The organism is Listeria booriae (assembly GCF_000766865.1).
In the GTDB taxonomy this organism is placed as follows: Bacteria; Bacillota; Bacilli; order Lactobacillales; family Listeriaceae; genus Listeria_A; species Listeria_A booriae.
Genome location: NZ_JNFA01000002.1, coordinates 57,672 through 115,342, shown reverse-complemented (window position 1 = coordinate 115,342; position 57,671 = coordinate 57,672). Strand labels below are relative to the sequence as shown.

The 57,671-nt window shown below is 42.0% G+C and carries 58 protein-coding genes, 4 tRNA genes, 1 pseudogene and 1 riboswitch (1 of these 64 only partly in view); of the genes and pseudogenes, 15 read left to right on the top strand and 48 right to left on the bottom strand.

Annotation, left to right across the window (positions count from 1 at the left end):
* Positions 1–84: 84 nt before the first annotated feature.
* Positions 85–684 carry a YdeI/OmpD-associated family protein gene (locus EP57_RS01225; protein ID WP_036083389.1) on the bottom strand — a complete coding sequence of 200 codons (600 nt, stop codon included), beginning with the start codon at positions 682–684 and terminating at the stop codon, positions 85–87.
* A 186-nt stretch (positions 685–870) separates the two neighbouring features.
* On the opposite strand from EP57_RS01225, the gene EP57_RS01220 reads away from it, so the two are divergent.
* The 3 genes from EP57_RS01220 (at position 871) to EP57_RS01210 (ending at position 5,291) form a co-directional block, all read left to right on the top strand.
* On the top strand, positions 871–1,569 hold the full coding sequence (locus EP57_RS01220; RefSeq protein WP_036083387.1) for a Crp/Fnr family transcriptional regulator: 699 nt from the start codon (positions 871–873) through the stop codon (positions 1,567–1,569).
* Between the two features lie 308 nt (positions 1,570–1,877).
* A complete protein-coding gene (locus EP57_RS16290) occupies positions 1,878–4,508 on the top strand; it encodes a leucine-rich repeat domain-containing protein (RefSeq protein ID WP_052167466.1) in 2,631 nt (876 codons plus the stop codon).
* Between the two features lie 99 nt (positions 4,509–4,607).
* Positions 4,608–5,291 carry a WxL domain-containing protein gene (locus EP57_RS01210; RefSeq protein WP_036083385.1) on the top strand — a complete coding sequence of 228 codons (684 nt, stop codon included), beginning with the start codon at positions 4,608–4,610 and terminating at the stop codon, positions 5,289–5,291.
* A gap of 55 nt (positions 5,292–5,346) precedes the next feature.
* Here the strand turns inward: EP57_RS01210 and EP57_RS01205 are convergent, their stop codons facing one another.
* On the bottom strand, positions 5,347–5,895 hold the full coding sequence (locus EP57_RS01205) for a TetR/AcrR family transcriptional regulator (RefSeq protein ID WP_036083383.1): 549 nt from the start codon (positions 5,893–5,895) through the stop codon (positions 5,347–5,349).
* Between the two features lie 127 nt (positions 5,896–6,022).
* On the opposite strand from EP57_RS01205, the gene EP57_RS01200 reads away from it, so the two are divergent.
* Together EP57_RS01200 and EP57_RS01195 are read left to right on the top strand one after the other, a co-directional pair.
* Positions 6,023–7,207, top strand: coding sequence for an alpha/beta hydrolase (locus tag EP57_RS01200; RefSeq protein ID WP_036083381.1), 1,185 nt, complete (start codon positions 6,023–6,025; stop codon positions 7,205–7,207).
* A 72-nt stretch (positions 7,208–7,279) separates the two neighbouring features.
* On the top strand, positions 7,280–8,185 hold the full coding sequence (locus EP57_RS01195; RefSeq protein ID WP_036083379.1) for a magnesium transporter CorA family protein: 906 nt from the start codon (positions 7,280–7,282) through the stop codon (positions 8,183–8,185).
* Between the two features lie 14 nt (positions 8,186–8,199).
* On the opposite strand, the gene EP57_RS01190 is transcribed toward EP57_RS01195, so the two are convergent.
* On the bottom strand, positions 8,200–8,829 hold the full coding sequence (locus EP57_RS01190) for a hypothetical protein (RefSeq protein ID WP_036083377.1): 630 nt from the start codon (positions 8,827–8,829) through the stop codon (positions 8,200–8,202).
* A 69-nt stretch (positions 8,830–8,898) separates the two neighbouring features.
* Here EP57_RS01190 and EP57_RS01185 point away from each other — a divergent pair, with 69 nt between their 5' ends.
* Positions 8,899–9,216 carry a hypothetical protein gene (locus EP57_RS01185; protein WP_036083375.1) on the top strand — a complete coding sequence of 106 codons (318 nt, stop codon included), beginning with the start codon at positions 8,899–8,901 and terminating at the stop codon, positions 9,214–9,216.
* Positions 9,217–9,317: 101 nt separating this feature from the next.
* Entirely contained in the window at positions 9,318–9,998 is a 681-nt protein-coding gene (locus tag EP57_RS01180) for a GDSL-type esterase/lipase family protein (RefSeq protein WP_036083374.1), read from the top strand.
* 324 nt (positions 9,999–10,322) lie between these two features.
* Here EP57_RS01180 and EP57_RS01175 read toward each other — a convergent pair whose 3' ends face one another.
* From EP57_RS01175 to EP57_RS01140, 8 genes are all read right to left on the bottom strand, one after another.
* Complete coding sequence (locus EP57_RS01175; protein ID WP_036083372.1) at positions 10,323–10,715, bottom strand: hypothetical protein; 393 nt, start codon at positions 10,713–10,715, stop codon at positions 10,323–10,325.
* Between the two features lie 34 nt (positions 10,716–10,749).
* On the bottom strand, positions 10,750–11,061 hold the full coding sequence (locus tag EP57_RS01170) for a hypothetical protein (protein ID WP_036083369.1): 312 nt from the start codon (positions 11,059–11,061) through the stop codon (positions 10,750–10,752).
* Positions 11,062–11,085: 24 nt separating this feature from the next.
* Entirely contained in the window at positions 11,086–12,648 is a 1,563-nt protein-coding gene (locus EP57_RS01165; RefSeq protein WP_052167465.1) for a T7SS effector LXG polymorphic toxin, read from the bottom strand.
* A complete protein-coding gene (locus EP57_RS01160; RefSeq protein ID WP_036083367.1) occupies positions 12,645–13,013 on the bottom strand; it encodes a hypothetical protein in 369 nt (122 codons plus the stop codon). The genes EP57_RS01165 and EP57_RS01160 overlap by 4 nt, the downstream gene beginning before the upstream one ends.
* 1 nt (position 13,014) lies before the next feature.
* Entirely contained in the window at positions 13,015–13,299 is a 285-nt protein-coding gene (locus tag EP57_RS01155) for a DUF3130 family protein (protein WP_036083365.1), read from the bottom strand.
* 218 nt (positions 13,300–13,517) lie between these two features.
* A tRNA-Leu gene (locus EP57_RS01150) sits at positions 13,518–13,600 on the bottom strand.
* Between the two features lie 116 nt (positions 13,601–13,716).
* Positions 13,717–13,788: transfer RNA gene (locus EP57_RS01145), tRNA-Glu, on the bottom strand.
* A gap of 114 nt (positions 13,789–13,902) precedes the next feature.
* Entirely contained in the window at positions 13,903–16,203 is a 2,301-nt protein-coding gene (locus EP57_RS01140; RefSeq protein WP_036083363.1) for a family 10 glycosylhydrolase, read from the bottom strand.
* Between the two features lie 350 nt (positions 16,204–16,553).
* Here EP57_RS01140 and EP57_RS01135 point away from each other — a divergent pair, with 350 nt between their 5' ends.
* Genes EP57_RS01135 through EP57_RS01120 form a run of 4 tightly spaced genes read left to right on the top strand, consistent with a single transcriptional unit; the run spans position 16,554 to position 20,459 of the window.
* The gene (locus EP57_RS01135; RefSeq protein ID WP_036083361.1) at positions 16,554–17,858 is read left to right on the top strand and encodes a PTS sugar transporter subunit IIC; all 1,305 of its coding nucleotides are present in this window, start codon (positions 16,554–16,556) and stop codon (positions 17,856–17,858) included.
* A gap of 42 nt (positions 17,859–17,900) precedes the next feature.
* Positions 17,901–18,185, top strand: a complete 285-nt coding sequence (locus EP57_RS01130) for a hypothetical protein (RefSeq protein WP_036083360.1) — start codon at positions 17,901–17,903, stop codon at positions 18,183–18,185.
* A 14-nt stretch (positions 18,186–18,199) separates the two neighbouring features.
* Positions 18,200–19,378 carry an anhydro-N-acetylmuramic acid kinase AnmK gene (anmK, locus tag EP57_RS01125; protein WP_036083358.1) on the top strand — a complete coding sequence of 393 codons (1,179 nt, stop codon included), beginning with the start codon at positions 18,200–18,202 and terminating at the stop codon, positions 19,376–19,378.
* Positions 19,371–20,459, top strand: a complete 1,089-nt coding sequence (locus EP57_RS01120; RefSeq protein ID WP_036083356.1) for a DUF871 domain-containing protein — start codon at positions 19,371–19,373, stop codon at positions 20,457–20,459. The genes anmK and EP57_RS01120 overlap by 8 nt, the downstream gene beginning before the upstream one ends.
* A gap of 62 nt (positions 20,460–20,521) precedes the next feature.
* On the opposite strand, the gene EP57_RS01115 is transcribed toward EP57_RS01120, so the two are convergent.
* The 24 genes and pseudogenes from EP57_RS01115 to EP57_RS01000 all read right to left on the bottom strand — a co-directional run bounded on the left by EP57_RS01115 (position 20,522) and on the right by EP57_RS01000 (position 41,141).
* A tRNA-Ser gene (locus EP57_RS01115) sits at positions 20,522–20,609 on the bottom strand.
* Positions 20,610–20,644: 35 nt separating this feature from the next.
* Positions 20,645–20,717: transfer RNA gene (locus EP57_RS01110), tRNA-Asn, on the bottom strand.
* Positions 20,718–20,798: 81 nt separating this feature from the next.
* Positions 20,799–21,263 carry a SprT family protein gene (locus EP57_RS01105; protein ID WP_036083460.1) on the bottom strand — a complete coding sequence of 155 codons (465 nt, stop codon included), beginning with the start codon at positions 21,261–21,263 and terminating at the stop codon, positions 20,799–20,801.
* A gap of 6 nt (positions 21,264–21,269) precedes the next feature.
* Positions 21,270–23,432 carry a Tex family protein gene (locus EP57_RS01100; RefSeq protein ID WP_114982740.1) on the bottom strand — a complete coding sequence of 721 codons (2,163 nt, stop codon included), beginning with the start codon at positions 23,430–23,432 and terminating at the stop codon, positions 21,270–21,272.
* Positions 23,433–23,541: 109 nt separating this feature from the next.
* A complete protein-coding gene (gene vanT, locus EP57_RS01095) occupies positions 23,542–24,729 on the bottom strand; it encodes a serine racemase VanT catalytic subunit (protein ID WP_052167464.1) in 1,188 nt (395 codons plus the stop codon).
* A gap of 190 nt (positions 24,730–24,919) precedes the next feature.
* Positions 24,920–25,477: pseudogene (locus tag EP57_RS01090) on the bottom strand (M15 family metallopeptidase); the annotation flags it as partial.
* Positions 25,458–26,543, bottom strand: coding sequence for a D-alanine--D-alanine ligase family protein (locus EP57_RS01085; RefSeq protein ID WP_052167463.1), 1,086 nt, complete (start codon positions 26,541–26,543; stop codon positions 25,458–25,460). The gene EP57_RS01085 and the pseudogene EP57_RS01090, both read right to left, overlap by 20 nt.
* A 12-nt stretch (positions 26,544–26,555) precedes the next feature.
* Entirely contained in the window at positions 26,556–27,473 is a 918-nt protein-coding gene (locus tag EP57_RS01080; RefSeq protein WP_221641562.1) for a D-alanyl-D-alanine carboxypeptidase family protein, read from the bottom strand.
* Positions 27,474–27,702: 229 nt separating this feature from the next.
* Entirely contained in the window at positions 27,703–29,925 is a 2,223-nt protein-coding gene (locus EP57_RS01075) for an Ig-like domain-containing protein (RefSeq protein ID WP_036083352.1), read from the bottom strand.
* A 314-nt stretch (positions 29,926–30,239) separates the two neighbouring features.
* Positions 30,240–30,854: a PP2C family serine/threonine-protein phosphatase gene (locus EP57_RS01070; protein WP_036083349.1), complete on the bottom strand. Its 615-nt coding sequence runs from the start codon at positions 30,852–30,854 to the stop codon at positions 30,240–30,242.
* A complete protein-coding gene (sigB, locus tag EP57_RS01065; protein ID WP_036083347.1) occupies positions 30,855–31,661 on the bottom strand; it encodes an RNA polymerase sigma factor SigB in 807 nt (268 codons plus the stop codon).
* On the bottom strand, positions 31,639–32,112 hold the full coding sequence (gene rsbW / locus EP57_RS01060; RefSeq protein WP_036083345.1) for an anti-sigma B factor RsbW: 474 nt from the start codon (positions 32,110–32,112) through the stop codon (positions 31,639–31,641). Before rsbW ends, sigB begins: the two co-directional genes overlap by 23 nt.
* Positions 32,096–32,440, bottom strand: a complete 345-nt coding sequence (locus EP57_RS01055; RefSeq protein ID WP_036083451.1) for an STAS domain-containing protein — start codon at positions 32,438–32,440, stop codon at positions 32,096–32,098. Before EP57_RS01055 ends, rsbW begins: the two co-directional genes overlap by 17 nt.
* Positions 32,441–32,497: 57 nt before the next feature.
* Positions 32,498–33,511, bottom strand: a complete 1,014-nt coding sequence (locus EP57_RS01050) for a PP2C family protein-serine/threonine phosphatase (RefSeq protein WP_036083343.1) — start codon at positions 33,509–33,511, stop codon at positions 32,498–32,500.
* 12 nt (positions 33,512–33,523) lie between these two features.
* Positions 33,524–33,934 (bottom strand): anti-sigma regulatory factor, encoded by a 411-nt coding sequence (locus EP57_RS01045; RefSeq protein WP_036083341.1) that lies wholly within the window; start codon positions 33,932–33,934, stop codon positions 33,524–33,526.
* Between the two features lie 2 nt (positions 33,935–33,936).
* On the bottom strand, positions 33,937–34,293 hold the full coding sequence (locus EP57_RS01040) for an STAS domain-containing protein (RefSeq protein WP_036083339.1): 357 nt from the start codon (positions 34,291–34,293) through the stop codon (positions 33,937–33,939).
* Positions 34,294–34,297: 4 nt separating this feature from the next.
* The gene (locus tag EP57_RS01035; RefSeq protein WP_036083337.1) at positions 34,298–35,131 is read right to left on the bottom strand and encodes an RsbT co-antagonist protein RsbRA; all 834 of its coding nucleotides are present in this window, start codon (positions 35,129–35,131) and stop codon (positions 34,298–34,300) included.
* Positions 35,132–35,450: 319 nt separating this feature from the next.
* Positions 35,451–35,795 carry a type II toxin-antitoxin system PemK/MazF family toxin gene (locus tag EP57_RS01030; protein WP_036083449.1) on the bottom strand — a complete coding sequence of 115 codons (345 nt, stop codon included), beginning with the start codon at positions 35,793–35,795 and terminating at the stop codon, positions 35,451–35,453.
* A gap of 8 nt (positions 35,796–35,803) precedes the next feature.
* Positions 35,804–36,082, bottom strand: a complete 279-nt coding sequence (locus EP57_RS01025; RefSeq protein WP_036083335.1) for a hypothetical protein — start codon at positions 36,080–36,082, stop codon at positions 35,804–35,806.
* Positions 36,083–36,297: 215 nt separating this feature from the next.
* Entirely contained in the window at positions 36,298–37,395 is a 1,098-nt protein-coding gene (gene alr / locus EP57_RS01020) for an alanine racemase (RefSeq protein ID WP_036083333.1), read from the bottom strand.
* Positions 37,386–37,769 carry a holo-ACP synthase gene (gene acpS / locus EP57_RS01015; protein WP_036083331.1) on the bottom strand — a complete coding sequence of 128 codons (384 nt, stop codon included), beginning with the start codon at positions 37,767–37,769 and terminating at the stop codon, positions 37,386–37,388. The genes alr and acpS overlap by 10 nt, the downstream gene beginning before the upstream one ends.
* Complete coding sequence (gene hemG / locus EP57_RS01010; protein WP_036083330.1) at positions 37,766–39,157, bottom strand: protoporphyrinogen oxidase; 1,392 nt, start codon at positions 39,155–39,157, stop codon at positions 37,766–37,768. The genes acpS and hemG overlap by 4 nt, the downstream gene beginning before the upstream one ends.
* Before the next feature lie 27 nt (positions 39,158–39,184).
* On the bottom strand, positions 39,185–40,666 hold the full coding sequence (locus EP57_RS01005; RefSeq protein ID WP_036083328.1) for a PH domain-containing protein: 1,482 nt from the start codon (positions 40,664–40,666) through the stop codon (positions 39,185–39,187).
* Positions 40,659–41,141, bottom strand: coding sequence for a PH domain-containing protein (locus EP57_RS01000; RefSeq protein ID WP_036083326.1), 483 nt, complete (start codon positions 41,139–41,141; stop codon positions 40,659–40,661). Before EP57_RS01000 ends, EP57_RS01005 begins: the two co-directional genes overlap by 8 nt.
* Before the next feature lie 211 nt (positions 41,142–41,352).
* Between EP57_RS01000 and EP57_RS00995 the strand changes: the two genes are divergently transcribed.
* Both EP57_RS00995 and EP57_RS00990 read left to right on the top strand, forming a co-directional pair.
* Positions 41,353–41,808: a hypothetical protein gene (locus EP57_RS00995; protein WP_036083324.1), complete on the top strand. Its 456-nt coding sequence runs from the start codon at positions 41,353–41,355 to the stop codon at positions 41,806–41,808.
* 85 nt (positions 41,809–41,893) lie between these two features.
* Positions 41,894–42,103, top strand: coding sequence for a hypothetical protein (locus EP57_RS00990; RefSeq protein ID WP_036083322.1), 210 nt, complete (start codon positions 41,894–41,896; stop codon positions 42,101–42,103).
* A 51-nt stretch (positions 42,104–42,154) separates the two neighbouring features.
* Here EP57_RS00990 and EP57_RS00985 read toward each other — a convergent pair whose 3' ends face one another.
* Positions 42,155–42,640 (bottom strand): QueT transporter family protein, encoded by a 486-nt coding sequence (locus tag EP57_RS00985; RefSeq protein WP_036083321.1) that lies wholly within the window; start codon positions 42,638–42,640, stop codon positions 42,155–42,157.
* Positions 42,641–42,649: 9 nt separating this feature from the next.
* A riboswitch (PreQ1 riboswitch) is annotated at positions 42,650–42,694 on the bottom strand.
* A gap of 217 nt (positions 42,695–42,911) precedes the next feature.
* On the opposite strand from EP57_RS00985, the gene EP57_RS00980 reads away from it, so the two are divergent.
* Positions 42,912–43,403 (top strand): RrF2 family transcriptional regulator, encoded by a 492-nt coding sequence (locus EP57_RS00980; RefSeq protein WP_036083319.1) that lies wholly within the window; start codon positions 42,912–42,914, stop codon positions 43,401–43,403.
* Positions 43,404–43,410: 7 nt separating this feature from the next.
* On the top strand, positions 43,411–46,017 hold the full coding sequence (locus EP57_RS00975) for a YhgE/Pip domain-containing protein (RefSeq protein ID WP_036083317.1): 2,607 nt from the start codon (positions 43,411–43,413) through the stop codon (positions 46,015–46,017).
* 59 nt (positions 46,018–46,076) lie between these two features.
* On the opposite strand, the gene EP57_RS00970 is transcribed toward EP57_RS00975, so the two are convergent.
* The 12 genes from EP57_RS00970 to EP57_RS00910 form a co-directional block, all read right to left on the bottom strand.
* A complete protein-coding gene (locus EP57_RS00970) occupies positions 46,077–48,047 on the bottom strand; it encodes a KUP/HAK/KT family potassium transporter (protein ID WP_036083316.1) in 1,971 nt (656 codons plus the stop codon).
* 107 nt (positions 48,048–48,154) lie between these two features.
* Positions 48,155–49,186, bottom strand: a complete 1,032-nt coding sequence (gene tsaD / locus EP57_RS00965) for a tRNA (adenosine(37)-N6)-threonylcarbamoyltransferase complex transferase subunit TsaD (RefSeq protein WP_036083314.1) — start codon at positions 49,184–49,186, stop codon at positions 48,155–48,157.
* Positions 49,183–49,629 (bottom strand): ribosomal protein S18-alanine N-acetyltransferase, encoded by a 447-nt coding sequence (rimI, locus tag EP57_RS00960; RefSeq protein WP_036083312.1) that lies wholly within the window; start codon positions 49,627–49,629, stop codon positions 49,183–49,185. The genes tsaD and rimI overlap by 4 nt, the downstream gene beginning before the upstream one ends.
* Entirely contained in the window at positions 49,622–50,314 is a 693-nt protein-coding gene (tsaB, locus tag EP57_RS00955; RefSeq protein WP_077916740.1) for a tRNA (adenosine(37)-N6)-threonylcarbamoyltransferase complex dimerization subunit type 1 TsaB, read from the bottom strand. Before tsaB ends, rimI begins: the two co-directional genes overlap by 8 nt.
* Positions 50,314–50,772: a tRNA (adenosine(37)-N6)-threonylcarbamoyltransferase complex ATPase subunit type 1 TsaE gene (tsaE, locus tag EP57_RS00950; RefSeq protein WP_036083308.1), complete on the bottom strand. Its 459-nt coding sequence runs from the start codon at positions 50,770–50,772 to the stop codon at positions 50,314–50,316. The genes tsaB and tsaE overlap by 1 nt, the downstream gene beginning before the upstream one ends.
* 88 nt (positions 50,773–50,860) lie before the next feature.
* Complete coding sequence (locus EP57_RS00945) at positions 50,861–51,361, bottom strand: VanZ family protein (protein WP_036083306.1); 501 nt, start codon at positions 51,359–51,361, stop codon at positions 50,861–50,863.
* Between the two features lie 76 nt (positions 51,362–51,437).
* A complete protein-coding gene (locus EP57_RS00940; protein ID WP_052167462.1) occupies positions 51,438–51,995 on the bottom strand; it encodes an SMI1/KNR4 family protein in 558 nt (185 codons plus the stop codon).
* A 111-nt stretch (positions 51,996–52,106) separates the two neighbouring features.
* The gene (locus tag EP57_RS00935) at positions 52,107–52,535 is read right to left on the bottom strand and encodes an SMI1/KNR4 family protein (protein ID WP_036083304.1); all 429 of its coding nucleotides are present in this window, start codon (positions 52,533–52,535) and stop codon (positions 52,107–52,109) included.
* Between the two features lie 14 nt (positions 52,536–52,549).
* The gene (locus tag EP57_RS17100) at positions 52,550–54,229 is read right to left on the bottom strand and encodes an HNH/ENDO VII family nuclease (protein ID WP_052167461.1); all 1,680 of its coding nucleotides are present in this window, start codon (positions 54,227–54,229) and stop codon (positions 52,550–52,552) included.
* A gap of 244 nt (positions 54,230–54,473) precedes the next feature.
* Positions 54,474–55,811 carry a TrkH family potassium uptake protein gene (locus tag EP57_RS00920; RefSeq protein ID WP_036083440.1) on the bottom strand — a complete coding sequence of 446 codons (1,338 nt, stop codon included), beginning with the start codon at positions 55,809–55,811 and terminating at the stop codon, positions 54,474–54,476.
* Positions 55,812–55,857: 46 nt separating this feature from the next.
* Positions 55,858–56,622, bottom strand: a complete 765-nt coding sequence (locus EP57_RS00915) for a TerC family protein (protein ID WP_036083302.1) — start codon at positions 56,620–56,622, stop codon at positions 55,858–55,860.
* Positions 56,623–56,923: 301 nt separating this feature from the next.
* Positions 56,924–57,671 carry the 3' portion of a TerC family protein gene (locus tag EP57_RS00910; RefSeq protein WP_036083300.1) on the bottom strand. Its footprint extends 23 nt past the window's final position, so 748 of the gene's 771 nt are visible here — the last part of the coding sequence; its start codon lies beyond the right edge, outside the window — the gene reads right to left on this strand; it ends in the stop codon at positions 56,924–56,926.

Genomic DNA, 57,671 nt, shown 5'->3' with positions numbered 1-57,671 from the left:
TTCTGTCTTTATTATATCTCTCAACTATAGTTTAGGGTCAAGAAAAAAACAGCCAGACAATGTCTCACTGTTCGCGCCAACTATTTAAAATCTATCGTTTAATCCGATTCCATCCAAAATACGGTCTGTGTATTTGTCGATTCTTGATACGCGTGTTTTCGATTGCTTTGGTGCGGCAAAATAAAGCAAGTACGCGCGCTGACGGCCTGGTGTTAATTTCTCGAAGGCTTCTTTTAAGGCTGGCATTTCTGCGAATTTCTGATCTAATTCTTCTGGAACTGGAAATTCTTCTTCTTTTTTGAAGGCTACTTGTGCGCCTGATTTTTCGACTTCAATAGCTTCTTTAATGTATGCTTTAATGATGTCTTCCATTTCAATGATTTCTTCTAGGTTTTTGAAGCGAATCTGACGTGCGGATTGCACATTTGCGGTCTGTTGTACGAGAATACCGTTCGGGTCTTTCATTAGTACGCCTTTCATAAATAAAAGTGCGCAATACTCTTTAAAACCGTGGGCTAAAACAATGTTATTATCTTCGTACATGAAGCATGGATGTTTCCATTTAATATCTTCACTTAAGTCACAATCAAGGGCATAGGCTCTTAGCTGCTTGTATTCCGCTTGCCATCTTTTTGCTTTATTTACGTACTCTTCTACTTTGGGATTCGTTTTCTGCTCTGCCATCCAAAACACCTCTTTCGTTTCATTTCATGTGTTATTTTAACTTAATTTATGGCGTAGCGCAAATTTGGACAGGAACCGCACTTTTGAAAAGAGCTATAATTTCAAATTTGGCTTGTAGTAGTATATATTTATAAGTATAGATTGCATGATTTAGTCGGTTTGTTATGATAAAAGGAGTGGATAAATATGTATTCCAAAGAAACATTAGAATCCTACGCCACGTTTTCCAACATCTTAAAAATCTTAAAGAGAGATCCGCGCTTCAATGAATATTGTTCGCAGACGAGAGTACCAGCTGGGACGAGTTTGCCGCTTAATAAGGAACGCGATGTTTGTTATTTATTAGAAAGTGGGTTTGTGAAATACAATTTTTCTGGGGAAGATGGGCTGTGTAATTATTATATTGTCTATCCTGGAAAGTTCATTACATTGCCAATCGTGGAGGAATATGTACCGAATACTGGCGAGCTTTTATTTTTGAATCAGTCAGTGTATTGGACGATTGATTTTGAATTTCTGCGGAAGATGTTGTTTAATGAAGATCCTAGAAATTATATTATGCTGCAGTTCTCGGTTGAAACGCGTTATAAGTTGTATGTTTTGGCGACGATGCGTAATATTACTGCAGAAGAGCGTGTTATGTTTACATTGATTCGGCTGGCGAACTTTGGTATGCATGTGAGTGCTAATCGCGTGGATCTACCAAGCTTCGTGACTTATAATATTGTTGCCGAACTTGCAGGCACTTCTAAAAGCTTCGCTACACTTACATTAAAAAATCTGCGCGATAAAGGGATTCTTGATTCGTCTAAAAGACCGTGGGTTATTGAAGATATGTCGTTTTTGCAGGACACGTTAAACATTTCGGATATTCCTTCTTTTTAGGCGTACATTTTTTAAAGGCTAGTAATAGTATCGATTTTCATTTCGGTACCATTACTAGCCTTTTTTTATTTTTTCGCTCAGATTGGTAAAATTCACACAAAGTTCATAAACAGCCGATTTCGGCCTTTTTCAAGGGTTTGAAAAAGGCGATAAAAGGTGATTCGTGCCAGTGCTAGCCTATTTTCTTTATTGTTGGCTAAAAGAAGCCTTGCGCCTCAAAAACACGACTTTGCAGGACGCTGTATAATGATTTCATTCAAAAGAAACATATAAATAGCTCACTTTAACTATAAAAGAAGGTGGTTGAAATGAAGAAAAAGATGTTAGCGCTGATGCTATTGTTTATGATACCCGCACCAATGTTCACAGATGCCGTGAAAGCTACTGCACCAGCTTCTGAAGAAACGATCTCGGAAACACAAACCGCAACAGAACCTACAAAAAAACTCCAAAGCTTAAAAGCTACTAAACTAGATACCGATATAGTCTCGTCTGCCGATTTAGGCAATCAAGCATGGCTTATCAATGAAGTAGAACGGCAAATTCCAGATAAAACGATTGGTACGACGTTGACATTTGGGGATTTAAAGACAATTACGACTATTTCACTGAATAATAATCCTAACGTAACTGGTTCCATCCCAGCTGGTATTCAATATTTCTCAAACTTGACGGTGCTATCTTTGTACGAAAATAATTTAAGTGGTGAGATTCCGCCTGAACTTGGAAGTTTATCAAACCTCGAGCAGCTCAATATTCGTGATAATAAGTTGACAGGCCAAATTCCGAAAGAGTTGGGAAATCTAACAAATTTACGTTCAGAATTGAACTTGGCGAACAATCAACTCACCGGCTCCATTCCTAGTGAACTTGGAAACTTGACCTCTTTTACTGGCGCGATGGCTTTTAGCGGCAATCCCTTAACGGGCAAGATTCCGGATAGTTTTAAGCAGCTCACAAAGACGAGTAGCTTCCAATTTCAACGGACGCAACTCACTGGTGTTTTTCCGCTTGAACTTTTGCAATCTGTTGCGGTGACGTATTTGGATGTTAGTTATACGCAGCTCGTTTCTCCTGTGCAAACACCGGCGAAAGGGAATTTCACGCAAACGATTAGTAATAACCAACTCGCCGTATCTGTGAAACCAACGATTTATAAAGGCGAGAATGATACTACGTTCAAGCCGTTTGACAGTGCTTCATCTATGTATAGCGAATTTAAATTAATCAACAAGCAAGCACAAAACGCCGAAGTTGCACTATACGATTCCCATACCGTTCAAATAGTCGACAATGCCAAAAATCAAATCGTGTATGACGGCCCCATCTCACCAGCTGTAACGCTCGACTTAAATGACACCTCGAATCAGTTCACTTTTTATCTAGATGGCGCTACGCAAAATACAGCTGCTCTTGGTCAAGTGAATGTGATTTCAAATATCGTGCAACCAGCAGATTTCGATAACCAAAAATGGCTTATGGATGAGATTGAACGGCAAATTCCAGATAAAAAAATTGGCTCTACGATGACGTTTGATGATTTAAAGAAGATTACAGTAATTCAAATATACTCTGCTAGCAGTACTGGACATATTCCTAGCGGTATTCAGTATTTAACGGAACTGACAGAGTTGACAATATCTAATTCAAAATTAACTGGCTCTATTCCAGCATCTATAGGTTCTTTAAGTCATTTAACTAAGCTTCAATTAGGAGGTAACCAACTACAGGGAGAGATTCCTGAAACGATTGGTAATTTGACAAATCTAGAAGGTTTATATTTAAACAATAACCAACTAACGGGTAGTATTCCATCATCCATTGGTGATCTTGAAAATCTGGTTGCTCTTTATCTTTATGAGAATCAACTTTCTGGTACACTACCTAGCTCTTTAGGGAATCTAACATCTCTGTATAACCTCTTGCTTAATAATAATAATTTATCCGGTGAGCTTCCTGAAGAACTCGGTAATCTTATACACCTGAGAACTGCTTTTCTAAATGACAATCACTTCTCTGGAGAAATCCCTGCTAACTTTGCTAGCTCAGCAACTATGCAAACAGTTACGCTTGAAAATAACGATTTCATCGGAATTATCCCATCACAATTGTATAAGCTACCTTACTGGTCAATAAACAATAACCAAGTAACACTCAACAGCGCCTCTCCCCTAGACAATATAACAAGCTCCGGAGGCGACACGCGCTATGAAAATACGTTTCTCACAAATTCTAAATTAGCTGGTATTTCCTCGACTATTACCGATGCAAAAACTATTACTCCGTTCAATCCAGCTTCTGATACGTATTTCGACCTTCATTATACAAATGATGGCTCTACCCGAGAAGAACTAAATGCTGCCCACCAAGTAACTATCATCAACACCGATACCAACAAAGTCGTGTATGAAGGAACAATGAACCCCGATGCATCATTTACGCAAGTTGGCACGGTGAATTATCAAGTCATCCTCGACAACGCGCCAGAAAATCCGAACAATACTATCAACATCACCGTACAACAAAAAGCTTTAACTTTGACAAGCGTCCCTGATTTTTTAAATTTTGGAACGCAGAAAATCGCAAGTAGTACGCAGACGTATCAACGCGTGGATGATGACTGGGAAATCGTAGTGGACGACAATCGTAAAGCGAAACACGACTGGACGCTCACTGCCTCACTCGCCGCTCCGATGAAAGGAACGAATGGGCAAATTTTGGCGGATAGTCTTATTTATAAGGACAGTAATGGTGCGGAAACGCCCTTGACCCAACAAGCGCTCGCCGTGTATAACTATCATCCAACAGAAGACACGCCGGATACAACCAAGATACAATGGGCCGATGATGAAGGTATTTTATTGAAAGTAAAAGCCGGTGAAGCCTATGCTCAAGAATACCAAGGTCAAGTTGAATGGAGTCTCGTAGATGCACCTTAAATACAACTCACTTGAAAGGAGTGATGTTCCGACAACGCTTTTTTCGTCCTATTCCTCTAGCCATACGACCAAAAAATAAATGAAATGAGGCAATATAATATGAAAAATTTAACTAAAGTAATCACAGTCGGAGCCATTACAGTCGCAACATTATTCGGAGCGAGCACATTCGCGCATGCCGATACGACAACCTCCACTGGTAAAATAAAAATCGAAGCGGACGATAGCGCTGTAACACCACTAAACCCGACAAATCCTGATAACCCAGTTCCAGCCACTCCTGATCCTGCTGATCCAGATAATACTGGTACTGGAAATACTGGGGCATTGACGATTGACTTCCTATCCAACATTGATTTTGGAACACAAAAAGTCTCTGGTCAATCAGAAAAATACTATGCTGAAAACAAAAATCCTTACATTCAAGTAACTGATAAACGTGGAACTGGTGCTGGTTGGACATTAACAGCTACTGCAACAGATTTTAAAGATGGTAGTAAAACGTTAAAAGGTGCAGAAATGAGCTTAACAGATGGGGAAGTTCGGACACAAAGTGATAACCAATCTGCGGCACCGACAACATCTGACGTCACATTAAATGGTAGTAGCCAAGCGGTTCTATCCGCAGAAGCCAACGCTGGTATGGGAACTTGGCTTGATGTTTATCCTGGAACGCAAGGCAATAATGAAAATGTTGTCTTATACGTACCAGCTGGTAATCTTGCTGGCGATTACAGCTCTGCTATTACATGGACACTAGAAGATTCACCAAGCGCAGAATAAAAGAATATAACAAAACAAGAGTAGTTGACGGCCTGCTCTTGTTTTGCGTTACATATTAATCAAAAATCGACGTATTTACGACGGCTTGAAAATAATCGTCCATTTTGTCGGCTGGCGTTCGTTGCTCGTTTCGCATCCACCACAATGCCAAACCAGAAATCGCATGTCCAAAAATTTCAGCAATGATTTCCCTTGGCACCTCGTTATTTTGCAGTAATTCGCTTAGATCGGCGACCATTAATTGATTCATTCGGCGACCAAAATCATCTCGGAAAGGCTCGCTCATCTGGAAACATTCAAAAATAGTTAAGACTAACTGGCGATCCCAAGCTTGAAACATACACATAAAAGGCTGGCATAATCGTTCTTTAGGCGAGAATTGGTTAAATCTTTGTTGCATCGATTCAATACAGTACGATAGTAAATGATATTTATCTTCAAAATGCTTGTAAAATGTCGTTCTATGAACCATGGCTTCCTCACAAATCTTATTAATTGTGATTGCTTCAAATTGGTATTCACCACTATTGATTAATGTAAGCAGTGCATTAGATAGATGCGTTTTCGTTCTTATTGCGCGTAAATCTTCTTTTTTCTCCGGCATTCGGCGACACTCTCCTCACATCTGTAGACTAACTGACTTTTTTGCTGATTTTAATTCTAGTCGTTGCTTGTATATACCGTTATTATACATAGGAGCACAGAATTAATCTAGAGAAAGAAGGATGAACATGAACAAGAAAAAACGTAGTTGGAAGAAAGGTATATTAGGAGGCATCGCCATTTTCTTGATTGCAATACTATTATTACTATTCGTTGGGGTTTACTTTCCGAACATCTCATTTGTCGGTGAAATTGGAACGATTGTGATGTCTTTATTTTCGCTACACTTAGTTATCTTAAGCGTTATCCTTGGAATACTTGCTATCCTAATGATTCGTTTGAAGATGAAACGGTTAGCGCTTGTTTCTGGAATAACGGCGATTGTATGTACCATCGGTTTTGCCATTCCTATAGCGCAGATGTTGCAGGTTGCTAATGAAAATGATGCCAAGATTTCATGGACAAAACAGCTTTTTTCAGCGCCAGATATGGGTGGGCCGGACTTAAGTAAGTCGGTGAAGTACGCGACGGTGGACGGGAATGATTTATATATGGATATTTCTATTCCGAAAAATACGAAGGCAAAACGGACGCCCATCGTGTTAATTCATGGCGGTGGGTTTGTTGCGGGAACGCGAAATCAGTCCCCTTCTTGGACGCAATTTTATGTGGATAGAGGCTATGTTGTTTTTGATGTGGATTATCGGTTGGCAAAGGATGGCTATACGACGTGGGATAAAGCGGCGCCTGATGTTGCTTCGGCGATTGTTTGGATTGGACAGCACGCGGATAAGTATCAAGTGGATATGGAACAGTTGTTGATTGCAGGGGGATCTGCGGGTGGCAGTTTGGCATTGCAAGTTGGTTATGGTCTGAACGATGGGACTTTGAAACCTTATATTTCCGGTAAAATATATGCCCCAAAAGCAGTCGTCGCCGTGTATCCTGCGCAAAACATGACAAATATTTGGTATGAAGGCACTAATTTCTTCGGCATGGACGGTGAGGCCTTTTTAGGCGCATATATTGGTGGTTCTCCTAAGGAAAAACCGGAAGCCTATGCCGCGGTTGATGTCGTCAAACATGTGGGCAAAACCACGCCGCCAACATTGTTATTAGTCGGTAAAAACGATCACCTTTTGCCTTACAGTGGCCAAGTTGCTTTTGAAAAATTGCTGAATGAAAAGCAAGTTCCGAACAAATTTGTCGCGATTCCGTATAATGATCACTTTTTTGATATGTCTGGTGGTAGTATTGGTTCGCAGATTAGTTATCAGGTGACGGGAGACTTTTTGGATAAATATGCGAAGTAGAGTCACGGTTTGCTTTCTCCTTCATTCCTGCTATAATTGGAAGGTATATACTAGGAAAAGGGAGCCATTCGAATGATTACTAAAATAGCCTTTCACGAGGGGAAGTACGACTGGATTAATATTGACATTGATAATGCGGATGAGCTGGAGCAGTTCTACAAGGAAAACGATATCGATGATGAAGTTGTTGCTTACTCGCTGGATAGAAATGAGCGCGCGCATATTGAATACGAGCCTTCTACCCAAACTTTCGTCCTCTTCTTCAATGTTCCAAATCAGGAAAAAATTGATGACCATTACGAAACAATTCCGATGACATTCTTGGTTAAAAACCAGCAAATCATCACGGTAACAAACGGTAAAAACCAATATGTTGCGGATAAAATGAAGAAGTATCTGGAAAACAATGATGCGATTACTATTTTTGAATTTCTGTTTAGCTCGTTATTTATGGTTTCCGACGCGTTTTTCCCGTTGGTGGAAGAAATGGATGCTGATCGGAAAACAATTAATGATAAGTTGAAGGAAAAAACTACGAAGCAAAACTTGTTGTCGTTATCTGATTTAGAGACGGGAATTGTGTATTTCGTGTCCGCTTCGAAGCAAAATATGGTTTTGTTAGAACAGGTCAAGACGCATTTGATTTATCGGACGTTGAACGCGAGTGAGAAAGAACAGTTGGAAGATGCGCTGATTGAAGCTCGGCAGTTGGTTGAGATGACGCAATTGTCTTCGCAGATTTTGACGCAGTTGTCAGGGACGTATAACAATATTTTGAATAATAATCTGAATGATACGATTAAAATATTGACGATACTTTCTATTTTGCTTACAGTACCAACGATTGTGACTGGATTTTTCGGAATGAACATGCCGCTTCCGTTAGAACATAATGCGTCGGGATGGATTACGACGATTGTGATAAGTGCGATATTGTGGTTTGGTCTTGCTTATATCTTGCGTCGTTTGATGCGCTAACTTAAAGCCCTTTTTTAGGGCTTTTTTGTGTATTCGCTAAATGGGGTGGAAAAATCGTTCATTTTTAAGTAGTTGATCCACTGATGGTAATATGTTTTCATTTGTGTAATGGCTTCTTGATTTTCTTCTAAGTAGCCGAGTTGTTTTGAAATCTCGGTGTACTCTTCCAGTGCGCGTAGCCCTTCCCTTGCTTCATCGATTGTGGCGCTATTCATTCCGTGCAAGATGCCAGATGGGATTTCGTGAAAGGCAAACGCGAAATAGTTTTGTAGTAGTTGGTAGCGATATTCTAGTAATTCTGGGCTGTTTGGTATTAGTTTTTGCGCTAGAGGTAGAACGTCATTTTCAGGTATATTGTGTTTTTTGAAGCGGTAATCAGCATACGCCTCGGCCAGATCATTTGTAAAAATAAACTGGTAAGCGACGCGATTTTGTTTGTCGAATAGCTCCTCGTCTAGCATCGGGAAAAGCAATTTGTTCATCAGAAAATAAGACTTGTCCGATGATGTAAAAAACACGATGAGGTCGTCAAAATTCGGTAAATCCTCATAATTTGTTTCGAACCAGATTTTATATTGTCGATTTTTTTCTTTCCGTAGTGGTTGTTTGCTGATTTCTAGATAATCTTGCAGTATTTGTCGCATAAAGCGTATCACCTCACTCTTTACTTTACCGAAACTATTTGGTACACTCAAGCAAAAGGAGGTCTACACATGTCAAAGGCAAGCTTCATCGCTTCTTTACTACAGCAAGGTCAATTCATCGAAAAGTATAAAGAAGCAGGAAATTCGATGCTGCCAATTATAAAATCGAACCAACCTGTAAGCTTAGTTCCCGTCACTGCGGACACGATTCTCGAAGTAAAAGATATCGTTTTCTGCAAAGTCAAAGGCAACTATTACACACACCTGATTTCTGCTACTCGCGTAAGAAATAATCAAACTGAGTACCAAATTTCGAACAATCATGGATTTGTAAACGGCTGGGTGAAAAAACGAAATATATTTGGTAAAGTCGTAAAAATTTGGTGATGAGCCAAGTTTTATTTTTTTGCCTTGATTCCCGTCAGTGACTTTGTAAAATCATAGGCGTAAAATCGTAGACATCCTAGCAAAGAAAGGAAGAATCTTGTATGTCAGGTAAAACAGTCAAATTTACAAATATGTCTCCCGATATTACAAAATTTCAGAATGACATCCGCGCCAAGTATGCAATAGCAAATCAAACCGCCAAAAAAGGACAGATTCTTTTTGTTGGTTCCTCATTAATGGAAATTTTCCCGATTGAGAAGTTTCAGCAAGAACAAGACCTTGGTTTGGATAAAATTATTTATAACCGCGGAGTCCGGGCCACAACAACGGCTGACTTGTTAGAACATATGGATACACTGATTTTTGATTTAGCACCAAGTAAGATTTTTATTAATATCGGTTCGAATGATATTGGTTTTAATGTCCCTGAAAATGTTTTTCTTGCAAACTATGACACGATTTTGCAACAGATTAAAGAGAAACTGCCTGATACTGTTGTTTATGTCATGGCCTACTACCCTATTAATACAGTGGATGATTTCGGCGAGAAAGAGTCTGAGCACAATCAACTTTATGAACATCGGTCGAATGAATTAAATGCAGCAGCAAGTGCTAAAGTCGAAAAACTGGCGCAAAAGAATGGCTACGAATTCATCAATGTTAATGCTGGGTTAACGGATAGTAGTGGGAACCTGCGTAAAGAATTGACATTTGACGGCGCGCACATGTTGCCGAATGGTTACGAGATTGTACTTGAGAATATGAAGAGATATTTAGAGTGAGAAATAAACTGTGTAGGTAGTGGAGTATTGTTCATTATTTATACAGTTTTTTCTTGAGTAAAAAAAAGATTCCAAAGATTGAAACCATCTTTGAAATCCACTGGTAACACTGATGCGGCCGAGAGGACTTGAACCTCCAATGGTTTTACCCCACTTGGCCCTCGACCTACACTTTTTTGAAATCAATATACTGATTTTATGCTAATAACTTTGGCTAGATGAGCAAGGTTAGCAGTATTGGGACTATATTAGATTGAGAGAGGGGTTTGTCAACTTAAATTCGTATTTTACACTCCTGAGTATTTCGTTTATAACCTCACACCTTTAGCCTAATTGTAAAACACTTTTAACTTCTGATAATAAATCTGTGAGTTTAGCAATTTCTGGACTATTTTCTATCTCTTTCCTTATATGTTTATCCAAATAACCATAAAATGTCCCAAAATCCAAATAGGCAATTTGTTCAGGTTCAACCGCAGGATAACCCAGTTCTATTAAAATATGATTCTCATCTAAAGGAGTGGGTAATTGTGCCATATCATAAGCATCTAAGTCTGATTGGAAATAAACAAAGACTATTCCTTGCCCATATCCTTCTCTCTTAGCAAAGTTTTTTAATGCATCTTCTAGATACCTCCCATTTATGAAATTAAAATAATTACTCACTAATTCATCAATACTATCTTTGTTATCAATAACTTCATATTCTCTGCTCATTTCGGACCCCTAACAAAAGTAATAAGAAACCTTCTTAATTTCCAATATAGCTTTCTGCAATATCAATATCTTGTGTCATATCCAACTCTGGAAATTTTTTATCAAGTTTTCTCAAACAGTTGATAAATTGCTCACTTTGAAGTCGCTCAGATACATCTTCAAAAATCTCACTGATATAATATAAATCCTTTTCTGTACTTTCTTCAAGATAATTTATTGTCTCCATCTCATTTTGAGATAATAGTTCTGTCATCTCGTTCCAACTCTTCTCAATTCCAAAATCGTCATTTATGTTTAAGCTCTTTCTTTTCTCTAAAATTAGTTCCATTTGTTTTTTTAATTTCATTTTTCTGCTCCTAATGATTTATTTTTATGGCTGTTTTGTTGCATCTGGAAAAATAGTTGCTGGTTGTCCATTTGTTTTTATTACTCCAACTCGTACGCCCCTATACTCTCCAAAAATAGCCTCACCATCTTTAATATTTGCAAAATTGGGTTGGTTTACAACAACTTGCCCAGCATTCTCTATGTCTTTAACAGTCCAATTTTCAGGGAACCACGACTGATTATTACCAGTTCTTTTTGCCTTAAGTTTATGATCTGGTACATTCCCAGTCCTAACTCCATTAGAATAAGTTTTTTCAATATTTACTTCCAAGCCATTTTCTCTGAGAAAAACAATGTTAGATTGACCATGCCCTCCGCCTTTCATCTTAGATATTTTTCCTGTAGAAGGATTTACAGTGAAATCTCCAACATCTGCATGCTTAATACTTGCAGTTGAAATCTCAAGTATTTTTTTAGTCCCACTAATACTCTTGCTACCATACATTCCTTTATCCAGACTTTTTAACACTGCTTTTTCATTCTTAAGATAAATATCAAAATTAGAACTCTCCCGCGCTGCCTTGCTTGCCTCAATATTCTTCAATACAACATCCTTATCAAACGATGCTGTTTTAACCGCTCCGAAACGCGCAGAAAAGCTCGAAACACCGAAGGCGCTACTTGCCAATACCAACAGATCAAATGCTAACCTCGAGTCTGTCACGTGCTGACCTGTTACCGCATCAATACCATATAGCACGCGATAGGAAGATCCCACTAGGAATAACTCTCTGAAAGTCGATTCATTCTGCCAATAAATCATCTGCTCATTCACAAATCCAAGTGTAGCCGTCGTATTCAGTTGCCCATCATTCATCATAAATCCAGCACTATTCCCATTCGGAATCACTGGCGTCAAACCAATATCCTCGATTTCCTTTATTTTATCATCAATTGCTTGCTGACTGGCGTATAATCTAGAAAGTTCTTTAAAATTTGTTCGATTTAATTTATCCACACCATACGTTCCTGTCACTCTATCAAAACCAATATTTTTCTGAATATCTTGCAAAGCTTGCTTAATATAATGCGCTAATTCTCCTAACTCATTGAAAAAATTAGCATGGCTCCGCTCAAAATCAAGATACTTAGCCAAAATCTCCTCTTTTTTATGCGCTTCAAATATCTGTGTTGCGAGATAATTCAGCTCGGATGCTTTTTGCGTACCATTAATCGCGCTAAGTTCTGCGGTCAAATTCTCCATCCGATTCTCAAAACCATTAATTTTTTGATTTAAGTCGTAAATACCGTCCGCGTCAAGCCTTGCATTATGGGAAGGATCTACTTGACTATGAAAATCCTGAATATACTGCTGTAGCTTGTCTTCACTCATTTTCAGCGCTTGTTTAATCGACCCACATAACTGGACATACGCGCCTGCATAATATTCTTTCGACGCCTGAATTGCTTCACCTGTTATTGACCTATCATTCAAATAGTTCGTTACCGCTTGTTTGACAGCCTCAATGCGCGGTGTGATTTCTTGATTTGTTGCTCGGAGTTGGCTTCTGAAATGGGTTACTTCCGCAATGTCAATGCGCGTCATAGCAACAACTCCTTATGTATCCGTTTCTGTTCTTCTTCTAGCTGATAGACATTATTTTGTAGCCTTTTTTGTTCCTGCTGCAAGGCTTCTCGTGAGTCCTCCACCGTCCGCCGAAGTTGGCGCCAATTCTGATGCGCTATATCTTCCGCTTCATGTGCCACGCTTCTTCCGTGATTTCCTTGCCAAACTTCATGCGCTTGCGCTACCAAATTCGATTTTTCTCGTTCCATGTGAAATAATTCCGATTCCACCGATTCTAACCGTACTTGTTTTTGCCGTATCACATACAATGCATCTTCCTGTACTTCTTTCTCCCGCCTCATCTTTTGTAATTGCTGGTGTAGTGCCTCCATTTTTTGATCCATTCTAGCGCACCTCCAAATGTAGCTTCTGCCCAACTTCTCTATCTTTTTGCGCATAGGCCTCACCAATTTGTTTAATACGCTTAGCATCCTCTTGCACAACGCTTTCAAAAATCTCCACGCCATCCAATAATTCCAGCAAACACTGCCGATATTGCGAAATAGAATTACTCTGTGTGTAACTCATATTCCCATTTTTCATAGGATGATACGCCATTCCCTGTACACTCGAACTCAAATCAGCGGCATGATTCATCATGGTATCTCTATTCACACTAATTTTAGCCATTCACTATCGTCCTCCCATTATGTAACATGTAAAAATATAGCTACTCCTATTATAGCTAAAAATAAATGAGTTGTCAGGTAAATTTTATTAAATCATGTAAACATTTTCTCTGTATCAGCACTTAATCTCTGCCCCATTTCTGCCCCCAATTTGCTAAAAAACGCAAAAAAAAGATTCCAAAGACCTGAACCATCTTTGAAACCCATTGATACTACTTATGCGGCCGAGAGGACTTGAACCTCCACGGGTTTTACCCCACTTGGCCCTCAACCAAGCGCGTCTGCCATTCCGCCACGACCGCGTATTTGTGCGAAATTTACGTGCATTGCTATTATACCTAACGTGATGTTTAGCTGTCAAGCAGATTCTTGCCGTTTATAAGCAAAAAACATGCTCCGAAGAACATGTTTTAAAAAATGACCCGTACGGGATTCGAACCCGTGTTACCGCCGTGAAAGGGCGGTGTCTTAACCGCTTGACCAACGGGCCATGATGCTAGCTCTCAAGCCAACTTTTTTATTATAGCATACTTATTTGAAGATGCAATACTTTTTTCGGATTTTTATGAAATACCTCGTGCCGTTGCTGACACGAGGTTATTTTTTAGGCTTGTTTTCTTTTCCAACGAAGGAGTAATAGGATTCCTACTAGGGTTGTTATTAAGCCCATTACGATTAATTGATTGCTAATTTCATCTCCGGTTGCTGGTAGGTCGTCTTTCTTGTTTACTTTTGTTGCAACTGGGGCCGTGTCTAGCTCTGTTAGTGTTTCTTTGACTTCTGGCGCTTGGCTCGGTTGTGTTGGTGTTGGTTTTACTTCTGGTTTTGGCTCTAGTTCTGGGGCTGTTGGGTCAACGATAGGCGTCTCTGGTTCTTCTGGCGCCACTTCTTCTGGGTCTTTCGTGTACGTAATCGTGAAGGCTTGTGCTTGATCTGTGAAGGTGCCTGAAATTGCGGTTTGTGTTGTTGTGTAGCCTTCTATTTCCAAAATTGGTACTTCAAAATTCTCATCGATATTTCCTGTTAAAACTTGTGGTTCTGCGATTTCTGTGCCGGTTTCATCTTGGTACGAAATAGTGATGTCTCCGCCTTTAATTTGCGCGATGACGGGCGAGGATTCATTGCTCGCTGCGTCAAGTGCGGTGACAACGTAGGTTCCGGCTTCTGTGATTGGTTGGCTGAATGTGGTCGTGCCGCCTGCCCAGATTCGTGCAACGATATTTGCTGGATTTGCCGCGATTTGTTCTGCGGTGCCTGAGCCTTTATAAACGATGTAGTAGCGCGCTTTATTAGCGGTTGTGTCGGTCCAGCTTAACGTGTCGCTTGTTTGTTTCACGTTTTGTGGGGCCGCGATTTGTTGGTGTGCTAGCCATGGTTTGCTTGGTATTAGTGCAGGTAATTGGAAATAGGTTTGTTGTAGCAGATCAATTGATTCGTTTTTGGCTTGATTGACGGGTTTTTGTGTGTCTGGGATAGTTGCGAGATTGCTTTTTTTAATGTCGTTATAGCTGAACAAGACACTGCCGGACACATTGGCTAGTTGCTGGTTGAAACGCATTTGATTTGGAATTTCTTCGGGGTTCATCCAAGCTGCTTCCCAACCGCCGTTTCCAAGGTGTTTATAGTTCGCATGCCCTACATAAATTTGTACGTGTGTCCCTTCTGCCGCATTGTTCCACCATCTCGCGAGATCACCGTATGGCGCCGCGCCTTGGTCAAAACTCCAATAAATTTGTGGAACCATATAGTCTACTTTTTCATCTTTAATCCATTGATACGTATCGGCAAAAATGCTCTGAGAGTAGGATTGCGAGGAACCTGTCGGCGTATTAGAACCTAACGGATTATTTGCTTTATGTTCCCAAATGCCAAAAGGACTAATACCAAATTGTACGGCGGTTTGCTTTGTTTGGTTGTGCGTGTCGATAGTTTGTTTTACTTTGTCAATCAGCGACGTAATGTTGTCGCGTCGCCAATCATCAATGCCTGCTTTTGTGTCTGGATAGCCTTTTGGAATACCGTATTTCGCGAATGTTGTGGCATCTTCTTGTTGATCTCCGAATAAAACATTTTTACCATCGACTGTGATGCGATACGGGTAGAAATAATCATCGAAATGGATTGCGTCTACATCATAGTTCGTCACTACTTCTTCAATCGTTGCTGCTACGTAATCTTGCACTTCTGGAATGCCTGGGTTGAGAAACAGCTTCTCGTCGAAACGCAAAACAGATTCTGGATGTTGTACGGCGTAGTTATTATCGGCTAGAATGCCTGCTTTGTTCCATGCCGCGATTTGTTCTGGCACAGTCATCGCAAGCGCTTCCTCTTTTGTCGCACCAATTTTGTTTAAGATGCTTTGTGTTGTTAATTTCGTATTGGTCACACGATACGGATTGAACCATGCGTGATATTCCATGCCGCGTTTGTGTGTTTCTTCGACCATGATAGCTAGCGGATCGTAGCCAGGATCTTTTCCTTGTGTGCCTGTAGCAATAAATTCAGACCAAGGATTGAGCGCGGATGGATAGTACGCGTCGAGCAAAGGCCGCACTTGAAAAATAACCGCATTCATGTTCCACGATTCGAAATCATTTAGTACTGTTTGATATTGCGCGCGGAAATCGGCTTCGGTTCCTACCTTTCCAAAATTAAGATTAGCGATTGTTGCTACCCACGAGCTTTTAAATTGTTCTTTTGGTTGTGTATAAGTCGTTGGAATTTGGACTTGTTCGGTCGAGCCATTGTAGTAGTAAACTGGTGTGCTCGCATTGTAGCCATAAGTGCTGTCAGCGTTTTTAATAAATTTCGTTAAGCCTGTCGTCTCCCCTTCTGCCTTCACGGCTAGCCCGAATACCGAGCAACTTAGTACAAGTATGAGTATCATGGATGCCCATTTTTTCATCTTTCATCCCCCTTTTTTTATCGCCGATTTTATAATATTTTCCAGATGGCGATTACGGGTTCAATATATCATCTTCCTACATCAATTTCAACTAAAAGTTCGGAAAAATTAATTATATATATCAAAATTACAGATGCTAAAACAAAGCAAATATGTTGGTACGCAATGCTTTTCGAGTTTCAGAACAACTGAAATAAATTTTTAATTATAATTTGGAAGCGTTGACATTTTATTTCAAATGAACTAGAATGAGTGGTGAACAATTTATATGAAAAGGAGGTTTATTCTAAAAACGGAAGTCTTGCGCAGCCAGAGCATACATACTATTTTAAAAATAAGGGAGAATAGTTATGCAAAGATTTATGGACTTTTTAGAAAAATATTTATCGATACCTATGGCTAAACTATCCGAACAGCGTCATTTGCGCGCGATTCGTGATGGTGTTGTGTCTTCGCTACCGTTTATTATTGTGGGTAGTATGTTTTTGATTGTGGCGTTTCCGCCGGTTCCGGAGAGTACCGCGCTGTTTAAATGGTCACAAGAACATGCTGCTGAAATCTTGATTCCTTATCGGATGACAATGTTTATTATGTCTTTATATATCACTTTTGGAATCGGTTACAATTTAGCGAAAAGTTACAAGCTTGACGCACTTTCTGGTGCGCAAATTGCTGTTGCTTCGTTCTTATTAACATTGACGCCTTTAGCACTGGATGATGTTGGATTTGTGCTGCCAATGGCGAATCTTGGCGGGCACGGCTTATTTATGGCAATGATTGTTTCTATTTTTTCTGTTGAAGTTATGCGGTTTTGTAAGAAGCGCAATATTACGATTAAGATGCCGGATCAAGTTCCGCCTAGTGTTGCGCGTTCTTTTGAAGCGTTGATTCCTGTTGCGATTGTTATTTTGATTATGACTACAATCACAGTTGTACTCGGAATCGATGTCCATTCGCTTGTTGATAAAGCGGTTGCACCGATTGTTAAAACGGGAGATAGTCTTTTTGGCGTGCTGTTGCCGGTGTTCTTAATTACGTTCTTCTGGTCATTTGGAATTCACGGGGTTTCTGTTGTTGGTGCGATTGCGCGTCCTGTATGGGAAGTTTATCTCGGTGGGAATGCTGCCGCAGTTGCTGATGGGAATCCGATGCCTTACGTGGCCCCTGAAACGTTTTTCCAATGGTTTGTTTGGATTGGCGGGTCTGGCGCGACGCTTGGGTTGGTGCTAGCGATGTTGTTCTTCTCGAAGTCGAGTTATTCGAAGGCGCTTGGTAAGACGACGCTGATTCCGAGTATTTTTAATATTAATGAGCCGGTTATTTTTGGGGTGCCGATTGTGCTTAACCCGATGTTGATTATTCCGTTTATTATTATTCCGCTGATTACGACGACGATTTCGTATTTTGCGACGACGCTTGGGTTTATTTCGCCTACGTATGTCATGGCGCCGTGGACATTGCCTGCGCCGATTGGGGCTTACTTGGCAACGGGTGGTGATTGGCGAGCGATTGTTCTCGTCGTGGTGAACATCTTTATTTCATTCCTCATCTACACGCCGTTCTTTAAAATGTACGATCAGAAACTGCTAGATGAAGAACAGGCGCAAGCGGAGGAAAATAAAGAAACGCATAGTAGTGAACCTAACATGGCTTAAATTTTGGGGCGAATTCGTTCGTCCCTTTTAGAGGTGATAGATGTGGAAACGAGTAAATGGATTAAATTTAATTATAAAAGTGCCATCATTTTCTTTGCGATTATGATTTTGACGAACTTGATTTTCTTGCCGGTTCTTACTGGGTTTGGCGTGGATCGGGCTTTTGGATTGTTCTTGTTGTCGAGTCTTGGGAGCTGGATTGGGCTTTCTTATGTATTGTTAGTGAAGCATGGGTTTTATAAATCAAAGAAGCAGGCGGCAGTGTTCGTTGCGGTTGTCGGGTTTGTTTGTACGGCGAGTTGTTACTTTTTAATTTATTTGAATTAATGGGAGGTTAGGAAATGGCGTATGTGGTTGGATTGATGTCGGGGACTTCGCTTGACGGGGTCGATGTAGCGTTGCTTGATTTACAGGAAACAGAGAATGGCTTGGATACTACGTTGCTTGATTTTAAAACGGTGCCTTTTCAGGCGTCGCTTGTGGCGGAAATTCGGAAAAGCTTGAGTATTGAACACTCGGATTCGCAGTTGATTTGTAGCTTGAATTTCAAATTAGGCGTGCTTTTTGCGGAGAGTGTGAAAATGATTTGTAGCAAAAATGGGATTGCTGCGTCACAGCTTGAGGTGATTGGCTCGCACGGTCAGACGATTTTTCATCAGCCGGAACAGGTCGGGGATATGGCGGCTTCGACGTTGCAGATTGGGGAGCCTGCTGTGATTGCGTATGAGACGGGAGCTACGGTTGTGTCGAATTTTCGGACGATGGATATGGCTGCTGGTGGTCAAGGTGCCCCGCTTGTGCCGTATACGGAGTTATTGCTTTATCGGGATGCGCACAAAAATCGGTTGTTGCAAAACATTGGCGGTATTGGGAATGTGACGGTGTTGCCTCAGGCGGCGACGCTGGATCAAGTTTTTGCGTTTGATACGGGGCCTGGGAATATGATTATTGATGATTTGATGCAGCGTTTGTTCCAGCGTGGTTATGATGCGGGTGGTGAGATTGCAGCGCAGGGCGCAGTGAATGAAGCGATGCTTGCGGATTGTATGCATGATGATTTTATTACGGCGGCAATTCCGAAGTCGACGGGACGCGAGCTTTATGGGAAAGAATATACGGATCACCTGCTTGCTACATACGGCCATTTGGCGCCGGAGGATTTGATTGCGACGGCAACGATGTTTACGGCAAAAACGATTGTGTCGAACTATGAACAGTTTGTTTTTCCAAAAATGACGATTGATGAGGTTGTTGTGAGTGGTGGTGGGAGCTATAATGAGACGCTGCTTCGGTTTATGGCGGAACTTTTGGACGGGAAATGTGTGGTGTTGACGCAAGAGGATATTGGTTATTCTTCGGATGCCAAGGAAGCTGTGGCGTTTGGATTGTTAGCTTATGAAACATTGCATCGTCGCCCTTCTAATGTACCGAATGCGACTGGCGCGCGGGAACATGTGATTCTTGGAAACATTACGTATCCCCCACTCGTTTATAAGGAAGAAGGTGCAAATTTTGCATAAATTAGGAATTTCGATTTATCCGGAACATTCTACGCCGGAAAAGGATAAGGCTTATATTAGTTTGGCGCATCGGTATGGTTTTACGCGGGTTTTTACGTGTTTATTATCGGTGAATGGTGATAAGGAGCAGATTTTGCGGGAGTTTAAGGAGACGATTAGTCACGCGAATGCGCTTGGGATGGAAGTTATGGTCGATATTTCGCCACGGATTTTTGCTGCGCTTGGGATCTCTTATGATGATTTGTCATTTTTTGATTCGTTGGGCGCGTATGGGATTCGTCTGGATATGGGCTTTACGGGCAGTGAGGAGGCCGCGATGACGTTTAATCCGTACGGTCTGAAAATCGAGATTAATATGAGTAATGATACGAATTACTTGAATAATATTATGGATTTCCAGCCGAATCGGGAAAATTTGATTGGGTCGCACAATTTTTATCCGCATCGTTATGCTGGGCTTTCGTACGATTATTTTGTGAAGTGCAGTGAGCGTTTTCGCGGTTTTCAAATTCGGACGGCGGCGTTTGTGCATTCGAATGATGCAACGTATGGTCCTTGGCCGGTAATGGAAGGTTTGTGTACGCTCGAGATGCACCGGGAGTTGCCGATTGAGACGCAGGCGAAGCATTTGTTAGCAACGAAGTTAATTGATGACATTATTGTAGCGAACGCATACGCTTCGGAAAAGGAACTGGCGAGCTTGAGTGCCGTATTGTCTGCTGAAAAATTTGGTTTGCGAATGACGTTACATGATACGATTACCCCACTGGAACGAAAAATTGTTTTGGAGGAGCCTCATTTTTATCGTGGGGATGTGTCGGATTATTTTATTCGGTCGACGCAATCGCGTGTGAAATATCGGGAGGAAACGTTTAACCCGACGTATACGCCGAACATTAAGCGCGGGGATATTTTGATTGAGAATGAGCTTTATGGGCAGTATAAAGGGGAATTGCAGATTGCGCTAAAAGATATGGAGAATCGCGGGAAAACGAATGTTGTTGGACGGATTCATGAGGATGAAATCTTTTTGCTCGATTATATGGAACCTTGGACGAAGTTTGAATTTATGGTGGAATAAATAAAAATACTAGGAATCGCGATAAAACTTACGATTCCTAGTATTTTCTTTGTTCCTATGAACGGAGAAGGAGGGATTTGAACCCTCGCGCCGCGCGAGCGACCTACACCCTTAGCAGGGGCGCCTCTTCAGCCACTTGAGTACTTCCCCAGTTGACACTAATTGTACGAAAAGGTATAAAAGAACTCCACAGGCAAGACTCGAACTTGCGACCGATCGGTTAACAGCCGATTGCTCTACCAACTGAGCTACTGTGGAATAGTCATAAATCCTTCCGACTCTTTACATTATAAGCAGGTATCATGAAAAAATCAAGTTTTAATTGCAAAGTAGCTGAAATTATCGCGATACTTGCACGATTTCTTCTTGTACATACTTCAAACGTCCGTTACAACGTCCACAACGGTACTTTTTCACGTCAAAACGACGCTTGCGTAAAAAGGCCGTGTTGCATGCTAAACATGTGTAGCGATGCATCTTTTGCTCTGTGGGGATGGCTTGGCAAAATCGTGGTGCATCTACTTTGGCAAGTAAAGCTCGAAAATCGGCGTCACGGTGCTGATAGCCTTTTCCTGCGATGTGTAAATGGTAATGGCACAGCTCGTGTTTCATAATGCCAATAAAATAATCCAAACCAAAGCTTTCAAGGTAGCGCGGATTCATCTCGATATCGTGACTTTGCAATAAATAACGCCCGCCTGTTGTTCGCAAGCGGGTATTGAACGTGGCCTGATGCAAAAAAGGCTTTTGGAAAAATTGCAACGACACCGTCTCCATGTGCCGCTGCAGTTCTTGTTCTGTCATCATCGCTTATTTTCCTTGTTCTGGGGCTAACATCGTGAGTGAAATCCGACCTTTTTTCTGATCGACATCGTCTACCCATACCGTCACGACATCGCCGACAGATACAACGTCCATTGGCTTGCGTACGAAAGATTTGCTCAGTCTCGAAATATGCACGAGTCCGTCTTGTTTCACGCCGATGTCAACGAATGCACCGAAATCGACGACATTCCGCACCGTTCCCTGCAGTTCCATCCCTGCTTTTAAATCTTCCATGGAGATAACGTCTTGTTTTAAAAGTGGTGCATCGAGTTCGTCACGCAAGTCACGACCTGGTGCTACGAGCGAGTCGACGATGTCTTGCAATGTTTCTTTACCGACTTCAAGCTCGGCGGCCATTTCTGTAAGGCTGAACTGTTGCAGCGCTTGTTTTAGTTCTGGCGTTCCTAAGTCGCTGAGTTGGAATCCTGCGGAATTCACGATTTTTTCAGCGGTCGCATAGCTTTCCGGGTGAATCGCGGTTTGGTCAAGCGGATGCTTCCCTTCTAAAATTCGCAAAAAGCCAATGCTTTGTTCGTAGGATTTCGCGCCAAGACGGGGCACTTTTTTCAGTTCTTTGCGGGATGTGAATGGGCCGTTTTCTTCGCGGTATTTACGAATGTTGCCGGCAACCGTTTTGTTTAGACCTGCGACGTATTGTAATAAGGAGGCTGAGGCCGTGTTTACGTTGACGCCGACTTGGTTTACTGCGGTTTCGACGACGAACGTTAAGGTGTCATTGAGTTGTTTTTGCGCGACGTCATGTTGGTATTGACCAACGCCGACGGATTTTGGATCGATTTTAACGAGCTCAGCAAGTGGATCTTGTAAGCGACGACCGATGGATACCGCGCTTCGTTGTTCGACTTGGAAATCGGGGAATTCTTCGCGGGCAATGTCACTTGCGGAATAGACGCTGGCCCCTGCTTCGTTGACGATACAATAATACGCATTCAGCTTTTCTTCTTTGATTAATTCGGCGATGAATTGTTCGGATTCACGCGACGCGGTACCGTTTCCGATAGCAACGACTTCGACGCCGTATTTCTTCATCAACTGCAACACTTTTTGCTTTGCTTCTGCTTTTTTGTTTTGCGGTGGGTGCGGATAAATAACATCGATTGTCAAAACTTTACCTGTTTGGTCAAGTAACGCAAGCTTACAACCAGTTCGGTACGCTGGATCGAGACCTAGAATAATTTTGCCTTTTAGCGGTGGTTGTAGTAATAGTTTTCGTAAGTTTTCCGCAAAAATATGAATGGCTTGTTCTTCGGCGGCTTCGGTAAGTTCTGCGCGGATTTCTCGTTCGATTGCTGGGCCGATGAACCGTTTATACGCGTCTTCTAAGCCTGCCATCACATAGCTTTCTGCCACGGAGCCTGATCGCGTGATGACTTGTTTTTTCAAATACTCGTGTACTTTCGTAGGGTCAATGACAACGGCAACGCGTAAAATATCTTCTTTTTCGCCGCGGTTAAATGCTAGCACGCGATGGCTAGCGACTTTTGAAATTAGTTCTTGATAATCGTAGTACATTTCGTAAACCGATTTCTCGTCTAGTTCGGTCTTTTTGCCAACGGATTGAATCATGCCGAACTTGCGCGTGAATTCTCGAATCCATTTGCGGTACGCTGGTTCGTCTGAGATTACTTCGGCGATAATCTCATGCGCGCCAAGCAATACGTCTTCTACTGTTGCCACTTCTTTGTCTGCCGAAATGTATTTCGTAGCTTCTGCCGTCACATCGCCTGATCGTGGTAAAGCGAGTAGCCATAACGCGAACGGTTCCAAGCCTTTTTCTTTTGCAATCGTTGCTTTGGTGCGTTTTTTCTGTTTGTACGGGCGGTATAGATCTTCTAGCGCTTGGTGTTTCTCCGATTTTTTGATGGCAGCTCCTAGTTCTTCAGTCAACTTGCCTTGTTCTTCAATGAGGCGCAGAATTTCTTCTTTGCGTTGTTCCAATTTCTCCACATACGTATAGCGTTCCTCAATATTGCGAATTTCTACCTCGTCCAAACTACCGGTCATCTCTTTCCGATAACGCGCGATAAACGGCACGGTGTTCCCTTCGCTGAGCAATTCAATGACCGCATTAATCTGATTTGGGCGATAAGGTAAAGATTTATGTACTAATTTCAAAATTTCTTCCATGTTTTCTGCCTCCAAATAATTCATCTCTTGGACTAGTGTACCATAAAATAAGCTGTAAAACCAAGATGAATAAGCGGCTTTACCAAGATGCTATCAAGGTTAAAACCGCTTATTTATAAATGACTGGCAATCTTTTTCCTAATCTGCTAAGTATTTCATTCGTAATTGTCTCTGCTTTCTCCGCCAAAACTTCTGCTGAAAAATGGGCATCTTGGCTATCGATTATCGCAACTTCTGTTCCGACGCTCACTTCTTGTAAATCGGTGATGTCTAGCATCATCATGTCCATGCAAATTCTGCCGATGATTGGCACAGCAACACCGTTCACGCTTACTTTTAAATTGGTAGAAGACAGGTTTCGCGGAATCCCGTCAGCATAACCAATCGGGATCATCGCGATTTTCATTTTGTGCGGCGCCATAACATCATTGCCGTAGCCGATAAAATCATCTTCTGCGACGTATTCGATTAAAGCAATCCGACTTTTCAATGACAACACTGGCTGTAGGGGTAAAGTCAACTCGGAGTAATCGCTTTGACAGCCGTATAATGAAATGCCAATTCGAACGTAGTCGTACTGTAAATTATCATAATTTTGCATGCCGTAACTGCTTTGTAAATGTGTTTTTCGTGGGTTGATTCCGGCTTTTTGTAAGGCAGCAAGTAACCCGTCATACGCCTCGATTTGCGCTTGCGTTCTTTCAACCGCCTCATCATCCAAGCTATCCGCCGAACCGAGATGGCTATAAATCCCTTCCACCGCCAAAATATCTGACTTGTAAAAATGAATAATGGTTTCCATTTGATTTCGCGGAATCCCGGCTCGGTGCATACCTGTGTCAATTTTCAAATGGCATCTGATACGCATCCCAGTCTCTTCCAAAGCAACACCGTGTTGTTCACTAATAATCGTCTGAATTAGATCGAAATGCTGTATTTTATCCGCGTCACTCGGCGCTGTGTAACCAAAAATTAAAATATCGCTTCGGATGCCTGATTTACGCAGTTCTATCGCTTCGTCCAATGTTGCTACGGCAAAGATGGTGACGCCGTTTTTCTCTAATAATTGACTGCAATGCGTAGCGCCATGACCGTATGCATCCGCTTTGACGACTGCCATTAATGCTGTTTTTCCGGGGAGATTTTCTTGAATCGTTTTAGCATTATGGACAAGCGCATCACGCGAGCATTCTCTCCAAGCACGGCGCGGTTTGCGATATTGTTTTACCGTTCTAAGAAGAGAATTTAACCATAAGTAACACGGGACGAGGCTTTGATATGATCGTGTTTTTAGCATCTGCCAGGACTTCCTTTCATTAATCGGTTCGGTAAGTGATGATGAGTTCTCCGCAATTGTTAGCACTCATTTCACAAATCACGACTTTATCGGGAACTTGCGTCTTCCCTAAAAACCAGTCATCCATTGGTACAGTGACGATGTAGTACGCGCAGTCACCATTTTGCCAATGAAACGGTTCGTAAAACGAGGTGAAATTTCGCAAATAGGCGATATATTCTTCTAATGCGAATTCGCGTTCTTCGATAATTTGACTGTGCGGCAGGCCGACATACCGGAAATGCCACGGCTCGTAAGCAATCCCCGTAATCCTAGTTTTTCCTTCCGGATACCTTAAAATAAAGCCAAAAGCAGCCATATGTTCACGAAAAATTCGAGCAATGCCATGATTCGGAAACTCTGGACAAATAAAATCGATGTTGTCTTGTTTCAACGCAACGTCAATTGCCAAACCTGCTTGATGCTCACTACAACCTGGTTTTGCGACATATTTTTGTGTGTAGTTTTTGCCGTTTTTAGTGAGGCTATCTTGGTAAATGTGAGACTGTTCTTCGTAGCTTCGGTAACCGCTGACGGGGACAATATCTTCTTTTGCAGCGATGGTTGTTACTAGTGCACATAGTTTTTCTGCCGCTTGTTTGGTTAGCTGGTGATCTTCGCTGAGTGTCACGAGTGAGCATGGCACATAGTTTTTGCTCAATGGGTGGCTGTTATTAATTAGTAGTAAATTATCCTTTAGTTGCTTCATGCTCTATCACTCCGTTTCGCTTTTCTGCTGCAAGTTCGATTAATGTTTGAATCAGCGTCTCGTAACAATAGCCTGCCTCCTTCATCAATGTCGGAAAGCGCGAATGTTCTGTAAAACCTGGCATCGTGTTGACTTCGTTAAAAATTAACTGGCCATCTTCTTGTAAGAAAAAGTCAATACGTGATAAGCCTTCGCAGTGAATCGCCATATAAATCGCTCGTGCTGCTTTTTGAATGTATCGCTTGGTTTTTAGAGGGATTCGTGCTGGCATGTGAATTTGGGCAGAAAGCAATTCATATTTCTCTGTGAAGTTGAAAAAGTCGCTATTTAGTTCTATCTCGTCAACGCCACCAACGATTGGCTTACTATTGCCGATAATTCCGCATCCGACCTCAGAGCCTTGGATAGCTTTTTCAATTGTGATTTCGGTATCGAATTGTGCAGCGTGCTTAATTGCTGGCATGATCGCGTCTTTGTTGGCAACCATTGATATACCAATGGATGAACCTGCTCGAACCGGCTTGATGAAAAGCGGAAAATCGTGTTGTGCGATAAAATCTTGAATGCGAATATGCGGAATTTGTTCGCGGTCGAAATGAATCGATGGCGCGACTTGGATGCCTAGGTTTTGGACTAATTTCTGGACTTGTACTTTATCGCTACATAATGCAGATGTAAAGACGCCGCACCCGACGTAGTTTATTCCAGCTAAGTCTAGCACACCTTGAATCGTGCCATCTTCTCCATTTTGACCATGCAAAACAGGAATCGCGACGTCAATTTTGCATGTTTCGATGGAAATGGCGCGATGCACGTACACGCCACTCTCCGATTTATCCATAATGGGCGAGACGATGGTGCAAGAGCTATGTTGCTCCCACTTATTATCGGAAATTGCCTCAACTGGGCCTTCGTATAAATACCATTTTCCTTTTTGGGTGATACCGATTAAAATAACATCGTTTTTTGTTGTGTCAACAGCTCGGATTACGGCGGTTGCGGATTGCAATGAGACCTCATATTCAGGCGATTCTCCACCAAAAAAGACGGCGATTTGTTTTTTCATTGTTTTTCCTCCTTAGTTCTTGAATCCGTAAGCCATGAGTGTTTTCGTATCTTGGAAACGGGCGTCTATTGTGCTTGTTTTTAATACGATCGAAATTAGTCGCTTGCCATTTTGTTTCGCTGTTCCGACAAAGCAATAGCCCGCGCCATCTGTGAATCCTGTTTTCAAGCCGTCCAATCCGTCAATTTCTTTATTTGCTAAAAGGGCATCTGTGGATTGAACTGTGTAGCCGTTGCTTGTTTTATAGCTTGCTTTTGATGTCATATCAAGCACTTCTGGGTATTTTGTAATCAGTGATGAGGCTAATAGATACAAGTCTTTGCTCGTCGATACATTCTCTTCGCCGCCAGAATCTAGACCGCTTGCACTAACAAAGTTACTTTTGCTAGAGAGTCCTAGTTTTTTAGCGGTTTTATTCATTTTTCCTGGGAAATCGGTTTTATCGAGTCGTTTGCCAAGTGCTTCTGCGGCGTCATTTGCAGACATAACGAGCATTGCTGCGTAAAGGTCTTTCACTGTCCATGTTTTTTTATTTGTTACCATATATAAAGATACTGCGGCTTTATCATCTAATGGCTCCAACTGCAAAGTCTCATCCCACGATAACGTTTTATTATGTATGGCTTGTAAAACCAAATACGTCGTCATCAGTTTGGTAATGCTTGCGATTGGTGTTACGATTTCTGGACTTTTCTCATATAGCGGCTTTGTATCGTCCATGTTATAAAGAGCAGCCGATTCTGCTGAGATGTTAAGGTCTGGCGATGGCGTCGTGTCTACTGTTTGTTCTACTTTCTTTTCTGCCGTTTCTGCTGTAGCCGTGACTTTCTGTTTCGTTGCTGTAGCTTGGTCCTCGTTATTGTTACATGCAGCAAGCGATAAACTCGATGCTGCTAAAACTGCGATAAGACAACTATGTTTGATTTTCAATGTATTCTCCTCCTTTGATATGACTCAAGTATAGAGGAGTTAAATAAATGCGAGGCTAAGAAAATATAAGGAAAGTTTAAAGAAATGGTCCGAATTATGATAAGGAAACACTAGAATCATATATTTATCTCGAAATTAAGTGCAAATAAATACAAAAAGACCTACGATGAATTATTTAAAAATAATTCACCGTAGGTCGCTTATATAATTTTGAATTACCTAAAAAATTTTATGGTAAAATCGTGGCTGTTGCTTGGGCAATGATTCCCGTGGAATTTAATGCTCTGACAGTGAAGTTATCTCCAACGACTTGCATAGCAGCGAAACCTGAAACATAGATTCTGAAAGTTTTATCTGCATTTATTTGACCGTAGCGTAGTATCGTTCCCGCTTTATCGTAAACTGCAATCCTCTCTACATTTTCTTCTACAGTTCCAGTAACGTTAGCTTGACCTGCTCGATAAGGATTTACCATTAAATCGGATAATCCTTTTACGGTACCAGCCGCAACTTCACTGCGTTGACCATGAACGTCCGTTACAAATATTTCAAAATTAGTACCTGCGACTTTGAGTGCTGCAATATCATTGGCATAAATCGCGTACTTACCATCTGCGTTAATAGTTCCAATTTTAGTAACTTTTCCATCAATTATTAAAGTGACTCTTACTGCTCCGGCCGGTGCGGTACCTCGAATATAAGTAGCATTCGCATAGTAATCATCAATCGTTGGTTTTGTTAATTGGGCACTGATAACCGTTATAACCACCGATGCACTCTCATCCTCGCCTTCTTTTTGAGTAACAGAGAGTTTCGTTCCTTCAGCTTGTTTTGGAATAGTAACTTCAAAATTCCCATCATCTTTTACTTGTCCTGTACCAATTTCTTGTCCATTTACTTTCACGCTCACCGTAGCACCAGGTTTACCTTTTCCACTCACTTTTGTACTATTTGCTGTCACAATGTCAATGTTACTTGGTGCGTCTATGCCTTTTAATACTAAGGTTTCGTTCACTACGCTATTCATTCCATTTTTAGTTTGACTAACAGATAGCTTCTCACCTTCGACAGTTCTCATAATAAACAGTTCAAATTTTCCTGTGTCATTTACGGTTGTTGTTCCTACAAGATTTCCTCCTGCTCTCACATTCAGCGTAGCACCAGGACTCCCATTACCAGTTACTTTGACTCTCTCTCCGGAAATAATAGCTCGTAATTCCGTAATGCCACCTAACTCAATACCATATCGAACACTAGCTTTGATTTGGTTTAAACCAAGGGACGCACTTACTTGTACAGTATTTCCACCAATTAATGCAGGTACGGTTGCTGTCCATTGACCTGTAATTATATCCGATTTTACATTAGCAACAGGTGCCACTGCTCCTGTCCATACAGCTACATCCGCTCCTGGGGATGCAGTTCCAGAAATGGTAGTCATACCTTCCTTCAATTCAGAAGTGACTTCTGGTACTTCCTGCTCCACAATGACCTTTGTGCTTTCACTTACATCTTTATCTTCTTCTTGCGTAATTTGTAATTCATTTCCCATTTTCTGTGCTGGTATCGTTACTTCAAAAATGCCATTCTGATCAACTGTCGCTGTTCCAATTTCCTGTCCGCTTGCTTGTACTCGTACTTTTGCACCTTGTTTGCCTTTTCCAGTCACCTTTTTTTCTTTACTCGAAACGACGTTCACGGTGGGTTTCCCTATTCCTTCAACAACTTTTACGTGGAAATTCATAGTACCTTGCGAACCCTGCGCACCAAATACGATACCATTCCATTTTTGTTTTACATCAAGAGTATAGTTTGCTGCTTGTTTTACTATAGGTACTTCAAAATTTCCATCTTGATCAACAATACCTGATGATTCCATCCGTTTGAATTGATTGCCAATTTTCACTGAAAAAGTTACTGCCACCTCGACACCTGGGTATCCACCTGAACCAGTTAAGGTATCTGTATTTGTTGTTGCTGTATCGAAGTTGCTCTTCGTAAGTTTACTTGGCCATAGTTCATAGATGGCAAAAGCCGCTTCTCCACCGATTGCATTATCCCTTAAAAATAAACAGTCCCCAACCTCTAGTTTAGGAATAAGAGCTTGCCAATTTCCTTGATTATCAACTAGCGCTTTAGCAATAACTCCATGTTGGTTAATATACTCAATACTTACTTCCCTGCCTGGAATACCAACACCTGATATAGATGTACTCCCTAAATGAAATCCACCTGTGATTTGTAAAGACTCATCTAGAGACAGCACAACATCTACAGACTCTGCAAATAGCGCGCTGCTCGAGGTGTTTCTTACCTCTGTATGTGTAATGACGCTCTGGCTGATAATATTATTTTCTGCAGCCCGTACTTTTGTTTCATTGTCTGTAAACCCTAATGCTCCACCTGTCGTAGTAGCTAATCCAGCCACCCACAATAATGCTTTTTTCTTCACTTTTTTTCCTCCTTTTTAACTTGTCTATTTCGAAAATCATCCCTTTAATTTCTTACATAATTAATTATGACACATCCTTTCTTTCTGCAAGTTGGAATACGAAGTAGCCAATATTCCTAGTATTATAGTTCTAATTATAGGCTATATTCTTTTGTTTGCATGTAGATAAAATTTAGATTTTTTTCGAGTAAAGCAGGATAAGCAAGCGCTTACTATAGCCTATTTTTAAAATTAGTCGAGATCAACTAACACAGGAACGATTTTCGCACAAAAAATGGCCTCGGTCCGAATACTACTCTCGGTCCAAAGCCATTCTAATCACTTATAGGAAATTCCCCAACGATAAACGTCACGTCATCTTCTGGTATATCATTCACATTGCTTTCAATACAATGTCCTGTCGATTCAATTGAACCGCTTGCAAATAAATATTTCTTTACGCCACCAAGCACCAAACCGTCGGAATGCATCAAAAATTTCGAACCTGCTTTGTAATCGAACTTTTGTGTCCGAATTTTTTGTTTTCGGCCGGAAAGAAATCCTGTTGAGGAGATTGGAAACAATAATTTATCGCCTTCTCCCAATAAATAAAATCGGATATTACCGATGCCACAATACGTTAGTTGCTGTTTCGCGAAATTAGCGTACCATATGGCTATCGCCGCACCACGAAGACCACTAATCGCTTTGTTTGCTTCTACCACAATATCTCTTAAATGCATCGAACTATGTGCATCAATCACTTCTGTCACTGCTTTGGCTGCCTTTTCCGCTTCTTTTCCGCTTCCAAGACCGTCAACAAGCGCACATAAAAGCCCTGATGCGTCCTCTTTTATCACAATCTGATCGCCACAATGTTTTTGCAAATGTTTCGCACGTTGGAAGACATACAATTCCACACCTACATTCGATTGTCCCGTCACATCCATTTATTCTAAATCCTCATCTTGAAGCGCAGCACGCAACTTCTTAATCGCCTGACGTTGAATTCGGGATACATGCATTTGCGAAATATCCAATAAGTCACCCGTCTCTTTCTGACTGCGATTTTCAATAAACGTATACTGCAAAATTTTCTGTTCGCGTTCATCCAGCGCTGGCAAAACTTTCTCCAAAAGCATCCGTTGATTCACACGCTCAAAGCCATCGTCCTCACCACCAACAACATCCAGTAGCGTAATCGTGCTTCCATCTGTATCCGCCTCGATTGAGTGATCTACAGACAGGGCTTGATAGCTCTTACCCATTTCCATTGCTTCCAAAATTTCTTCTTCGGTGGCCCCAATGAAATTAGCAATATCACTGATTTGCGGCGAACGTTGTAACTCCCGTGTCAACTCTTCTACCGCGTTTTTAATTTTTGGTCCAAGTTCTTTAATACGACGAGGCACGTGAACACTCCACGTTTTATCGCGTAAAAAACGCTTGATTTCACCGACAATCGTCGGAACTGCAAATGCTTCGAAGCTTTTACCGAATGACGCATCGTAACGGCGAATGGCTCCAAGCAACCCGATATTGCCAACTTGAACTAAATCTTCATGAAATGATTTTCCTTGAGAATACTTGCGTGCAATGGATTCCACCAGGTTTTTATAGTGAACAACAAGTTCATACTGTGCGTCTTCATCTCCGCTTTCTTGATAATCACTAATCCATTTATAGACTTTTTCCTTTGCTTTTTCACGGGCTTCTTCTCTTGCCGCGAGTTCCTCAGGTCGAGATAATTTTGGCATTCCCCTCCACCTGCTTTTCCTCTATATATTTAGTCATAACTACTGATACACCACCATCATAGTGTAACTCTACGTCATCCATCAAAGCTTCAATTAAAAATAAACCTAAACCCCCGACACGCAACATGTCCGCATCTTCATCTTCTTCATATGGTCCAATTTCCATCTTGCGTTTCTCCGCATCAAAACTCTTGCCTTCATCCGTTACTGTCACTTCCAACTTATCTTCATAAACTGCAAATGCAATCCGAATTTCACCAGTGTCTTCTTCGTTAAACGCGTGCTTCACCGCATTCGTAATGGCTTCACTGATTGCAATCTTCAAATCTTCAATTGCTTCAAATGAAAAACCAATGCGACTCGCAATTCCAGAAACCGTCAATCTTCCTAAACTCACAAACTCTGGCCTGGCCGGAATTTTTAGTTCAATCGTGTCATACGTTGTTGCCATTCATTTCACCCTCTACATTTTTGATTTCGATAATATCTGTTAAACCAGTAATTTCGAATAATCGGTAAATCCGATCTGACAAGCCAACAAGCTCCAATTCACTCTTTTTCGCTCGCAAGCTTTTAAATACGCCTACAAAAACGCCTAAACCAGTGCTATCCATATACGTTACGTCTGCTAAATCAATCTGTACGTGTATACTTTCGCGCTCGGTAAAGCCATCTAATGCCTCTTTTAATTTCGGTGCCGTGTACGCATCAATCTCGCCGGCCACAACTACTTTCGCATGATTACTATCAGTTTCTCTAATCTCTACCTTGATATTCATCATTCCACCTCGCCCCATTTTTGTATACCCAGAGTGTATTCCCTGAATATCTTTATTCTAAACGCGCTTTAAACAAATTAATGTAAAATCGTCGCGCAGTTCATACTCCTGCATCTTGCATAAATGATCGTATACTTCCTTGACTAATTTCTGCGGCGGCAAATCAATCCGCTCTTCAAAAACGGCAATCAAATCCTCGCGTTCAATGAAACCATCCGCGGTACGTGTCTCAGTCACGCCGTCTGACATAATGAAAATCATATCATCTTTGGCGACTGCCTTCTCAAATCCACGGTACGTCGCGTTTGGATCTATGCCAAGTGGTAAACCACGTGCATACAAGTCGGTAAAACTTCTCGTTTTTGCATCGAAGTAAAGCCCTACTTCATGACCTGCTGATGCGAATTCGAACAGATGATTCGATGTGTCATATAAACCGTAAAACATCGTGATAAACATGTTGTCATCAATGTTTGTCTCGGCTACTGCATTTAGGTTTTGCAACATTTCACTTGGTGTTTTTGCAGAACCGCTGTAATTATCGGAGGCATATTTTAGCATCGACATACTGAATGCTGCTGGTATACCTTTTCCGATAACATCGGCTAGTGTAACGCTGATTTTGTCATCGCCTTCTTGCATGAAGTTGTAGTAATCTCCACTCATTTGGCGCATCGGCACGCTTACTGCACCGACTTCAAGCCCTGTGACTTTTGGCAAATCTGATTTCATCATCATTTTTTGCATATCTTCTGCTTGGGCGATTTCGCGGCGTAATGCTTGTTGTTCCGTCCGCAAGCTAAGATGTTCCATATAGGCAAGTCCGTAGCCAACCATCATTTCTAGCAATACATCGAAGGAAGAAGAAATGTATTCTGGTAACTCCGTGTCGTATTCTTCTAGGATTGCTCGATGCAAATTCACAATTTCTTCTGGCGATATTTGTTTTTCCATCGCCTCGCGTGTTAGTTTCTCGCAGTTGTACAAAACGCCTTCATCTTGTTGTTTCAAATACGTCAAAACAATTTCGCGATATTTCTCCCTAAACTCCAAACTCTCTCTACTTTCCATCTTGTGTCCTCCCTAGCGGACCCACTTTTGTGTTGTGATGATTGTCCCCTTTGCGCCTTCTTCGACACTCGATACAAGATCGAATGTGTCCATTAAACGTTTCACGCCTGGTAATCCTGCGCCTAGTCCACCAGATGTTGTATATCCATCTTGCATCACTTGTCTTACATCATGAATACCTGGACCTTGGTCTTTCGCAATAATTTTCAGTCCATCTCTTCCTGTTTCTGTCATCTTCTCAATACAAATCTCCCCAGTTCCCGCATAAAGAAAAATATTTCGAGCAAGTTCACTAATTGCTGTCGTGATTCTTGCTTGGTCTACCGTGCCGAAGCCGATCTCTTTAGATACTTTTCTTCCTAACTGGCGAGCAGCGACTATGTCCCACTCATTGATAATTTTGACACAGGATTGGAATTCCATCTCTATTCCCCCAATTCCTGTTTTAATTTGTCCAGACCGCTTTCTAGGTCCATCGCGGAAAGGACACCTTCAAATGTAATACCTAACTCTACTAATGTAATCGCAACTGCTGGTTGGATTCCCGTCACAACCACCATCGCTCCCATAAGTCGAGACATGCTGACAACATCACCTAGAATTTTAGCAATGAAAGAATCTATAAAATCTATAGATGTAATATCAATCACCACGCCTCTTGCGGATGTCGCATGAATTTTGGCAAGCAAATCTTCTTGAAATTCAACTGCCGTTTGGTCATCAAGTTCACTCTGGATGGAAATTAATAGACATTCTCCCAATTTCAAAATCGGAATTCCCATTCTCTCACTCCTCTTTTTCTACTATCTCTCTATGAGTCATCGCGAGTGCTTTCTCCATGCCTTTTTTCATCGTGCTAGTAGTAATGACTTGATCGAGTTCAATTCCTAAGTTCACAATTGTCTGCGCAATCTCTGGCCTTATACCCACGAGCATTGCTTGGCAACCTACAAGTCTGACTGCATCGGATGCTTGAATAATATGGTGCGCTACCATCGTATCTACGATTGGAACACCTGTAATGTCAATCAACACAACATCAGATCTGTGTTTCACGACACCAATTAGTAAGTTCTCCATGATTAACTTTGCGCGCTCCGTATCAATCGTACCAATGAGCGGCATCACAGAAATACCATCAAAAATCGGTAGTAACGGTGCGGATAATTCTTGTAACGCCGTTTTTTGAACAGATACCGTCTTTTCCCACGAATCTGCGTACGCATTCACAACAACGCTATACATGGCGGATAGCCAATTCTCAAAATGATAATACGCGTCATCGTCGGCATTCGCCATATTGAATACACCTTGCTTTTTCATTTCGGTGTAAACAATCAATCCAAAATTCCGAAGTCCTTTTGTCACGAAATGAACAGACCAACCAAGATCCACTACTTTTTGCGCAAAATCATCTAGTTTTTCATTGAAAGAACCATCTTTAGAGCCTAACACATTGGCTACAATTAAATCTAAAAACTCCCTGCTTGTATCTTCATACAATAAATCACTCGTCACTAGCAAAATCGCTGGGTCGGCCTGTGCTGTCATTTCTTCCATCCATCTGCTCAGTAACAAATCTTTATTTGTATGGATAAAATTCGCAAAATCTCTATACATCTTTATTTTTCCAACCTTTCGTCTTGATTGAAACGTAACAAGTACGATTGCAACGGCTTCTTTCGTAAAAAAAGAGACACGAGAAAAGCACTGGGGGAAGAGCAATGGGGTCTGCCACAGCCTAAGAAGCTTTTCTCATGTCGGTTACTTAAAAGCCAGACATTTCTATTCTAAACTCAAGTATCGTATAATATGTAATCCTTATTCTATTCACTTTTTTTGCGAAACTTCATACTCGCCTAGCTCATCATTCTAGTAAAGCTTCTTCTATATTATTATGTAAGAGACGTGTCAGCTTTACCAACAAATATTTGCAATTTTAAAAATCTACTAAACCCATACTGATTTCTAACGCGCGATTCACCTGGTTCATTAATTGACTATCCAGATGCGTAATCTTATCCGTTAAACGCTGCTTGTCAATTGTTCTGACTTGTTCCAGCAAAATAACGGAATCGCGGTCGAAACCATGCTTTTGAGCTGCCTCAACGTGGGTCGGCAATTTGGCTTTAGAAATCTTTGCCGTAATTGCCGCCACGATGACAGTAGGACTAAATCGATTGCCAATATCGTTTTGAATGATGAGAACTGGCCGTATTCCCCCTTGTTCACTTCCAACAACAGGAGATAAGTCCGCGTAGTATACATCTCCACGCTTCACCATCGGCTCATTCATCCTCCTAAAACTTGTAAATTTTTATCCTCGGCTTCCGATTCTACATGCGTGCATTCACACGCAATCGAAAAGTTAATAGAAGCCATTTCAGTATATCCACGTTCCATTTCGTCACGCAAATCGCGTGCTTTCTTTTGACGTAAAAACTGTTGTGTTGCCTCCATAATCATTTCACTCCGCCCCATTTTTTCTTTTGCCCGAGCCTCATCTAAGTCGTCCAATAATTGCTGCGTCATTTCTACCCAGATTTCTGTCGTGTCCTGTTTTTCTAACACGCGTCACACCCCCAGCTGTGCATTACTCTATAACATATATATCGTAACACTATAAGGACGCGATGGAAAGGCTTTTCGGAGTGATTTTCTTCAAAAATACGCTATTAGACCCGATTCCCTAATATACAAGCTAGACTGAATACCTAACCGTTAGGAAATACGATGTGTACTTTTTCATTATAATTCTTAATTTAAAACTATGCACGTAAAAAACCTCAAAGAATGTATTTTTTTGGAACGCGTTCTGAAATTAAGCATGTAACTTCATAATTAATCGTTCCTAAATGGCTTGCTGCCTCATCTGCCGTGTTCGGTTCGCCAATCAGGGTCACTTTCGTCCCGATTGGATAATGTCGCGGTAAACGAATAATACATTGGTCCATACAAACGCGGCCAATCACAGGCATCCGCTCGCCGTCGATGGATACTTCAAATCCTGAATAGGCACGAATAAATCCATCCGCGTAGCCAACTGGCAATGTAGCGACCCATTCTTTAGACTCCGCTTCATATGTCGCGCCATAACTCACACAATCGCCAGCCATAAGCTCTTTCACCTGCACAATTTCGGTATAAAAAGATAACGCCGGGCGCAATGTAAACGGCAAAACTGGCGCAATTTCTGATGAAGGCGTCAAACCGTACATCGAAATGCCAAATCGAACCGCGTCAAAGTCACGCTGATTTTGTAACAATGCCGCTGCACTATTCGCACAATGCACAATCGCTGGGCGTTCTTTAAGCGAAGCAACCACTTCCTTAAAACAACCTAGCTGCTTCTCAAAATACGATGTCTCCAATTGATCCGCCGTCGCAAAATGCGTAAATATCCCTTCAAAAACAACATCTTGACGCTTCGCAATCTCGTCCTCCACGTCACGCACCGCATCAAGCGACCTAACGCCAAGCCGCCCCATTCCCGTATCTACTTTCAAATGAATTCTCAACGACGTTCCGAGTTCTGGCAATTGGCGCAACCAATCCACATCAAAGACCGTCACCGAAATCTGCTTTTCGGCAGCTAGCTTGGCGTATTCTAAAGGCACTGCCCCCATCACCAAAACTAACTCATCAAATCCAGCTTCCCGAAGTGCCAGCGCTTCATCCAAAATAGCGACACAAAATCCTCTTGCCCCAGCATCTTTGGCTACTTGAGCAACTTCAAGCATACCATGCCCATACGCATCCGCCTTCACAACCGCAAGCAAATCCACATTTTCAGGCAAATGGCGCCGTTCATTCTCAATATTAGCGCGAATGTTAGCCCGATTAACTTCCACCCATGTTGGCCGGTGCCATCCTGTTACTGCCATTCTTTCCGCCTCCTGTCTACTTCTTCAATAATAACCTGTGCCGCGGCGCTCCGTCCTGTATGCGTAATACTCACAAAAACCCGTTCATCCAAGCGTTTCGGCTGCGTTAAAACCGGGCGCCCGTTCGGCAATGTCAACACTTCCACATCCGTAAAACTTAACTCTTTTCCAAATCCAGTCCCATTCGCCTTCGCATAGGCTTCCTTCGCAGAAAACCGTCCTGCTAAAAACTCCACTTGCCGCGAACCACTATATTTGGCAAACAATTTCTGTTCCTCCGTCGTTAAAATCCGTTCTACAAATCGCGGATTCTTTTCCAACACTTGCTTCACACGGTCCAAATCAATCATATCTAGCCCCACACCTTTAATCATGGCTGGCTCACCTTCATGACAAACTGATTCGCCTCATTCGCCGCCGTTTTCCCAGCTTGAATACAATCTGGAATCCCCACACCACGGTAAGACATGCCCGCTAAGAAAATATTCGGGTGTTGCTGCTTCAAATCACGTTCTACCTTTTCCAAACGCTCCTGATGCCCAACCGTATATTGCGGCATCGCTTCTTTCATCCGACTTACCTCATAAAATAACGGCTCACCTTCTAGCCCGATCATTTCCTTCAAGTCTTCCTGCACATGCCCGACCATTTCCGCATCTGTCTGTTCTAACAAACCAACTTGGCCAGCCTTACCTAAAAAACCACGTAATAATAATTTGCCATCAGGTACCATATGCGGCCACTTCTCCTGTACCCACGTACATGCCGTAATGTGATAATCTCCCGTTCTAGCGACTAAAAAACCAGTTCCTTCAGGCAGATGAGGCACAGCGTCTTGATCATAAGCTAGCGAAATAGTTGCCAAACTTGTCATCGGCTGCTCCATCAAAGGCTTCACAGCAGGCACATCCAGCAAAGAAAGCACCACATCATGCGTCGCAGCAATAATAATCGCATCCGCAACAATCCGTTCTCCATTTTCCAAAACAACCGTCGTATTCTCAATACACTTCACAGCTGTATTCGCATGCAACCGTTCCGCAGGTAAAGCCTCCACAATCGCATCCGTCAGCGTCGATAAACCACCAGCAAGCGTCCGAAACGCACCAATTGTTTTCGCTGTTCCCGTCGTATTCACCGTCTCCGGACGATGACTTTTCAATCCATACATCAAGCTCCGATGTTGTTTCGCCGTATTTTCAAATTGAGGAAAAGTCGCGCGCAAACTCATCTCATAAATATTCCCCGCATAAATCCCAGCTAGCAAAGGTTCAATCAAGCGTACCACCATCTCTTTACCAAAGCGATACTCAAAGAAATCCCCAATCGACTGATCGGCTTCCGTCACATTCGACTCCAACATCAGCTCTTCCAACGCGCGAACCTTACCGTCATCCGTCAATAAATCACTTTCTAATAACGCACGAATATCCGTCGGAATCCCCATCACCGAGCCTTCTGGAATCGGATGGAGCGCCTTATCATGATAAATATAAGACTTCCCAGTCGCATTCGTAATTAGCTGGTCCGTCAAGCCCAAATCCTCCACTAACGCCATACCAGCCGGCTTGCGCGCCAAGAAAGAATCCGGTCCCTTCTCAATAATAAAACCATCGCGCAGCACCGTATTAAATTTCCCGCCAAAATGATCATCCGCTTCAAAAAGCTGCCAATCTACTTCCTCTTGATTCACCTGCTTATTCAAATAATATGCCGCAGACAATCCTGTCAAACCGCCACCAATAATTATGATTTTCTTCATTTGAATCCTTCTTTCTGCATCGTAGACTTATCTTTTCGACGGCTGATACCAATGATATAGCCGGTTCGCATCCGCACTTTCCATATAACGAACAGATGACTCCAAATGCGTCTGTCCTGACTTTAACAACACGGAAAAATGCGCCACATTTCCCTTACGCATCCAAATACTCTGAGAACGCTTCGCTGACTGCACGCGCTGCTTCAACATGAAATCCGTCCTTCTAGCAATAAACGGTCTCCCTTGCAAAACAAGCTCCGTATCTGTCGCATAAAAACCAGTTGCCCGGTATTCCGCAATCGCTCGCCATCCAAGTAGCGGCAACAATAATAAACTAAATAATCCCCATGGGAAAAATAAAATACTAACAATCAAAATCACCGGAATCGTCCAAAACGTGTTAATAAAGAAGAACCGTCGCAAACTCGATTTCGGCACGCGCTCCAACTGCTCCATCGGAAAAGTATACCCCTCCAAAATTTGCGGCAACACTTCCAAAGCCTTCGCTTTCTTCACAATCGGCAAAATCACAATATCCCCAGAATCCTTCTCATCTCCCGAACTCCCAGCCGTCACCACACGAACCGTTGCCAGTTTCAGCATCTGGCGTAGCGGCGATTCAATAAACTTAATCGACTGAATCCGCTCCAAAGAAATCGATGTATGCTGGCGTTGCAATAACCCTTTTTCAACAACAAGATGATCCTCAAAACGCATTAATTTGAATTGGAAATACTTAAACAATGTCGTTACAATCGAAATACCCCATAAAACGAGAATAACCAGAACTGCAATAATAATTAGAATCACGACACCAAATCGAATCAACGTCTGAAACTGCTCTTCCACAAAATCATCCGGAATCAAATCACGAAACTGCTGTCCAAACGCTAAAATAATCAGGAATGCCCCGAAAACACCACCTGAGGTCACCGCCATCAGCAATAACTCTTTTGTCTCTAGACCAAACGTAAATAATGGCTTCTCCTCATCTTTCACTTCCGCAATCGCATCAACCGCTTCTTGCCTTGGAGCATCCTCTTCCACTAACTCCGCAATTTTGCCCGCACGTAAATCTTTCAATTCTTGTGCAACACTTGCCGGCACGGCGCTCAAATCAGCCTCCGCTTTCCCACCACCAGCCGTTTCAATTAAAATCTGCACGACATGAAAAGGCATGTAGAAAAACCACTGCTTCTGCTGCACCGTCTGAATCCGCTCATACGGAATAAAAATATTCTTCTTAAAAAACAGCCCATACTTCACGCGAATTCCCTTATCATCCATGCGATAGCGATATGTAAAATACTTAATCAAAGCAGGCGCGAGCAACAGGATAATAAGCGCAATAACAAGCAACGGATACATCCACCAAGACAAAATCCCCTTCCCGCTAAAATTACGAAACAGCGTAAAAATAACGACAGCGATCGGTATAATGCTCTGGCGAACACTAACAATTAGTTCCTTAATAAGGGCAATCGGATGTAGTCGTCTATCTTCATACATCTTCCTTCGCCACCTTTACTAGCTCTAAAATATGATGCCGCAACGTATCGGACTCTTGCGCACGAACAGCCTCAATATGATGCACTGTCGCAGCCGTTGAAATTGACACCCGGACTAACTTTTGACGTCGTAAAAGTGGTCCTTGCTCCGTTTCCACATGTTGCACACGGATCATTGGAATCAACACCCGACTTCTAAAAATAATGCCGTGCTGAATCTCAATCTCATCATGCCTAATCTGATAACTCCAACGCGCCCAACGAAACGGCACAATGACAAACAAGGTCAGCACAAAATAAAGTACAGTAACACCATACCCAATCAAACTCCACCAAAAAGAAATATCTATTGCATAAAACAATATACTAAGCCCGATAGAGACTGCTAAGAAAATCCCAATCGTAATGAAATACGTCTGCCGCCAGACCTTCTTAATCTCCTCAGGCAATTTCTGCGCTAAATTCTCAAGCTCCATAAAACGCCCTCCCCTTTTTCTTTTAATCATACTTGAAAACCCCTGAAAAATAAAGCTTTATCCATTGTTATTTTGCATACCTTTCGAGCATTTTTCTACCCTTATTTCTGTTTTTCATGTATCATTTCATCATGACGTAAAACTTCTTTTTTTGTTCATAATTTGTTCATTTCTTGCGTTTATACTTAAGTCAGAAAGGTGGTAGTGACGTATGAGAAATTCTTTTTTTAAGGTACTTTTATTTATTTTATTTTTTTCGACCAGTATACATATTCCAGTTCAGGCGGCTACTACTAGCCCAACGACTTCTAATTTAAGCGCTGATGCCTTTGTGGACATGTTTGATATAGACGATTATACCGCAGCTAACCCCTATATCGTGGTTTCTGGCCACAGTGCTTCGATCACATTCACCACAGACCAACCCGCTAAAATCAGCCTGCACAATGATGTGACAACTATCAAGACAAAAGATTACGTGCAAGACCAAGAAATCACGGTCTCACTTTTACAAGAAACCAATACATTTGTACTGACTGTAACAACCGAATCTGGCGCAACGACAACGCACTCGATTACGATAAAAACGGCAGCCAAACCAAAACACAAAGTCATGCCAAAATTTGCAGAAACATCCATCACATCACCAAGAAGAAGTCATTATTAGAAAACTCTCTCATTATTTTCATTTTTGCTTCACATTAATCCTGTAGAATAGAGGTATCGACAGCTACAGGAAGGATGAAATCACCTTGAAAAAGAAAATTGGATACGGGCTCTTATGTTTCGTCATTGCACTAGGCGCCAGCATCCTACTCACACAACCAAGCGTGAAAGATACGGCGAACGATTTAAAAACGAATTATATCGATGCGACATCCACCGAAAAAATGAGCAATCCTCTAGACACCTTGATTCAAGACCAAAAAGACTGGTTCATCGAAAAATTAAGTGGATCATAAAAAGCATGATAACAGCCACCGCAATGGTTTGTCATCATGCTTTTTTGCTTGTTAATTAATAATTTTCTTGAAATCGATGCGTTTATTAATATAGTACATAATCGGCGCGCCCACCGCTAAAACGATGAATTCGCTGATGGCCAGTGTCAACCATGTGTAGAAAAATGGTAAGGAAGCCACTAACGCAAGTTCCCATGCAATAATAAACATCGTTGCCGAGAATACAAGTGTTGTAAGCACCATTCGTACCTTCACGTTCTTCACATACTTACTCAATAAAATAACGATTAAGAGTGAAATAGCCGATTGCCCGACGCCAAACACTAAATCATACCATCCGAGCGGTGAAAAGAAATTCGCAATCAACACACCGATGACAATTCCAAAAAAATACTTCTTATCAAACACGATTAAGTGGTTAAACATTTCAGACAAGCGAAATTGTATATTCGTAAATCCAAAAGGCGCCACAACCAGCGTCACGACAACATAAAGCGCCGCAACAATCGCATTGATTGTCAACGTTTTTATTTTCATTTTATAACTACTCCCTTAGTTTTTTTACGTAGGATGGTTTCGAACTACGTTTTCTCATCTATGTTACATTAAAAGCCCTGCTACATCAAGGTTTATTTTCACGTAAATGACTTTTTTAGAGACGTAAGCGCATACTTAGGAAAAAACACTTGCTTTTTTTCGCAAATGGGTGTAAATTCAATTATAGACTTTTTTTATCCACGATGAAAAGCCTTTTCTTCACGCTTAATCAGGGATAAATAATATCCACAATGAAATCGAGGTGAATCTAATGCAATTGACCAAAGGCGTAGAACAAGCGATTTGTATCATTGTTTTGCTATCGACGCAAGATAATCATAATCCGCTCGCATCCGACACGATTAGCGAACATTTACAAGTATCGCCTTCCTACTTAAAGAAAATCATGCGCAAACTCGTTGTCCAGAATATTATTCGTTCTGTCCCAGGCAATAACGGCGGTTTTTCCTTAGCGAAAAGCCCAGAGCAAATCACACTTCTAGAAGTCGTTGAGTCCATGGAAGGCGAAATTTCGATTTATCCGGACACAGGGTTGATCAACAAAGTTTTCCGCGATGGTGTGCACACTTCTAAAGGGGAAGCAGTGCTGCATGACGTCTTTAACGGCGCCAACAGTTTACTTCGCGATTACTTAGCCAAACAAACAGCCGCAGATCTACTCAAACGCACAATGGAGCAGTCAGAAATCCCAGTTCTGAACTGGAACATAACGAACCCAAGCAATCAAAACAAGAAAGAGTGATTTTTTTATGAACATGTTAAAACAAGAATGGAAACGGCTATTAAATAACAAAATCTTGCTCGTTTCGACAATCGTCATTTTATTTATCCCAATCTTATACGGCGGTGTTTTTCTAAAATCCGTCTGGGACCCTTATGGCAAAACAAATGCCCTTCCTGTTGCGGTCGTCAATGAAGACCAAGCTGCGAATTACGAAGGCGAGAAGCTCGATGTCGGGAACGAACTTGTCAAAGAACTAAAGAAAAACAATGATCTAGACTGGAATTTCATCGACGCAAAAGCAGCACAAAAAGGTCTCGAAAACGGTGACTATTACATGGTCATCACAATCCCGAAAGACTTTTCCAAAAACGCATCTACCGTTCTTGATGACACGCCTAAAAAAATGAATCTTTCCTATGAAATCAACCCAGCGCAGAACTACATCGGTGAAGTTGTCACAGGACAAGGCGCATCAGCAGTCAATGCTAAAATTTCCAAAAAAGTAACAGAGAGCTACGCCAAAGCGATTTTCTCACAAATTTCTAAAGTTGGCGATGGCTTCCAAACAGCCGCAGATGGCTCGAAGAAATTAGATGAAGGTACTATGAAACTAAAAGATGGCAGCAAAGAACTAACAAAACAGCTAAACAATTTGGCTAGTAGCACGCCAGAATTAGCAAATGGTGTCACAAAATTAGATAATGGCGCAGTCAAACTAAACGCTGCCCTATCCCAATACACCGCTGGAACGAGTCAACTACAAGCTGGTTTAGGTGACTTGCAATCTGGAACGAGCCAATTAGCAGGCAAATCATCCGAACTCGTAGCAGGTAGCACGAAACTTGCAGACGGTCTGAATACGCTAAACAACAGCACAGCAACACTAGCCGCTAAAGTTCCTGAGCTAAACAACGGCCAACAACAATTAAACGATGGCCTCAAACAACTACAAACCGGTAGCCAAAAACTAAACGCCGGCTTACAAAAAATGAACAACGGCCTACCATCCAATGAAGACATCACGCAACTTTCCAACGGCCTAAAAGCAATGCAAAGCGGTATTGCCCAAATCAATAGTAAACTTGGCAATTCCGATGCTAGCGCTACAATGAAAACCATCACAACCGAGATGGAGAACATGTCCACAGCCATTAAAGCGCTCGGCGGAACGATTCAAAACAACGGCAAAAACACGACAGCCGCGATTACAAACACAGCTGCTTTTAAAAAGCTAACACCTGCAGAACAACAAGAAATCGCAGGCGCATTGCAAACCGAACTAACTAAACAAGCAGGCGAACAAGCACAAATCGCCTCACAACTAGGAAAAAGTTTGACAACAACTGCTACGACATTACAAACACAATTAAAACCAATGGCAGACAACATCGGCACATTAAAAGCCGCGATTGGCGAATTAAACAATAAAGCAGGTATCTTGTTACCAGCAGCAGACAAAGCAGTCAACGGTTTTACAGCTGTTCGTACTGGTTTAACAATGGACAACGGCTTAATCGATGGCTCTAATCAACTAACTGCAGGCCTTGCACAAGTGACCAAAGGAAGTAACCAACTAGTAGCCGGAACATCACAACTAAGCGCCAACATTCCAGCACTTACAGGCGGTGTTTCACAACTCGCAGACGGTTCTAACAGCCTAAACAGCGGCTTAACAGCTTACACAAATGGCGTGAACCAAGTAAATAGCGGTGTCGGCCAAGCAATCAACGGCGCTTCCAAACTAACACAAAACAATCCAGCCCTACTAGCCGGATCAGGCGCACTAGCAGATGGCACAAACCAACTGACATCGAAAGTTCCAACACTTGTAGACGGCTCTCAAAAACTAGCTGCCGGTTCCACAACACTAAGCAATGGTTTGCTAACATTGAACGACGGTACAAACGAACTCGCAACGAAATTACAAGACGGTGCCAAACAAGTTGGCGAAATCAATCCATCGTCACAAACATACGACATGATTGCCCAACCAACAAAACTAACCGAAGAAAAACTAAGCAACGTACCGAACTACGGTCACGGTTTAGCACCTTACGTCCTATCTCTTGGTCTTTACGTCGGCGCACTTGTGTTCAACTTTATCTTCCCAATTCGCCGTCCATCGATGACACCAACATCTGGCGTTTCATGGTGGTTAAGTAAATTCTCTATCGGATTTGTCGCTGCGATTTTACAAGCATTGATTCTTGATTTTGTGATGTTGGCACTTGGTTTAGATGTCGCACACATGGGAGATTTCTTCTTGATTTCAATCTTGACGTCTCTAACATTTATGTATCTCGTAATGCTTTTAGCAACAGCGCTCGGCAATCCAGGACGCTTTATCGCGATGGTCATCCTCGTTCTACAACTCGGTGCCAGCGGAGGAACGTTCCCAATGCCATTAACAGACGGATTCTTCAATGCGATCAATCCTTATCTACCAATGACACACACGGTTTATGGCTTCCGCCAAGCGATTTCATCAGGACTTGGAAATCATCTTTTTGTAGTGAGTGCATGGATTTTAGTAGGCTTAATCGTACTTTTCAATGCCCTGCTTATCCTAACGCTAACTATTCGCAAAAACAAACGTTTCCCAGTCACAACGCTACACGAACAAACCGTGTAACCATAACAAAAATACCGCAAAATCTGGCCTTCACGGGTTCCAGGTTTTGCGGTATTTTTTTAGTTTACTTCGCGAATCTTTCTCGTTTTCTTCTTCGATAGATAGAGCGGTACATTTTCGAGTTGGACGTCGCTATATTCTAGGCCAAACCAGCTTTCTGGCGATGTTGTGAAGCGTTTGATGAACAGTTTCATTTTCATGATGGAACGTTGCCAGTTTGTTAAATCGGCTTCTGTGCTCAGCTCGTCTTGAACGAGTACGAAGCAGAAATCGCCGAGCGTACGATTGGTTGCCGTCGAGTATTTTCGTTTTTGTTGTGCTAATTTACCTTTACTAATGAGGTCTTTGGCGATTTGATGTAGGAATACGTTGATGTCTTGTTCGACGCGGAAACCTAGTTTTAGTTGGACACGCACGACGAAATCGGTGTCGAAGCTCTCGACGGTGTAATAGGCGGCGTACGGCCCATCTACGACTTGTACGTTGACGAACCAATAGACGTCTGCGCGTTTAGGACGCTTGTCTAGGATCGAGGCCATGACGGCGTGTTCGACTCGTGCTGGATTCCGGTTGCTCGTTAGGTAGACGAGATTGTGCGCGAATTTTGGATAGGCGCCATCGTCTTTTAATTTTGTAAGGCTCGGAATGAATTTCTTGATTGGCACACTTTTGACGAGTTTCGACTTGATGTAGTAACCGGTAAACCAGATGTACATGAGTGCCATGATGACTACCGCGATGATAACTGCGACAAAACCACCGTGCATGAATTTGGCGGCACTAGAGATGAAGAACGCGAATTCGAGTACGCCGAATGTCATTAAAATAGCGGTTGTCGTGATAACGGAAAAACCTTTTTGCAGTAGGAATTGGAATAATAATATCGTCGTCATGAGCATGGTTACTGTGATGGATAGTCCGTACGCAGCTTCCATGTGGCTGGAATCTTGGAAGTACAGCACGACCCCCACGCAGGCAATCCAAAGCACGCCGGTGACAGCAGGAATGTAGACTTGCCCTTTTGTCTCGGATGGGTAGCGAATGTTTAGCCTTGGTAACAGGTTGAGCGCGATGGCTTCTGAAACAAGCGTGTAGGCTCCTGTGATTAACGATTGCGAGGCGATAATTGCCGCCAGTGTTGCGATAAGCACGCCGTACATAATAAACGGTTCCGGCATACTTTGGAAAAACGGATTGACAAACGGATCATCGATTTTTTTGAGCGATAAAATCCAAGCGCCTTGTCCGAAATAGTTAAGTATTAAGCAGACTTTCACGAACGGCCAAGTGATATAAATATTTTTGCGGCCAACGTGTCCTAAATCGGAATATAAAGCCTCAGCCCCTGTTGTTGCTAGGAAAACACTGCCGAGGATGAGGAATCCTGCCTTATTTTGATCACTAAAAAGTAACTCCACTGCATAATACGGTGAAAATGCGCGGAAAATCGATAAGTCTCCTAAAATATTAATGATACCTAAAATACCTAAAATAGAAAACCAGATGAGCATCGTTGGACCAAAAATACGGCCAATAAACATCGTGCCATAGCGCTGCATAAAGAAAATACAGCTAAGAATGACGATAACAATAATGACAATTAACGTCGTATTTCCCGTAAATAACGCCTCAAAAGTTGGAATCTCCTCGAGTCCTTCAATGGCGGAAGTCACAGTCACAGCTGGCGTCAAGACACCATCAGCGAGCAAAGCGGCTCCACCAATCATCGCGGGAATAATCAGCCATTTGCCTCGTTTGCGAACTAAAGCATATAGCGAGAAAATCCCACCCTCCCCGTGATTATCAGCGCGCAAGGCAATGATGACATATTTAATTGACGTAAGAAGTGTCAATGTCCAAAAAATCAGTGACAATGAGCCAATAATATAATCTTCCGACACATGATTTAAGCCACCATTACTTGCAACAATCGACTTCATAACATAAAGCGGAGACGTTCCAATATCGCCATACACAATACCTAACGTCCCTATTGCCAGCCCTAATCTTATTTTATCCTTTTTCTCCACCAGTCACGCACCCCCCAAAATTTCTTTGCATCGTATTATACCACCAATACCCTAAAAAAACGAGCATATTCCTAATCTAAAATAATAAGACTAGAAATATACTCGTATTATGCGCCATAAGTGTCTTCAAATAACAAGCCTGGATTCGCATTCATCGCTAAATCACTAAAAACGCCTTGTTCATACATAATCGTTCCTGCAGCTGCAATCATCGCGGCGTTGTCACCACATAGGGATAACGGTGGAATGATTAATGTTACATCGGGAAGCTCGGATGCGACTTGCTCTGTTAGCCGTTCTCTTAACCCACGATTGGCCGCGACGCCTCCTGCTAGAAGTAGTTGCTTTACATCGTACTCTTTTGCAGCGCGAATTGTTTTTGCTACAAGTACGTCGACAACGCTTGCTTGGAAACTTGCAGCCAAATCAGCCTCGTTTAGCGCCATCTCTTTTTGCCGTAGGTTGTGTACGGTGTTGATAAAGGAGGACTTCAACCCGCTAAAACTAAAATCGTAACTCGCGTCGTCCATCATAGCGCGCGGGAAATGGAAACTGTCTTCGCCTGTTGCAGCCAATTTGTCGATTTGAACGCCGCCTGGATATGTGAGGCCAAGTGTTCGTGCCACTTTATCGTAAGCCTCGCCTGCTGCGTCATCGCGCGTTTCGCCGATAATGTCAAAACGACCATGTTCGCGCATGACGACAAGTTCGGTATGACCGCCGCTCACGACGAGGGACAGTGAGGGAAACTGCATCTCTGTTTCAAAACGGTTCGCGTAAATGTGGCCTGCAATATGATGCACACCGATTAGCGGCTTATTATGAATGAATGCCAGTGTTTTCGCTGCGTTGACGCCAATTAATAATGCGCCTACGAGTCCTGGTCCTTCTGTGACCGCGATAGCATCGATATCTGCCATCGTGACGCCAGCTTGTTCTAGCGCTTCTTCTAATACGATTGTTATTTGTTCCACGTGATGCCGCGACGCGATTTCTGGCACGACACCGCCAAACCGTTTATGACTCTCGATTTGTGATGCTACCACATTGGATAACATCTCTTTGCCGTTGCGTACGACAGAAACCGCCGTTTCATCACAGCTCGACTCGATGCCGAGTATTAATGTTTCTTTTTTCATAGCTCCACCCACATCACTAGCGCGTCTTCGCCATTATCCGGATAGTATTTTTTCCGAATCGCGCCGTCCTTAAATCCAAATTTTTTGTACATCTGCTGAGCCCGATCATTCGTCACTCGGACTTCTAACGTTAACCGCCGCACTGCCTTTTCTTCGGCGAGACGCAGTAATTCTTGCATCATTGCTTTGCCGTAACCATGCCCTTGCTCGTCTGGATAAATCGCGATGTTTGTAATATGTCCTTCATCAAGAATCATCCAAACGCCCGCATAGCCAATGACTTCGCCAGCTTTTTCAGCCACAATATAATACGCGTAGGCATTCGTGTAAAATTCACTACGAAACGCATCCTCACTCCACGGGGATGTGAAAACTGCCGTCTCGATTCGCAGCAATTGCTTAATATCCGCACCATTCGCTTGTCTAAACGTAATGTCACACATCGCGATTCGCCTCAAGCCACTTGCTTTCTGCTTCCGCCAATTTCAAATACTTCGGTACAAAACTGTGCGCGTCAACACCCTCCGCCTCACTCGCTAACTCACCAAGAAAAGCAGGACGCGGATAACGCAACGCTTCCTTCGCAAAAATAGCCCGATCACCAAAAACCTCCGCGGCTTCTGTTGCAAAAGCTGTGACGGCGTCTCCGATGAATAAAACCCGTTCATTTAGTGGCGCCAACGTTTGGAGTAAGTTGGCAAAAGCATGATGTCCATCCGCCTTTTTCGCGACCATCGTCTCGCCCTGCGCCTCATACACACCCGCATATACATTTCCACGACGCGCATCCATTATCGGCACCACAAGGCCGTCAAAAAAACGCCCGTTCTGCGCCATCAGTTCTAAACTCGACACGCCAACTAACGGAATTTTTAAATCCCACGCCATTGTTTTAGCGACAGTCACGCCGATTCGCAAGCCCGTATACGATCCTGGACCTTCTGCCACAGCGATTTTCGCCAAATCTTGCGGTGTAATATCACACGTTTTCATCAAGTCCACAATCGCTGGCAAGAGTCGTATGCTATGATTTTTTTTCAAGTTCGTGATGAATTCGCCAACGACCGCCTGATCGCGCCACAAACTAACGCCTAACGTATCATTAGACGTATCAATACCAAGAATTATCATTTTCCAAAAACCTCCGAACAAAGTGTTTCATAACGCTCGCCAACAGGCTCCACTTCCATTTCCCGAACGTGTTCTGCCACATGCTTCAACGTCACCCGTATGTATTCTTTCGGCAAATCTGCAGCAATAAAATGCGCCCATTCCACGACTGATACACCACTGCCTTGAAAATATTCCTCCAAGCCCAAATCATCATCCGCATCTTCCAACCGATACACATCCATATGATAAAGCGGCAAACGGCCTTTCGTATACTCGCGAACAATCGTAAACGTCGGACTTTTCACCATCTGTGGAATTTCAAGCCCTTCTGCCAGCCCTTTTGTAAAAGTTGTTTTTCCCGCGCCTAAATCGCCTTCTAAAAGAATCACATCGCGAGCCACCAAACGCTCCCCAATCTTCCGAGCAATCGCGCGCGTCTGTTCTTCACTATCCGTTTTTATTTTATAATTCATAGCGTCACCTTTATCATTTTTATGTACATATCATACCATAAAAAAACGGGGAAAGTTAGTGCCTTGATTGACAAAAAAAGAAGATGCCTCAGAGGACATCTCGTTTTCGTATGCTGTTCATAACAAAATAGCCGATTAATAAACCCACTAACGCACCTGTAAAATCAAGCATCACATCTTGCACAAGCGGCGTTCTGCCACCCGTTAACATTTGGTGAAACTCATCAAACGAAGCGTATAGCAACGGAATCCCCGCACTAAGCGCCAAAGTAAGCCATTTTCTTTTTAGCCAAGCACTCAGACCTACAAACAAACTAAATCCGAGCACCGCGTAAGAAAAGAAATGCGCGCCTTTGCGAATAAAGAACTCCACAAAAGAGCTATAACCCTTCGCGGCAATACTTATTTCAGAACCCGCGTAGTAAAAAGAAATCGCGGATAACTGCTTTTCAAATGGCTTTCCGGCCAATATTTTATCTAAATTCGATACTAACGATTGCTGCTCATACGTCTGCGATGAGGAAACGAATAACACAACAATAATCGTCACCGCAATACCTATAAAAATCCACGATAATCTTCGCTGCAAAAAACGCCACTTCCTTATCCTATACTTTTTTGCAACTATAACATAAGAAGATTAAAATTAAATGAAAAAGCACAGCTTAATTGTTCGCATCTATGATTTCCGTCCAAAATGGAATCGCCTTTATATTTTCGAAATCCATACGATCATAAGGCTTCCAATCCAATTCTATTTGAAAATATTCCAAAAGCGTTGTCCCGTAAAAAATAATATCCGTTTGATACACTGACAGCACTTGTTCGCTTCCTTCTGGCATGTAGCGATGCGAATAGACGGGCACAAGCTTTGGCGCAACGTCATACTTTTCTTTCGCAACACGAATCCGCTCCGTCACTAAATCAGGTTTCACACCCCAACTTTGCACCCAGAAATCATTCTCTTCTATATCAAAAACAATACCTTCCCATGGCCAATCTAGGCGTTTCTTGATTTGTAAAACATTTCTTTTACTGTAATCCCGCCAATTGATGAATTCTTTGGAAATAGGCAACACTTCTCTTAGCAAATTTTTGAGTGCTACTGGGAATTGGATATCAAAAATCTCCTCACATTTCCGTATCTCATCCTCCGTCAGCCCTGGCGCAAGCTCCACTTTTTTCTTTTTTAAAATCGCAATGATTGATTCGATAGAAATCACATCCTTAGCTTTAAGAACTCGGTTATTATAAATGAACTTCTTTAAATATAACTAACAAACGCTATAAAATCCTCAATTCTGTCATCCAAAGGATATGATACTTAAATTGCTTCAATAATTATCTATCGCTTCTTGAAAATAATCTTCTAAAAAATCATCGAAGCTATCATACCTTAATTCCGGTTTTTTACTAGTTCTCTCCCAAGAATAGACTTTTGAATCTTCTTCCGTATCGCTAGTATCCATGCACAAAACATATTCACCAAGGTCGTACACAACGATATATTCGTTAGCTAACCCTAGCTCACGATACCGCTTTGTTGCTTGCAGCATAGAAGAGCCTAACTCTCCTTCAACCCCCTCAATATCAACTCCGCAGATCCCTCCTGATCCATATTTTAAAATGAAATCTCTGTATTGTTCTGGAATTTTAATAGCTAGTTCTTTCTCGACTTTATTAATATCCTCATTTTTTATGGCTCCAAAAAAATCTTTATCTTCTTGGTATGCTTCAATCATATTAACAATTTTTTGATTCATGTCCATTCTCCTTCTTAATTTTGACCTCGCCACTTCCAATAATTACTTCTAAAGTTATTATATTGTTTTTCTAAATCTGGATTGTTTCTAAAGCTTGCTCCGTCCTCTACTAATCCGTGTAATTGTTTTGAGTAAGTATCATGAGCCATTTCGGATATTTCTACCATCGAACCAGGTTCTTTTTGGATTAAATGGTGTAATTCTACTAAACTCTCATTTCCATTGGCATCAATAATATATGGAGCACGTCCTTTCTTCATTAGTTCTCCATTGGTCATCCCCTTAGCCTTCGGATTTTTAGAGACATAATCGAAATCTATTTCTGTCTGGTATACCCTTCTTGAAATATCAACTTCTTTGCCTCCTACTTTAACCTTACCTTCAATGTCGAAGGCTTTGTAACCATCAGGCAACCAATCCAATTCTATACGTTCACCAGATACCTTTAACTTTTTCCATGCGATACTACTTCCACTTCGCACTGCTTCACCGATATCATCACCATTATTAACCACCCCTGTAGCTAATTTCTCAAATTTATGTGTATTCTCAGCTACATCAAACATAGCATGTGCTCCACCAATTGAATCAGCGACAACACGCGTCCGACTAAAGTTTAAGTTCTTCACGCCAGTTACGACTCCATCAGTCATTTTACCAGCTTGCACCGTTCCGTTCTTCACCTGTATCTTTATGGCGCTGGTAGCATCTTTCATGACATTTAGTATTTTACGAACCCGTCCTGCACTCTCGCGAAATGCCTGTTTTCCCGCCTGTTTCAAGGTTAGCTTACTACCCACTTGAGCCGCATCCAATGCAAGTCCCCCAGCTTTGGTTGCTTGGCTAAACGCACGAATTCCTTTCACACCTGGGATGATATCCAATAATGCAAATGCTCCACGTGTTGTCCGCTCTCCACCGTCCATTTCGCGTCCTGTCAGCCAGTCTTTTCCAGATGTCGCACTACTCAATTCTAGTGTACCATAAGCGATTCCTAGTGCCAAACCTGCCGGTGGACACAAAATACTTGCCCCAATAATCACAACAGCTATCCCAATATCTCGCCAAAATTCTATATTTTGTTGATCATCTCGAATCGAGTCATATGCAAAGGCTCGAGAACTAGAAACTGCCGATTGATACTGATCATATGTAAACTTTTGCTCTGGATTCTGTTTACTATACTCGGCAAATTGTGCTTTCAAATTATCTGCGAAAAAATTATCACCTGCCATGATGTCTTTCAAATAAATCTTATCTTTTTTTACTTCTGTTGTCGCTGGACCCATGCCGTAATTGTATGCTCCTGTTGAAATAATTTGCGTGGCTCCAATTGTGTTCTTGGTTTCATAATTATCAATCGATAGACTTTCCATTTTTTCTACGAATTTATCGATATCTTTATAGAATGGTTCGTCAATCACCCGCTCGACCAACCTGCCAGCATTACTAGCATAATCATGCAGGGTTTCCATTTTTTCAAATATTTTTTGATAGTTATTTTCTTTATCTGTGAAAGAGAAAGAAATGACACCATCGCTATCATCTTTCTGAATATCGTGCTGCGCATCTTCAAAATTCTTGTTTATTTTTTTCAAATAATCTGTTACGCCTTTTCCCCAGCCTAAACCGATTAACGATTGAAGCGCCTTTTCAGACCTCTCCCATTCACTCTCTTTATATTTTACATCCATCTATATCTTCTCGCCTCCTATTCTTCCTTAATTTAGTATACTTCTTCAATAATTATACAGCAAGCAATAAAAAAGCCTTATTTGCTTTTCTCCACACCAAATAAAACCACCTACCACAACGGATAGGTGTAAAAAGAAGAGGCTTAGTATCCATGTAAACAAAAAACTTTACGAAAAGAAGAATTCGAAACCTCTTAAAAATCTATGCATTTTTACATTACTGATATACGCAATATAAAATTTGTTACCCCGTAATAATCTTCTCCTTCGGCAGTCTAATCGCATTCTTCGGCTCATTTTTACGCCGGAAGGATAACATCATGTACATAATCCCAACGCGGCCAATAAACATCAACAAGATAATAATAATCTTCCCAATATTACTCAAATCGCCCGTCAGTCCCATCGACAATCCGCACGTTCCAAACGCCGAAAATACTTCGACAATAATCGCCATGAGACTCGCGTTTTCCGTGTAGCCAAGCGTTACAATCGCGCCAACACACAATACCGAAGCAAAAATCCCCACAGCTAGCGCTTTACGCACGTCTTCCTGGTACAACTCACGCCCGAAAATATAAATATGATTGCGTCCGCGAATAACCGAATACAGGAACAACATCATAATCGCAAATGTCGTCGTCCGGATACCGCCACCAACCGAACTTGGTGATGCCCCGATGAACATAAGTAGCGAAACAACTAATAAAGTTGGGTCCGTCAAAGCCGATGTATCAATCGTTGACAAGCCCGCACTCCTCGAAGTCGCAGACAAGAACATCGAGTTAAAGAACCCCTCATCAAGCGATGCCCCTTTGAAATAATAATTGTTCTCCATCGCCCAAATCAATAATCCCCCAACAATCAGCAACGCCAAATAAGTAAGCGTCGTGACTTTGACGAAAAGCGAGAAGCGGAACGGAATCAATGTATTTTTTTCAAATAAGAAGCGGCGCACTTCAATAAGAACAGGAAAACCAATCCCGCCTGCGATAATAAGCAAAATCGTGATGAACTGGACAAAATAATCGTTCACAAATGGTGCCAACGAGTAGCCGGTAATATCAACGCCCGCATTTGTCACCGCAGAGACCGAGTTATACAGTCCCTGAAACATCGCCTCGCCGATATCGCCTTTATAAAACGGGATAAAATAAATGCCCAAAATCAACCCGCCAACAATTTGAATACCAAAAATAAGCACCAAAATTTCGCGGAGCATCCGAACCATCCCACTCATCGTAAACTGGTTCGTATCTGTCATAATTAACTGACGTTGCTTCAAGCCAATCCGCCGTTTCAATACTAAATAAAAGAACGTGCTCAGCATCATAACGCCCAGTCCGCCGACTTGGAAAATCCCCATCAATACCCAAATACCCGCGCGGCTATAAGACTCACCGACATCTACAGAAGCAAGCCCCGTCACACTCACCGAACTCGCCGCAGTAAACAGCGTATCAATAAACGGTATTTTCACACCAGTTTTTTGCGTAAATGGCATGCTAAGTAACGCCGTAGCAAGTGTCACCGACAAAATATAAAAGGCAATGATAACTTGAATCGCCGTCATTCGTGACATCCGCGCACGCATTCTACCACGCCAAGTAGCGCCTGCAATCATGTAATTATCCCTTTTGTTGTTTCTCTTTTTTTCTAGCAATGATATAACCACCTAAACCAATTGTAATCATGACCGCCCAAAAGGTGATCTCCCACCCCGGCGAATCAGGAAAACTTTCTGGTAAAATGCCTACTTGTGGGTGCGCCAGCGTTATGACTGCCATTTTCACACCAACCCAGCCAACAATTAAGAAAGCCGCTGTTTCTAAAGTAGGGTAACGCTCTAATAATTTAACAACTTGTGTCGCTGCAAATCGAATCACGATAAGCCCTGCTAAACCTCCAAGGAACATCACGATAAACTGGCCAGCACTCATGCCGCCAATTTCATATGTTCCAAGCTTGGGCAACGTCACAACAAGTGCTGCTGCAGCCAACATCGAATCCAACGCAAAAGCAATATCTGTTAATTCCACACGGGCAACCGTCCCCCAAAACGATGTTGTCTTCGGTTCTTTTTCCGGTTTTGCCTCTTTGTCCTTGCCTTTTTTCTTATCCCAAATATGTTTGATTGCTAAGTATAATAAGTAAATTGCTCCAATTGCTTGTATTTCCCAAAAATTAACTAAGTACGAAATAATCAACATCGCGATAAGTCGGAAAACAAAGGCACCAACTAGCCCATAAAATAAGGCCTTTCGCTGTTGTTCATGTGGTAACTTCTTGACAATAACGGCCATAACAACAGCATTATCCGCAGACAACACCCCTTCTAGCACGACCAAAATCAAGAAGACCCATATATACTCTCCCCATACAGAAATATCCATATTCACCCCACCATTTCTTTACACTCCACTTTACCACATTTGGCGCGCATTTGGTACTATCTATAACGCAAACAAGTTTAGATCATAACCCAAATAAATCGGCGACAAGCGCTCGCATTCTAGGAGTTTGGCGGACTTCCGGTTCTCACATACACAAGTATGCTCCGCTTCCGGCTTCCACCAAACTCCTAGAATACAAACGCTTTCGCTCGATTTGTGTAAAGCAGAAATCACGTCCTACCCGAAGAATAAGGATTCGCGATTCCTACTTGTTTTGCGTAAGATTAAGTTCATTCCATAATTAAGCCTTACTTTCAGGATTCTTCTTGGCCGCGCGTACGGAGACCAACCAACCCCAAATGATAATGCCAATCATGACTGCCCAGAATGTTAATTTCCAAACGGTTGAATGTGGGAAATGTTCTGGGATGATGCCTAGTTCGGGGTGCGCTAATGTGTAGACAACTAGCTTCACGCCTACCCAACCAACGATCAAGAACGCAGCTGTTTCCAATGATGGGTATTTTTTTAGTAGTTTCACAAATTGGGTTGCGGCAAAACGGATACAAATCAGTCCGATTAATCCACCGATGAACATAACAGCGAATTGTCCTGTATCAAGTCCGCCAATCGTTCCCCAACCTGTTGCTGGTAATGTGATTGCAAGTGCTACGGCTGCTAACATCGAATCGATAGCAAATGCAATGTCTGCAATTTCCACTTTTAGAACGGTCATCCAGAAGCTTGAACCCTTGCCCTCTTTGACTTTGTGGCCGTCATCCTTGCCTTTCGCGTGCTTCCACATGTGGCTAATACAGATGTAAAGTAAATAGGCTGCGCCCAGTGCTTGTACTTGCCAAACCTCTGCCAAAAATGAAATTAAGAACAGCGCTGCAAATCGGAATACAAAAGCCCCAATTAAGCCGTAAAATAAGGCTTTTTTCTGTTGTTCGTCTGGTAAATGTTTGACCATAACCGCCATAACAACCGCGTTATCTGCTGCTAAAATCCCTTCCAAACCAATGAGTACGAGTAGCACCCATCCATAT

Bases quoted from the DNA above. Each gene is read 5' to 3' on its own strand.
- EP57_RS01225 (WP_036083389.1), bottom strand. From the start codon at position 684: ATGGCAGAGCAGAAAACGAATCCCAAAGTAGAAGAGTACGTAAATAAA.
- EP57_RS01220 (WP_036083387.1), top strand. From the start codon at position 871: ATGTATTCCAAAGAAACATTAGAATCCTACGCCACGTTTTCCAACATC.
- EP57_RS16290 (WP_052167466.1), top strand. From the start codon at position 1,878: ATGAAGAAAAAGATGTTAGCGCTGATGCTATTGTTTATGATACCCGCA.
- EP57_RS01210 (WP_036083385.1), top strand. From the start codon at position 4,608: ATGAAAAATTTAACTAAAGTAATCACAGTCGGAGCCATTACAGTCGCA.
- EP57_RS01205 (WP_036083383.1), bottom strand. From the start codon at position 5,895: ATGCCGGAGAAAAAAGAAGATTTACGCGCAATAAGAACGAAAACGCAT.
- EP57_RS01200 (WP_036083381.1), top strand. From the start codon at position 6,023: ATGAACAAGAAAAAACGTAGTTGGAAGAAAGGTATATTAGGAGGCATC.
- EP57_RS01195 (WP_036083379.1), top strand. From the start codon at position 7,280: ATGATTACTAAAATAGCCTTTCACGAGGGGAAGTACGACTGGATTAAT.
- EP57_RS01190 (WP_036083377.1), bottom strand. From the start codon at position 8,829: ATGCGACAAATACTGCAAGATTATCTAGAAATCAGCAAACAACCACTA.
- EP57_RS01185 (WP_036083375.1), top strand. From the start codon at position 8,899: ATGTCAAAGGCAAGCTTCATCGCTTCTTTACTACAGCAAGGTCAATTC.
- EP57_RS01180 (WP_036083374.1), top strand. From the start codon at position 9,318: ATGTCAGGTAAAACAGTCAAATTTACAAATATGTCTCCCGATATTACA.
- EP57_RS01175 (WP_036083372.1), bottom strand. From the start codon at position 10,715: ATGAGCAGAGAATATGAAGTTATTGATAACAAAGATAGTATTGATGAA.
- EP57_RS01170 (WP_036083369.1), bottom strand. From the start codon at position 11,061: ATGAAATTAAAAAAACAAATGGAACTAATTTTAGAGAAAAGAAAGAGC.
- EP57_RS01165 (WP_052167465.1), bottom strand. From the start codon at position 12,648: ATGACGCGCATTGACATTGCGGAAGTAACCCATTTCAGAAGCCAACTC.
- EP57_RS01160 (WP_036083367.1), bottom strand. From the start codon at position 13,013: ATGGATCAAAAAATGGAGGCACTACACCAGCAATTACAAAAGATGAGG.
- EP57_RS01155 (WP_036083365.1), bottom strand. From the start codon at position 13,299: ATGGCTAAAATTAGTGTGAATAGAGATACCATGATGAATCATGCCGCT.
- EP57_RS01140 (WP_036083363.1), bottom strand. From the start codon at position 16,203: ATGAAAAAATGGGCATCCATGATACTCATACTTGTACTAAGTTGCTCG.
- EP57_RS01135 (WP_036083361.1), top strand. From the start codon at position 16,554: ATGCAAAGATTTATGGACTTTTTAGAAAAATATTTATCGATACCTATG.
- anmK (WP_036083358.1), top strand. From the start codon at position 18,200: ATGGCGTATGTGGTTGGATTGATGTCGGGGACTTCGCTTGACGGGGTC.
- EP57_RS01105 (WP_036083460.1), bottom strand. From the start codon at position 21,263: ATGACAGAACAAGAACTGCAGCGGCACATGGAGACGGTGTCGTTGCAA.
- EP57_RS01100 (WP_114982740.1), bottom strand. From the start codon at position 23,432: ATGGAAGAAATTTTGAAATTAGTACATAAATCTTTACCTTATCGCCCA.
- vanT (WP_052167464.1), bottom strand. From the start codon at position 24,729: ATGCTAAAAACACGATCATATCAAAGCCTCGTCCCGTGTTACTTATGG.
- EP57_RS01085 (WP_052167463.1), bottom strand. From the start codon at position 26,543: ATGAAAAAACAAATCGCCGTCTTTTTTGGTGGAGAATCGCCTGAATAT.
- EP57_RS01070 (WP_036083349.1), bottom strand. From the start codon at position 30,854: ATGGATGTGACGGGACAATCGAATGTAGGTGTGGAATTGTATGTCTTC.
- sigB (WP_036083347.1), bottom strand. From the start codon at position 31,661: ATGCCAAAATTATCTCGACCTGAGGAACTCGCGGCAAGAGAAGAAGCC.
- rsbW (WP_036083345.1), bottom strand. From the start codon at position 32,112: ATGGCAACAACGTATGACACGATTGAACTAAAAATTCCGGCCAGGCCA.
- EP57_RS01055 (WP_036083451.1), bottom strand. From the start codon at position 32,440: ATGAATATCAAGGTAGAGATTAGAGAAACTGATAGTAATCATGCGAAA.
- EP57_RS01050 (WP_036083343.1), bottom strand. From the start codon at position 33,511: ATGGAAAGTAGAGAGAGTTTGGAGTTTAGGGAGAAATATCGCGAAATT.
- EP57_RS01045 (WP_036083341.1), bottom strand. From the start codon at position 33,934: ATGGAATTCCAATCCTGTGTCAAAATTATCAATGAGTGGGACATAGTC.
- EP57_RS01040 (WP_036083339.1), bottom strand. From the start codon at position 34,293: ATGGGAATTCCGATTTTGAAATTGGGAGAATGTCTATTAATTTCCATC.
- EP57_RS01035 (WP_036083337.1), bottom strand. From the start codon at position 35,131: ATGTATAGAGATTTTGCGAATTTTATCCATACAAATAAAGATTTGTTA.
- EP57_RS01030 (WP_036083449.1), bottom strand. From the start codon at position 35,795: ATGGTGAAGCGTGGAGATGTATACTACGCGGACTTATCTCCTGTTGTT.
- alr (WP_036083333.1), bottom strand. From the start codon at position 37,395: ATGGCAGTAACAGGATGGCACCGGCCAACATGGGTGGAAGTTAATCGG.
- acpS (WP_036083331.1), bottom strand. From the start codon at position 37,769: ATGATTAAAGGTGTGGGGCTAGATATGATTGATTTGGACCGTGTGAAG.
- hemG (WP_036083330.1), bottom strand. From the start codon at position 39,157: ATGAAGAAAATCATAATTATTGGTGGCGGTTTGACAGGATTGTCTGCG.
- EP57_RS01005 (WP_036083328.1), bottom strand. From the start codon at position 40,666: ATGTATGAAGATAGACGACTACATCCGATTGCCCTTATTAAGGAACTA.
- EP57_RS01000 (WP_036083326.1), bottom strand. From the start codon at position 41,141: ATGGAGCTTGAGAATTTAGCGCAGAAATTGCCTGAGGAGATTAAGAAG.
- EP57_RS00995 (WP_036083324.1), top strand. From the start codon at position 41,353: ATGAGAAATTCTTTTTTTAAGGTACTTTTATTTATTTTATTTTTTTCG.
- EP57_RS00985 (WP_036083321.1), bottom strand. From the start codon at position 42,640: ATGAAAATAAAAACGTTGACAATCAATGCGATTGTTGCGGCGCTTTAT.
- EP57_RS00980 (WP_036083319.1), top strand. From the start codon at position 42,912: ATGCAATTGACCAAAGGCGTAGAACAAGCGATTTGTATCATTGTTTTG.
- EP57_RS00975 (WP_036083317.1), top strand. From the start codon at position 43,411: ATGAACATGTTAAAACAAGAATGGAAACGGCTATTAAATAACAAAATC.
- tsaD (WP_036083314.1), bottom strand. From the start codon at position 49,186: ATGAAAAAAGAAACATTAATACTCGGCATCGAGTCGAGCTGTGATGAA.
- rimI (WP_036083312.1), bottom strand. From the start codon at position 49,629: ATGTGTGACATTACGTTTAGACAAGCGAATGGTGCGGATATTAAGCAA.
- tsaE (WP_036083308.1), bottom strand. From the start codon at position 50,772: ATGAATTATAAAATAAAAACGGATAGTGAAGAACAGACGCGCGCGATT.
- EP57_RS00935 (WP_036083304.1), bottom strand. From the start codon at position 52,535: ATGAATCAAAAAATTGTTAATATGATTGAAGCATACCAAGAAGATAAA.
- EP57_RS17100 (WP_052167461.1), bottom strand. From the start codon at position 54,229: ATGGATGTAAAATATAAAGAGAGTGAATGGGAGAGGTCTGAAAAGGCG.
- EP57_RS00920 (WP_036083440.1), bottom strand. From the start codon at position 55,811: ATGTCACGAATGACGGCGATTCAAGTTATCATTGCCTTTTATATTTTG.
- EP57_RS00915 (WP_036083302.1), bottom strand. From the start codon at position 56,622: ATGGATATTTCTGTATGGGGAGAGTATATATGGGTCTTCTTGATTTTG.